At 72.3% G+C, this 57,133-nt stretch carries 51 protein-coding genes and 1 riboswitch; of the genes, 26 read left to right on the forward strand and 25 right to left on the reverse strand.

The features are described from left to right. Positions 1-182 precede the first annotated feature (182 nt). Entirely contained in the window at positions 183-1,223 is a 1,041-nt protein-coding gene (locus ACQEUX_RS14940) for an App1 family protein (protein ID WP_433047214.1), read from the reverse strand. A gap of 124 nt (positions 1,224-1,347) precedes the next feature. Between ACQEUX_RS14940 and ACQEUX_RS14945 the strand changes: the two genes are divergently transcribed. The 4 genes from ACQEUX_RS14945 to ACQEUX_RS14960 all read left to right on the forward strand — a co-directional run bounded on the left by ACQEUX_RS14945 (position 1,348) and on the right by ACQEUX_RS14960 (position 5,711). Next, a complete protein-coding gene (locus ACQEUX_RS14945) occupies positions 1,348-2,967 on the forward strand; it encodes an ArnT family glycosyltransferase (protein ID WP_433047217.1) in 1,620 nt (539 codons plus the stop codon). Between the two features lie 66 nt (positions 2,968-3,033). After that, positions 3,034-3,831 carry a peroxide stress protein YaaA gene (gene yaaA / locus ACQEUX_RS14950; RefSeq protein ID WP_433047220.1) on the forward strand — a complete coding sequence of 266 codons (798 nt, stop codon included), beginning with the start codon at positions 3,034-3,036 and terminating at the stop codon, positions 3,829-3,831. Positions 3,832-3,937: 106 nt separating this feature from the next. Then, positions 3,938-4,672, forward strand: a complete 735-nt coding sequence (locus tag ACQEUX_RS14955) for a hypothetical protein (RefSeq protein ID WP_433047223.1) — start codon at positions 3,938-3,940, stop codon at positions 4,670-4,672. A 79-nt stretch (positions 4,673-4,751) separates the two neighbouring features. Beyond that, the gene (locus ACQEUX_RS14960; RefSeq protein WP_433047226.1) at positions 4,752-5,711 is read left to right on the forward strand and encodes a TAXI family TRAP transporter solute-binding subunit; all 960 of its coding nucleotides are present in this window, start codon (positions 4,752-4,754) and stop codon (positions 5,709-5,711) included. Positions 5,712-5,721: 10 nt separating this feature from the next. Here ACQEUX_RS14960 and ACQEUX_RS14965 read toward each other — a convergent pair whose 3' ends face one another. The 3 genes from ACQEUX_RS14965 to ACQEUX_RS14975 form a co-directional block, all read right to left on the reverse strand. After that, on the reverse strand, positions 5,722-7,158 hold the full coding sequence (locus ACQEUX_RS14965; protein WP_433047229.1) for an ATP-binding protein: 1,437 nt from the start codon (positions 7,156-7,158) through the stop codon (positions 5,722-5,724). A 9-nt stretch (positions 7,159-7,167) separates the two neighbouring features. Next, complete coding sequence (locus ACQEUX_RS14970) at positions 7,168-7,824, reverse strand: response regulator transcription factor (RefSeq protein WP_433047232.1); 657 nt, start codon at positions 7,822-7,824, stop codon at positions 7,168-7,170. Positions 7,825-7,908: 84 nt separating this feature from the next. Further along, a complete protein-coding gene (locus ACQEUX_RS14975) occupies positions 7,909-8,220 on the reverse strand; it encodes a hypothetical protein (RefSeq protein WP_433047235.1) in 312 nt (103 codons plus the stop codon). A 113-nt stretch (positions 8,221-8,333) separates the two neighbouring features. Between ACQEUX_RS14975 and ACQEUX_RS14980 the strand changes: the two genes are divergently transcribed. Further along, the gene (locus ACQEUX_RS14980) at positions 8,334-8,672 is read left to right on the forward strand and encodes a DUF952 domain-containing protein (RefSeq protein WP_433047238.1); all 339 of its coding nucleotides are present in this window, start codon (positions 8,334-8,336) and stop codon (positions 8,670-8,672) included. 58 nt (positions 8,673-8,730) lie between these two features. On the opposite strand, the gene ACQEUX_RS14985 is transcribed toward ACQEUX_RS14980, so the two are convergent. The 3 genes from ACQEUX_RS14985 to ACQEUX_RS14995 form a co-directional block, all read right to left on the reverse strand. Next, a complete protein-coding gene (locus tag ACQEUX_RS14985) occupies positions 8,731-10,494 on the reverse strand; it encodes a CDP-glycerol glycerophosphotransferase family protein (RefSeq protein ID WP_433047241.1) in 1,764 nt (587 codons plus the stop codon). A gap of 221 nt (positions 10,495-10,715) precedes the next feature. Then, complete coding sequence (locus tag ACQEUX_RS14990; RefSeq protein ID WP_433047244.1) at positions 10,716-12,818, reverse strand: DUF6077 domain-containing protein; 2,103 nt, start codon at positions 12,816-12,818, stop codon at positions 10,716-10,718. Positions 12,819-12,943: 125 nt separating this feature from the next. Further along, positions 12,944-13,543 carry a TetR/AcrR family transcriptional regulator gene (locus ACQEUX_RS14995; protein WP_433049855.1) on the reverse strand — a complete coding sequence of 200 codons (600 nt, stop codon included), beginning with the start codon at positions 13,541-13,543 and terminating at the stop codon, positions 12,944-12,946. 219 nt (positions 13,544-13,762) lie between these two features. Here ACQEUX_RS14995 and ACQEUX_RS15000 point away from each other — a divergent pair, with 219 nt between their 5' ends. The 4 genes from ACQEUX_RS15000 (at position 13,763) to ACQEUX_RS15015 (ending at position 18,834) form a co-directional block, all read left to right on the forward strand. Then, entirely contained in the window at positions 13,763-14,656 is an 894-nt protein-coding gene (locus tag ACQEUX_RS15000) for an ABC transporter permease (RefSeq protein ID WP_433047247.1), read from the forward strand. Positions 14,657-14,690: 34 nt separating this feature from the next. Further along, positions 14,691-15,467: an ABC transporter ATP-binding protein gene (locus ACQEUX_RS15005; protein ID WP_433049857.1), complete on the forward strand. Its 777-nt coding sequence runs from the start codon at positions 14,691-14,693 to the stop codon at positions 15,465-15,467. A 145-nt stretch (positions 15,468-15,612) separates the two neighbouring features. Next, positions 15,613-17,130, forward strand: coding sequence for a D-ribitol-5-phosphate cytidylyltransferase (locus tag ACQEUX_RS15010; RefSeq protein ID WP_433047250.1), 1,518 nt, complete (start codon positions 15,613-15,615; stop codon positions 17,128-17,130). Between the two features lie 33 nt (positions 17,131-17,163). Then, complete coding sequence (locus ACQEUX_RS15015) at positions 17,164-18,834, forward strand: CDP-glycerol glycerophosphotransferase family protein (protein ID WP_433047253.1); 1,671 nt, start codon at positions 17,164-17,166, stop codon at positions 18,832-18,834. Between the two features lie 4 nt (positions 18,835-18,838). Here the strand turns inward: ACQEUX_RS15015 and ACQEUX_RS15020 are convergent, their stop codons facing one another. The 5 genes from ACQEUX_RS15020 to ACQEUX_RS15040 form a co-directional block, all read right to left on the reverse strand. Beyond that, positions 18,839-19,585 (reverse strand): alpha/beta fold hydrolase, encoded by a 747-nt coding sequence (locus ACQEUX_RS15020; protein ID WP_433047256.1) that lies wholly within the window; start codon positions 19,583-19,585, stop codon positions 18,839-18,841. 172 nt (positions 19,586-19,757) lie between these two features. Further along, positions 19,758-20,606 (reverse strand): C39 family peptidase, encoded by an 849-nt coding sequence (locus ACQEUX_RS15025; RefSeq protein WP_433047259.1) that lies wholly within the window; start codon positions 20,604-20,606, stop codon positions 19,758-19,760. Positions 20,607-20,839: 233 nt separating this feature from the next. After that, a riboswitch (cyclic di-AMP (ydaO/yuaA leader) is annotated at positions 20,840-20,981 on the reverse strand. 285 nt (positions 20,982-21,266) lie between these two features. Further along, a complete protein-coding gene (locus ACQEUX_RS15030) occupies positions 21,267-22,037 on the reverse strand; it encodes a hypothetical protein (RefSeq protein ID WP_433047261.1) in 771 nt (256 codons plus the stop codon). Positions 22,038-22,169: 132 nt separating this feature from the next. Beyond that, positions 22,170-22,634: a hypothetical protein gene (locus ACQEUX_RS15035; RefSeq protein WP_433047264.1), complete on the reverse strand. Its 465-nt coding sequence runs from the start codon at positions 22,632-22,634 to the stop codon at positions 22,170-22,172. Positions 22,635-22,724: 90 nt separating this feature from the next. Next, positions 22,725-23,945 (reverse strand): acyltransferase family protein, encoded by a 1,221-nt coding sequence (locus ACQEUX_RS15040; RefSeq protein WP_433047267.1) that lies wholly within the window; start codon positions 23,943-23,945, stop codon positions 22,725-22,727. A 313-nt stretch (positions 23,946-24,258) separates the two neighbouring features. Here ACQEUX_RS15040 and ACQEUX_RS15045 point away from each other — a divergent pair, with 313 nt between their 5' ends. After that, positions 24,259-25,434, forward strand: a complete 1,176-nt coding sequence (locus ACQEUX_RS15045; RefSeq protein WP_433047270.1) for a glycosyltransferase family 2 protein — start codon at positions 24,259-24,261, stop codon at positions 25,432-25,434. A gap of 133 nt (positions 25,435-25,567) precedes the next feature. After that, positions 25,568-26,620 (forward strand): pseudaminic acid synthase, encoded by a 1,053-nt coding sequence (pseI, locus tag ACQEUX_RS15050; RefSeq protein ID WP_433047277.1) that lies wholly within the window; start codon positions 25,568-25,570, stop codon positions 26,618-26,620. A 96-nt stretch (positions 26,621-26,716) separates the two neighbouring features. Here the strand turns inward: pseI and ACQEUX_RS15055 are convergent, their stop codons facing one another. From ACQEUX_RS15055 to ACQEUX_RS15070, 4 genes are read right to left on the reverse strand one after another with little or no spacing between them, the layout of a single operon-like run. After that, complete coding sequence (locus ACQEUX_RS15055; RefSeq protein ID WP_433047280.1) at positions 26,717-27,322, reverse strand: hypothetical protein; 606 nt, start codon at positions 27,320-27,322, stop codon at positions 26,717-26,719. Next, complete coding sequence (locus ACQEUX_RS15060) at positions 27,306-28,061, reverse strand: SDR family NAD(P)-dependent oxidoreductase (RefSeq protein WP_433047283.1); 756 nt, start codon at positions 28,059-28,061, stop codon at positions 27,306-27,308. The genes ACQEUX_RS15055 and ACQEUX_RS15060 overlap by 17 nt, the downstream gene beginning before the upstream one ends. Beyond that, positions 28,054-29,325, reverse strand: a complete 1,272-nt coding sequence (locus ACQEUX_RS15065) for an AMP-binding protein (RefSeq protein WP_433047286.1) — start codon at positions 29,323-29,325, stop codon at positions 28,054-28,056. The genes ACQEUX_RS15060 and ACQEUX_RS15065 overlap by 8 nt, the downstream gene beginning before the upstream one ends. Then, positions 29,322-29,573, reverse strand: coding sequence for a phosphopantetheine-binding protein (locus ACQEUX_RS15070; RefSeq protein WP_433047289.1), 252 nt, complete (start codon positions 29,571-29,573; stop codon positions 29,322-29,324). Before ACQEUX_RS15070 ends, ACQEUX_RS15065 begins: the two co-directional genes overlap by 4 nt. Before the next feature lie 100 nt (positions 29,574-29,673). Between ACQEUX_RS15070 and ACQEUX_RS15075 the strand changes: the two genes are divergently transcribed. Continuing rightward, a complete protein-coding gene (locus ACQEUX_RS15075; protein ID WP_433047292.1) occupies positions 29,674-30,183 on the forward strand; it encodes a GNAT family N-acetyltransferase in 510 nt (169 codons plus the stop codon). Between the two features lie 102 nt (positions 30,184-30,285). Here the strand turns inward: ACQEUX_RS15075 and ACQEUX_RS15080 are convergent, their stop codons facing one another. Further along, positions 30,286-32,022, reverse strand: coding sequence for a hypothetical protein (locus ACQEUX_RS15080; RefSeq protein ID WP_433047295.1), 1,737 nt, complete (start codon positions 32,020-32,022; stop codon positions 30,286-30,288). Between the two features lie 364 nt (positions 32,023-32,386). Between ACQEUX_RS15080 and pseB the strand changes: the two genes are divergently transcribed. The 7 genes from pseB to ACQEUX_RS15115 are packed head-to-tail and all read left to right on the forward strand — an operon-like array spanning position 32,387 to position 39,715. Next, positions 32,387-33,370, forward strand: a complete 984-nt coding sequence (gene pseB, locus ACQEUX_RS15085; RefSeq protein ID WP_433047298.1) for a UDP-N-acetylglucosamine 4,6-dehydratase (inverting) — start codon at positions 32,387-32,389, stop codon at positions 33,368-33,370. Further along, positions 33,367-34,524 carry a DegT/DnrJ/EryC1/StrS family aminotransferase gene (locus ACQEUX_RS15090; RefSeq protein ID WP_433047301.1) on the forward strand — a complete coding sequence of 386 codons (1,158 nt, stop codon included), beginning with the start codon at positions 33,367-33,369 and terminating at the stop codon, positions 34,522-34,524. The genes pseB and ACQEUX_RS15090 overlap by 4 nt, the downstream gene beginning before the upstream one ends. A 10-nt stretch (positions 34,525-34,534) precedes the next feature. Further along, positions 34,535-35,383, forward strand: a complete 849-nt coding sequence (locus tag ACQEUX_RS15095) for a hypothetical protein (protein WP_433047304.1) — start codon at positions 34,535-34,537, stop codon at positions 35,381-35,383. Then, positions 35,373-37,199 (forward strand): class I SAM-dependent methyltransferase, encoded by a 1,827-nt coding sequence (locus tag ACQEUX_RS15100; protein ID WP_433047307.1) that lies wholly within the window; start codon positions 35,373-35,375, stop codon positions 37,197-37,199. The genes ACQEUX_RS15095 and ACQEUX_RS15100 overlap by 11 nt, the downstream gene beginning before the upstream one ends. Positions 37,200-37,219: 20 nt before the next feature. Beyond that, positions 37,220-37,978: a cytidylyltransferase domain-containing protein gene (locus tag ACQEUX_RS15105; RefSeq protein ID WP_433049860.1), complete on the forward strand. Its 759-nt coding sequence runs from the start codon at positions 37,220-37,222 to the stop codon at positions 37,976-37,978. After that, positions 37,975-39,033: a PseG/SpsG family protein gene (locus tag ACQEUX_RS15110; RefSeq protein WP_433049862.1), complete on the forward strand. Its 1,059-nt coding sequence runs from the start codon at positions 37,975-37,977 to the stop codon at positions 39,031-39,033. Before ACQEUX_RS15105 ends, ACQEUX_RS15110 begins: the two co-directional genes overlap by 4 nt. Positions 39,034-39,079: 46 nt before the next feature. Beyond that, the gene (locus tag ACQEUX_RS15115) at positions 39,080-39,715 is read left to right on the forward strand and encodes an alpha-ketoglutarate-dependent dioxygenase AlkB (RefSeq protein WP_433047310.1); all 636 of its coding nucleotides are present in this window, start codon (positions 39,080-39,082) and stop codon (positions 39,713-39,715) included. A 121-nt stretch (positions 39,716-39,836) separates the two neighbouring features. Here ACQEUX_RS15115 and ACQEUX_RS15120 read toward each other — a convergent pair whose 3' ends face one another. The 3 genes from ACQEUX_RS15120 to ACQEUX_RS15130 form a co-directional block, all read right to left on the reverse strand. Further along, entirely contained in the window at positions 39,837-42,320 is a 2,484-nt protein-coding gene (locus ACQEUX_RS15120) for a DNA gyrase/topoisomerase IV subunit A (RefSeq protein WP_433047313.1), read from the reverse strand. Between the two features lie 112 nt (positions 42,321-42,432). Then, the gene (locus ACQEUX_RS15125) at positions 42,433-44,490 is read right to left on the reverse strand and encodes a DNA gyrase/topoisomerase IV subunit B (protein WP_433047316.1); all 2,058 of its coding nucleotides are present in this window, start codon (positions 44,488-44,490) and stop codon (positions 42,433-42,435) included. 219 nt (positions 44,491-44,709) lie between these two features. After that, complete coding sequence (locus ACQEUX_RS15130) at positions 44,710-46,779, reverse strand: hypothetical protein (protein ID WP_433047319.1); 2,070 nt, start codon at positions 46,777-46,779, stop codon at positions 44,710-44,712. Between the two features lie 369 nt (positions 46,780-47,148). Here ACQEUX_RS15130 and ACQEUX_RS15135 point away from each other — a divergent pair, with 369 nt between their 5' ends. The 3 genes from ACQEUX_RS15135 to ACQEUX_RS15145 all read left to right on the forward strand — a co-directional run bounded on the left by ACQEUX_RS15135 (position 47,149) and on the right by ACQEUX_RS15145 (position 50,146). Continuing rightward, a complete protein-coding gene (locus ACQEUX_RS15135) occupies positions 47,149-47,778 on the forward strand; it encodes a hypothetical protein (protein ID WP_433047322.1) in 630 nt (209 codons plus the stop codon). A 146-nt stretch (positions 47,779-47,924) separates the two neighbouring features. Next, positions 47,925-49,181 carry a hypothetical protein gene (locus ACQEUX_RS15140; RefSeq protein WP_433047325.1) on the forward strand — a complete coding sequence of 419 codons (1,257 nt, stop codon included), beginning with the start codon at positions 47,925-47,927 and terminating at the stop codon, positions 49,179-49,181. Between the two features lie 101 nt (positions 49,182-49,282). Continuing rightward, on the forward strand, positions 49,283-50,146 hold the full coding sequence (locus ACQEUX_RS15145; protein WP_433047328.1) for an alpha/beta hydrolase family protein: 864 nt from the start codon (positions 49,283-49,285) through the stop codon (positions 50,144-50,146). A 33-nt stretch (positions 50,147-50,179) separates the two neighbouring features. Here the strand turns inward: ACQEUX_RS15145 and ACQEUX_RS15150 are convergent, their stop codons facing one another. Further along, positions 50,180-50,350 carry a hypothetical protein gene (locus tag ACQEUX_RS15150; protein ID WP_433047331.1) on the reverse strand — a complete coding sequence of 57 codons (171 nt, stop codon included), beginning with the start codon at positions 50,348-50,350 and terminating at the stop codon, positions 50,180-50,182. Between the two features lie 198 nt (positions 50,351-50,548). Here ACQEUX_RS15150 and ACQEUX_RS15155 point away from each other — a divergent pair, with 198 nt between their 5' ends. Next, positions 50,549-51,178, forward strand: coding sequence for a hypothetical protein (locus ACQEUX_RS15155; protein ID WP_433047334.1), 630 nt, complete (start codon positions 50,549-50,551; stop codon positions 51,176-51,178). A 168-nt stretch (positions 51,179-51,346) separates the two neighbouring features. Then, positions 51,347-51,715 carry a hypothetical protein gene (locus tag ACQEUX_RS15160; RefSeq protein WP_433047337.1) on the forward strand — a complete coding sequence of 123 codons (369 nt, stop codon included), beginning with the start codon at positions 51,347-51,349 and terminating at the stop codon, positions 51,713-51,715. Between the two features lie 90 nt (positions 51,716-51,805). Here the strand turns inward: ACQEUX_RS15160 and ACQEUX_RS15165 are convergent, their stop codons facing one another. Then, positions 51,806-52,723: a DUF72 domain-containing protein gene (locus ACQEUX_RS15165; RefSeq protein WP_433047339.1), complete on the reverse strand. Its 918-nt coding sequence runs from the start codon at positions 52,721-52,723 to the stop codon at positions 51,806-51,808. Between the two features lie 162 nt (positions 52,724-52,885). On the opposite strand from ACQEUX_RS15165, the gene ACQEUX_RS15170 reads away from it, so the two are divergent. Then, complete coding sequence (locus ACQEUX_RS15170) at positions 52,886-53,389, forward strand: DinB family protein (protein WP_433047341.1); 504 nt, start codon at positions 52,886-52,888, stop codon at positions 53,387-53,389. A gap of 10 nt (positions 53,390-53,399) precedes the next feature. Here the strand turns inward: ACQEUX_RS15170 and ACQEUX_RS15175 are convergent, their stop codons facing one another. From ACQEUX_RS15175 to ACQEUX_RS15185, 3 genes are all read right to left on the reverse strand, one after another. Then, on the reverse strand, positions 53,400-55,463 hold the full coding sequence (locus tag ACQEUX_RS15175; protein WP_433047343.1) for an amylo-alpha-1,6-glucosidase: 2,064 nt from the start codon (positions 55,461-55,463) through the stop codon (positions 53,400-53,402). Further along, complete coding sequence (locus tag ACQEUX_RS15180) at positions 55,460-55,867, reverse strand: SCP2 sterol-binding domain-containing protein (protein WP_433047346.1); 408 nt, start codon at positions 55,865-55,867, stop codon at positions 55,460-55,462. The genes ACQEUX_RS15175 and ACQEUX_RS15180 overlap by 4 nt, the downstream gene beginning before the upstream one ends. A 120-nt stretch (positions 55,868-55,987) precedes the next feature. Further along, positions 55,988-56,497, reverse strand: coding sequence for a mycothiol transferase (locus ACQEUX_RS15185; RefSeq protein ID WP_433047349.1), 510 nt, complete (start codon positions 56,495-56,497; stop codon positions 55,988-55,990). Between the two features lie 76 nt (positions 56,498-56,573). On the opposite strand from ACQEUX_RS15185, the gene ACQEUX_RS15190 reads away from it, so the two are divergent. Continuing rightward, positions 56,574-57,089, forward strand: coding sequence for a 2'-5' RNA ligase family protein (locus ACQEUX_RS15190; protein WP_433047352.1), 516 nt, complete (start codon positions 56,574-56,576; stop codon positions 57,087-57,089). The last annotated feature ends 44 nt before the right edge of the window (positions 57,090-57,133 follow it).

The raw sequence follows: 57,133 nt of genomic DNA on the forward strand, positions 1-57,133 counted from the left end.
GCTCGTATGCGGCGATCTGCTCGCCCTGCAGGCGCGCGGTCTGGTCCACGTCCCCGTCGTTCAACGCGCCACCTGAGGCCCTGCGTGCTCGTCATCCACCGTCGCTCCCCACCTCCCGCTGGAGGCGGGTCGGATGGGACCGAAACGCAGCACGGCAACCTCAGCCGCCCGTCGGGACGGCGTCAGACCAGGCCCGCGTCGCGCAGGAGTTGCCACAGGCCGGCGCCGTCCGGGGCGGACAGCCACTTCTGCCCCACCGGCCCCGACGACGGGCGGCCGGCCGGGGCGGGCAGGCTACCGGCCAGCACCGACTGCGTCGGGGAGAGCCGGCGGATCGCCACCCCGGCGACGTTCTCCGGATGGGCCGCGGCGAACTCCCGGTAGATCTCCTGGTCGTGCTGACCGTCGTCGCCGACCAGCAGCCAGCGCACCTCGGGGAACTCCTTGGCCAGCCGGGCCAGGGTGCTCCGCTTGTGCTCCATGCCGCTGCGGAACCAGCGGTCGGCGGTCGGGCCCCAGTCGGTGAGCAGCAGCGGCCCGGCCGGGTAGAGGTGTCGGGACAGGAAGCGGGTCAGCGTGGGGGCCACGTTCCAGGCGCCGGTGGAGAGGTAGAAGACCGGTGCGCCGGGGTGCGCGGTGACCAGCCGCTCGTAGAGCACCGCCATGCCGGGCACGGCGGCTCGGGCGTGCTCGTCGAGCACGAACGTGTTCCACGCGGCGAGCAGCGGGCGGGGCAACGCGGTGACCATCACCGTGTCGTCGATGTCGGAGAGGATGCCGAACTTGACGTCCGGGTCGAGGATGCGCACCGGCGCGTCGACCGGCTCGGCGTCCGGGACGCTGAGCCGCACCGAACCCCAACCGGGTGGCAGGTCGGCCTCGACCAGCGTGTCGACGAAGCCACTGCGGTCGGCCTGCGTCTCGTGGCGTACCCCACCGGCCTCGATGGTCACGGTGACGTGCTTGTTGGGCAGGGTGGTGAAGCTGCGCCAGCCGCGGACCTTGTCCAGCCGACCCCGCTGGCGGGTGTCCGGACGACCCAGCAGCACCCGGCACATCACCCGCACCCAGCCCGGGGCGCCATAGCCGGTGTACGCGACGATGTTGACCCGCCAGCCGGTGCGCCGCAGCCGGCGCTGGACGAGCTGGTGCACGGCGTCCTCGATCCGCGCAGCCCGGTGCAGGTTCGGAACGGCCAGTTGGCCGGCGGGAGTGGGTGGCACGCGCCAACCCTGCCACACGTCGACAGCCACGGCCACGCGAGCCGGCCCCGGCTGCGCCGAACCTCCCCGGCCCGCCCGCCGTCCGTGAAACACTCCGGTCGGGACGACGACGGGGGCGTTGGTCGTGTCGCATCCAGAGCAGCACCGTGGGCGATGGCGCCCGCGACTCGACCGGCCGGCGTTCGTCGCGCTGCTGTTCGGGCTGGCCGGCGTCGTCTACCGGCTGGTCCTGACGCTGTACACGGTGCCGGTGTCGAACAGCGACGAGGCCACCTTCGGCCTCGCCGCGCTGCACATCGGGCAGGGCCGGGAACGCCCGGTCTTCCTCTACGGCCAGCACTACATGGGGATGCTGGAGTCGTACCTGGCCGCTCCCCTGGTGGCGGTGGCCGGGCCGAGCTGGCCGGTGCTGCGGCTGCCGATGCTCGCGCTGTACGCGGTCTTCCTGTATCTGATCCACCGGCTGACCCGCCGGCTCTGCACACCCTGGTTCGCCGCCTTCGTCGTCGGCCTGCTCGCGCTCGGAGGCGAGCGGGTGGTGCGCGACCAACTCACCGTCGTCGGTGGCCGACCCGAGGTGAAGCCGGCGGTGCTGCTGATGCTGCTGATCACCGTGGGGCTGGCCGCCGGCACGGTTCGCCGCCGACGGCTCGCCGTCGCCCTGTTCGGCCTGCTCGTCGGGTTGGCCGTCTGGTCGGACTGGCTGATCCTGCCGTACCTGGCGGTGGCCGGGCTGGCTCTGGTGTGGGCGGTGCGGCGGGAACTGTTCGGCTGGTCCGGCCTGCTGCTGGTGGCGGGGGTCGTCGTCGGGGTGGCGCCGATGATCTACGACAACCTGCGGGCGCCGCCCGGTGCGGACTCACTGTCGGTGTTCCAGGAGGTCAGCACCAAGGCCGGGCCACTGCCCCCGTGGTCCGAACGGATCCGGGGCGGCCTGCTGGAGGGGGTGCCGCTGGCGCACGGGCTCTGCCCGGTCGACGGCTGCGGCCGCTGGCAACAGTGGTTCGGCGTGCTGTATCCGGTGCTGCTGGTGGCCGGCGCGGCGCTCGCGGCGCTCGCGTACCGCCATGCGACCGCAGGGTCGCGCGGGGAGCGGGTCGCCCCGGTGGTCCAGCTCGCGCTGGTCGCCGGTGCCGCGTTGACCCTGCTGTCGTACGTGCGCAGCCCGCTCGCCGCGACCAGCCCCCTGGACAACGCCCGTTACCTGTCGGTGCTGCAACTGTCGCTGCCGGCGGTGCTCTGGCCGCTGTGGGTGGCGGCGGTGACCGGCTGGCGGGGCACGGTCAGTGTGCTCGGCCGGCTCACCGGGGCGCTGTCCACCGCCGTGCTGGCCGCGCTGACCGCGACCATGCTGGTGATCACCGTGCTGTTCGCGACGAGCGGCACCGCCGCGTCGCGGACCGAGGAACGCCACGCCCGGGAGTTGGCCGCCGCGCTGCGCGCCAACGGCCCCCACGAGGTGTACGGGGACTACTGGACCTGCAACCGGTTGATCTTCAACACGGACGAGCAGGTGGTCTGCGGCGTACTCGACGGCACCCTGTCCCCCGGGCAGAACCGCTACCGGCCGTACTGGCGGCAGGTCGGCCGGGCCGAGCGGCCGGGCTACGTGGTGGAGATCGACTCGCCGATGGATCGGCGACTGCGCAGACTGCTCGCCGACCGGGCCGACGCCGCACCGGTACGGGAGGTCGGCGGCTATCGCGTGTACCACCCCGACACCCCGGTGCGGCCCTGGCGGTAACGGCGGGTCGTACGCTGGCCGGGCCGGCGCGTGGGGCGCCGCCGTCCCGCCCGTCGAGGAGACCCGATGCTCATCCTGCTGCCGCCCTCGGAGGGAAAGGCCGACGCCGGCACCGGGCGGCGCTGGGCCCCGGACCGGCTCTCGCTGCCCGAGCTGAACCCGGCCCGCGAGCGGGTGCTGGACGCCCTGGTGGCGCTGAGCGCCGGGCCGGACGAGGCGACGGCGCGGGCGGCGCTCGGCCTCAGCGAGGGCCAGCGCGGGGAGCTGCGTCGCAACGCCCGGCTGCGGGAGGCGGCCACCGCGCCGGCCGAGCGGCTCTACACCGGGGTGCTCTACGAGGCGCTGGAGTTGGCCTCACTGCCGGCTGCCGCGCAGCGGGCGGCCCGACGGTCGATCCTGATCAGCTCCGGGCTGTGGGGCGCGGTCCGACTGGCCGACCGGATCCCCCCGTACCGCTGCCCGATCGGCGCGCGCCTGCCGGGCGTCGGGGCGCTGTCGGCGTACTGGCGCAACGAGCTGGCACCGGCGTTGGACGCCGCCGCCGGCCGGGGCCCGGTGCTGGACCTGCGCTCCGGCGCGTACGCGGCCACCTGGACACCGCGCGGGGAGCTGGCCGAACGGACCGTCACCGTGCGGGTGCTGCACGAGCGCGAGGTCGACGGCGTGCCGGTCCGCTCGGTGGTCAGCCACTTCAACAAGGCCACCAAGGGGCGGCTGGTCCGTGACCTGCTCGTCGCCGGTACCCGACCGCGCACCGCCGCGGAGCTGGTCGGCGCGCTGCGGGAGTTGAAGCACACCGTCGTGGAGCAGCCCACCGCGCCCGGCCGGGTACGGCAGGTGGATCTGGTGGTCACCGACCTGTAGTGGCGGGGCAGCCGCAAGATTTGCTCAAGGCTGGGCGGGACCGGTTCCGTAACGGCGACGCAGGGGCCACGGTAGGGGAACCCAGACTCCGACAAGGGAGCCTCCGTTGACCCGCGAACCCGCCCTGCTCGACCGGCCCCGCTCCCCGGCACCGCCACCCCCGCTGGACTGGCTGACGCTGGGCGACGCGTTCGAGGCCGCCTGCCTGCTGCGCTGTACGCCGCCGCCGACCGCCGCCCGGCCGAGCGCCGCGCTTCCGGCGTCCGCACCGGGGGTGGAGTTCAACCGGGAGGACGCCGCGCAGCGGATGCGGCAGTTGCTCGCCCGACTGGACATCCCGGTCACCCACGAGGTGGCCGTCGGCGGCCTGCGCCGGCGCTTCGAGTTGCACCGGCTGTGGGTCCCCCGGGAGCACCGGGGCGCGTACACCCGGATCTTGGACGCGGGCTGGTGGCAGGGGCGGCGTGAGCTGCTCGGCGGGCCCCTGCCCGGCGCCTCGCCGGCGCGCCGGCGGTTGGTGACCCGACTCTCGGCAGCGGCCTGGCGTTCGGCGCTGCTGGCCGCCGGGCGGCACGTCCGCCGGCACATCCTCGGCGTGCGGCTCACCGACCGGGAGCTGGCCGCGGTGCTGGTTCGGGGCGCGGCCGTGCTGGACGTGCCGGCCTGGCTCCGCCCGGGCACCGGCTGCTTCCTGGTCAGCGTGGCCGACGGCCCGGACCGTGCGCGGATCCTGAGCAGCGCGGCCCTGGAACCGGCGCGCGGGGCGGCGCCGACGCGCGGCGCGGCCGTGCCCTCGGCTCACGGCGGGGTCGTGGCGGCGGCAGGTCGTCCGGCCTGCTGATCGCCGCTCGGCCCCGCCCGCCCGGCACACCGGCGCAACGGGCTTGCGCGCACGGGTCCGACGGCGCACAGTGCACCGCGTGAGTCGTACCTCGTCCAGCCGGCCTGGCCGCCGCCGCGCGGGGACGGCTGCCCTGTTGACGGTGCTGCTGACCGCGACCCTGACGGTCGCCGGTTGCCAGGACGCCCCGACCGAGCCGACATCGATCCGGATCGCCACCGGCAGCCCCACCGCCGTCTACTACGCGTTCGGGCAGTCCCTGGCGGCCATCCTCAACCGGGAAATGCCCGAGGTGCGGGCCAGCGTGGTGGTCACCGCCGCCTCGGCGGAGAACGTTCAGCTGGTCGGCTCCGGCGGGGCCGAGCTGGGCTTCACCCAGGCCGACGTGCTGCCCACCGCCGGGGGCAACCCTTCGGTCGATGCGATCGCCCGGGTGTACGACGACCAGTTGCACCTGGTGACCACGGGCGGCGGTGCGATCCGCACGGTCGCCGACCTGCGGGGCCGGCGAGTCTCCGTGGGCGCACCCGGGTCGGGCACCGAGATCACCGCGACCCGTCTGCTGGAGGTGGCCCGTCTGGGCGGCGACGAGGTGCGCCAGGAGCGGCTCGGGCTGGACGACTCGGTGGCCGCGCTCCGATCCGGGCGGATCGACGCGTTCTTCTTCTCCGGCGGGTTGCCGGTGCAGGGCATCAAGGAGCTGGCCTGGCGCAGCGCCACCCGGATCGTGGACCTCAGCGAATGGACGGAGCCACTGCGTTCCCGCTACGGCCAGGTCTACGTCTCCCGGGACATCCCCCGCTCGGTGTACGGGGTGGACGCGGTGACCACGGTGGCCGACCCGAACTACCTGATCGTCCGGGCCGACCTGCCGGAGCCGCTGGTCCGTGAGGTGACCCGACTGCTGATGGAACGCCGGGCCGAGTTGGCCGCCGCGCATCCGGCGGCGGGCCGGATGAGCCCCCGCTCGGCGATCGTCACCGCGCCGCTGTCGCTGCACCCCGGGGCCGCCGCCTGGTACCGCGCGGCCAAACCCTGACCGCCGGACTTCACCGGGCCGGGGTGGGCCGTAGGCCGGCGGGCACCTCGTCGTCCACGGGCTCCAGTGCCGGGTCGGGCTCGGGCGCCGGGAACCACAGGGCGGCGACCAGCCCGCGTGACTCCCCCGGGCGCATGGTGAGCCGCCCGTCGGACGCGTCCGCCAGCACGGCGGCGATGGTCAGGCCGAGCCCCGCGCCGTCCACGTTCTGCGCGTCCGGTGCCCGCCAGAACCGCTCGGTCGCCTGGCCGAGCTGACTCTCGGTCATGCCCGGGCCGGAGTCGCGCACCTCCAGGGCCACCCCGTCGTCCCGGCGGGCCACCGTCACCGTCACCGCCCCGCCGGCCCCGCTGAACTTCACCGCGTTGTCGATCAGCGCGTCCAACGCCTGGTCGACGGCGGTCGGCACAGTCTGGGCGTACGCCGGCGCGTCGGTCGCGGACAGCCGCAGGGCGACCGAACGGTGCCGGGCCAGCGGCGCCCACGCGGCCACCCGGGACGCGGCCACCGCCGCGGCGTCCACGGTGACCCGCTCGTTCTCCTCCCGTTCGGCCCGGGCGAGGGTCAGCAGCGCGTCGAGCACCAACGCCAGCCGGTCGGTCTCCTCCAGTGCCAGCCGGTGCTCGGATCGGCCGTCCGGGTCGCTGAGGCTGGGGCCCAACTCCTCGACCCGCAGCCGCAGCGCGGTGAGCGGATTGCGCAGTTGGTGGCTGGCGTGCGCGACGAAGGCACGCTGCCGGTCCATCACGTCGGAGACCACGTCGGCCATGTGGTTGAAGCTGGCCGCGAGCCGGCGTAGCTCCGGCGGGCCCAGGCGGTGCTGCACCCGGGCTCCCCGGTCGCCCTCGGCGATCTCGTGGGTGACCGCGTCCAGCTCGGTGACCGGGCGCAGTACCCAACCGGCCAACCCGAACGCCGTCAGCACGCAGGCCAGCACGGCGAGCAGACCAGCCAGGGCGAGCAGCAGCCACCACGCGATGACCGCCCGGCGGATCGGGTCGGCAGGGGTCACGATCACCACCGCGCCGAGCACCTCACCACCGTCGTTGATCGGCACCGCCACCACCACCGGGCCCGTCGTCCAGGGCCACACCGACTCGGGGGCGCTGGTCTGCTGCCCGGACAGCGCGATGTCCACCGCCGCCGCGGTCCCGGGGCCGGGCTGCCAGCGCGGCGAGGCGACCGGGGTGCTCCGGTCCCGGTCGACGACCGCGGCGCCGATCGCGTACAGGTTGTCGTAGCTGCTCAGCTCGGACTCGATCGGGCCCGGCCCGCCGTCGCGTAACGCCGGCCCGGCCAGCGAGGCAAACCGGGTGGCGTCGGCGAGCCGGTCGGCGCGGACCCGTTCGGTTTCGCGACTGGCCATGGTGACCGCCAGCGGGGTCTCCAAGGCGATGAGGACGAGCACCATCAGCAGCAGGTAGCTGATCACCAGTCGACGGCGCACGTCAGCCCCTCACGCCTCGCGCAGCCGGTAGCCGACACCGCGTACGGTCTCCACCAGGCGGGCGTCGCCGAGCTTGCCGCGCAGCGAGCCGACGTGCACCTCGACCGTGTGCCGGTCGGCCCACGTGGTGCCCCAGGCGTCGAGCAGGATGCGATCGCGGGGCACCGCCACACCGGGCTGGCGGGCCAGCGAGAGCAGCACGTCGAACTCCTTGCGGGTCAACGCGACCGCACGGCCGTCCACGGTCACCGTCCGCGCGGCCACGTCGATGCGCACCGACCCGGCCTCGATGAGGTGCCGCTCCGGTGCGGCGTTCGCGGCCCGGCGCAGCACCGCCTCGATCCGGGCCTGCAACTCGACCATGGAGAACGGCTTGACGACGTAGTCGTCCGCGCCGAGTCGCAGGCCCTGCACCCGATCGCGTTCCTCGCCCCGCGCGGTCACCGCGATGATGCCGAGCTGGCTGCTGCGCCGGCGCAGCTCCCGGCACAGGTCGGTGCCGTCCCCGTCGGGCAGGGTCAGGTCGAGCAGCACCAGGTCGCACGGCGCGGCGGAGAGCGCGGCGGCGACGGTGGCGGCGTGCTCGACCTCGTACCCGCGGCGGGTGAGGGCGGAGGAGAGCGCAGCGGCCACCCGGCGGTCGTCCTCCACCAGCAGGATCCGCACCCGTGCCCCCGTCCGTCGCAGCGTCGTCCTGCGAATGGTGGCAGAAGCCGGCGCGCGGGGTGAGGCCCGCCTGCCCGCAGTCGGCTAGAGGCCGAAGACGTCGTCGGCGGTGGCGTCCCGGACACCGTCGGTGAAGCCGCGGAAACCCGGGTCGTCGTGGCTGGCGGGCACGCTCGTGACGTTGACCCCGCTGGCCTGGGTGACCGCGTCGACCAGGGGCGGGTAGTCGATCTCGGCGTCCTGGAAGGCGTCATCGTCCGCCTCGGCCAGGTTGATCACGTGCTGGACGTCATCGGACGGGGTGTCCGGATCCTCGGCCCACTCGCCGCCAGCCCGGTAGCACTCGTCGTACAGCGCGCGCTGGCTGTCGGTCCAGTCGTCGTCGTAGCTCTGCATCGCCCATCCCTCCGCGGCCCTTGACCTGAGCATGCCCGGCGGGGGGCGACGGGCGCGGCGGTACCGGCGAAAACCGGGCGAGCACGTCGGGCGTGCCCCCGTAGGCTGCCGCTGTGATCTACAAACTGCTGTCGACCACGGAATGGGACGACGCCCTCGCCGCCGGCGCCTTCACCGGCTCCGCCGTGGACCGGCAGGACGGTTTCATCCACCTCTCCGGCGGCGAGCAGGTCGTGGAGACCGCGCGCCGGCACTTCGCCGGGGCGACCGGGTTGATTCTGCTCAGCGTGGAGGAGGAGCGGCTGGGCGACACGCTGCGCTGGGAGCCGTCACGGGGCGGGCACCTCTTCCCGCACCTGTACGGCCCGCTGCCGGTCACGGCCGTGGTGGCGGCGCAGGCGTTGCCGGCGGACACTCCGGCCGCCGACGCGGTGGCCGCCCTCCTGGGCTGACACGTTCGCGCCCGACCCGAGACGTGTCGGGCCGGGCGCGGAACGGTGTACGCGAGGATCAGCGGCAGAGGCGGCCGATCTCCTCCTGGAACCGGTCCATCGGGTTCGCCTCGGCAGGGCCGAGCAGGTAGGTCTTCAGCTCCCGGCGGGCCTCGGTCATGGGGTCGTCGCCGGCCCGGGTCACCGTCACGATCTTCTCCAGCTCGCCGCAGTCCCTGGAGAGCAGGTACGCGGCCCGCGCCGTCGGGTACTCACGGCGGAAGTCGTCCTCCGGCAGGCCGGCCGGGTTGGCCACCACGTACGGCCGCTGGCTCTGCACGAAGTCGGAGACCACACTGGACACGTCGCTGATCAGCAGGTCGGTCTGGTTGAAGCAGTCGAACAGGGCGGGCGTACGCCCGGTGACCACCAGGTGCGCGGTGCCGTCCAGGGAGGACGCGTCCGGGTTGCCGCCGGCGGCGCGGACGGCCGCCACGATCCGCTCGTGCACGGCCCTGGCCGCCTTGGACCGCGACCCGGTGAGCGGGTGCGGCTTGTAGATCAGGCGCAGCCGGGGATTCGTGGCCAGCAGCCCCTTGACGATCCGCTCACCCATCAGCACCAGTGAGGTGTGGTACGGGTCGTCGTCGAGCCAACCCTCCCAGGTCGGGGCGTAGAGCACGGTGAACGGCCGGTCGACCGACTCGGCGCCGAAGGTGTGCACCCCGGCGAGCTGCGGCCGGCCGATCTCGACGATGTCCGAGTCGAGCACCCCCACACCGGCCCGGGCGTAGCGCTCCCGGCCGGCCAGGCCGGCGACCCAGACCTCGTCGTACACCTTGCTGTACGGGTTGACGCTGGCCTGCTTGTCGCTGTCGCCGTGCCCGACGAAGATGTGCTTCGTGCTCGGCTCGCGGAGCATGTGGATGTTCGCGCCGACGTTCGCGGCGTAGAGCGCAGCGCGGATGCTGCCGAGTTCGAGGTTCATGAAGTCGACCCCGGCCGGTACGCAGATCACCGGCAGCCGGGTGTCGGCCAGCTCCAGGAACGCCTCCCGGCTACGCATCAACACCACGGCGCGCTGCTGGAGCGCCTCCGTCGGCGCGAGCCACATGTTCGCCTGGTAGACGTCCTTGGCCGGGCCCGCGAAGTAGAGCGCCACCTCGGGCCGGTAGGTGTCCAGCCAACGCTGGACGGCGGGCAGCAGCGCCCCCTGCCCCGTGCCCTGACCCCGGCCCCGGAGCCAGGTGAGCGCGATGATGGCGCCCAACGCACCGGTCGCCACGACCGCCACCGCGGCGGCGACGAAGAACGGTGTCGGGTCGTGCTGCACCGCGGCGGCCACGGCGGCCGGCACCAGCAGCAGGTTGAGCAGCGGCATCCGGTCACCGGCGACGGCCGCCGCCCACGCCGGCGGCTGGGGGGCCGAACGCAGCGGGCCCAGCTCGATGTTGCGCACCATGGCGGAGAGCGGGTTACGACGCTCGATCATGGTGGAGAGCGCTCCGGCGAAGACCGAGATGACCCACACCGCGGCCGGCAGCACCAGCAGCAGGGTCAGCTCGCCGCCGTTGAGCCGCACCTCGGCGGCGACGAGCAGCACGGCCGCGAGGTCCCGGGTCAACTGCCGGTACGACCAGTGCAGGCCCACCTTTTCCAACAGCAGCTGCGAGGGTGGTGACCGGCGGGCGACGGCGAAGTCGCCGATGATGGCGGCCAGCCCTGCGACGGCGAACAGACCGACCCAGCCGAAAACGCCACCGACGAGCATGACCAGGTAGGCCAGCACCAGCAGCGCACTGTGGGCGGCCACTCCGAGACGTCCTGTCAACGTGCCGAACAAACGAGTTCGCTCCCTACGAGATTTCGTTGTGGGCTGTGCCCGTGATGAATCGACGTCACTCCCCGTCGCGCAGCGGTCAACCGCAGCCGGCTGCGCGTGACTGCGACCTTAACGCGAGGGGACACCTCGGTGTCGCTCGGGTATCGGGCACCATTTCGGTCAAAGTTCCGCACCTCTGCGGGCGCGGCTGCGCCCGGGGTCCGGCTATGCCGGGAACGCGCTCAGGCGACCCGCCGGAAGCAGGTCATCGCACCGGGCGCCCGGCGCTTGGCGAACTCCTGGTAGCCGAGCTGCGGCGCGGTGTCGCGTGCGTACTGGTTGCCGTTGTAGACGCAGATGGTGCCCACGTCCAGGCGGTCCAGCGCCGGTGTCAACTCGGCCGGGGCCGGGGTCGTCGTGCCGTCGGCGAAGCCGGCGAGCAGCAGCCGGTCCTTGGCGAACTGGGAGTTGAGGTCGTACTCGACGAGGTAGAAGTCGCGGGGCAGGACGACCCGGATCTCGCTGGTGATGATCGGCGAGGTCCGCATGATCGTCTTCGGAGCGAGCAGCATGCCCTGCGGGCGGTCCAGCCCCTTGATCCAGAACGCGATCGCCTGACGCTGCTGCGGCAGCTTCCAGGTGGGGCGGTCGTGCACGTCGACCCAACTCTTCGACGACCACATCGGGGTGGCGAACAGAGCGAACGAGGCCACCAGCAGCACCGCGATCCCGCCGGCGGCCGCACGGCGCAGCGCCGGTGTCGGTGCCGGCACACGCACGGTACAGAGCAGACCGATCAGCGTCGGTAGGGCGAGCAGCCACGGCACGCGCCAGAGCACCACCGAAATGCCGCTCAACGCGCTCATCATCTCCAGCACGCCGGGCACGAACATCACGCTCAACGCCAGGGTGGCACCGGCGGCGAGCAGGGCGGGCGTGCGCCGACGGGCGAGGAGCGGGCCGCACCACAGCGCCAGACCGCTGATCACCCCGACCACGCCGATCAGCAGGGTCCGCCGGTAGGTGTACGCCGCGTCGAAAAAGGCGTCGTCCGCGCCAGCGGCGGTCATTCCGCCGAGCAGCAAGCGGGAGACCACCAGCGAGCCGATCGGGTACGCGAGGGCGGCGACGGCGGCGACGATGGCGGCTTTCCATCGGCCGACCAGCAGCATGGCGAAGCCTGCGGCGCCGACCAGCATCGGCAGAATGATCGCCGCGGTGTTGGTGAGGCCGATCGCCGTGATCGAGAGCGCCACGATGAGCACCAGGCTGCGCCGCGATCGGCTGTCGAACCACTCGGTCAGGTAGAGCCACATCAGCGGGATGACCGCCGAGACGAACATGCCCTTGCCCTCATGAAGCCGGGGGAGGTGGAAGGTGCCCAGTGCGGCGTCCCCGCCGGCAACGAGGTACAGGTACGCGACGGCCACGGTGAAGGCGAGCATCGGACGGCGCGGGGCCCACCGGTGCGTCAGCCGCCAGAGCGCCAGCGCCGCAAGCACCGCCATGATCGGCAGCAGCACGTACCAGAGGGCCGAGCTGGCGTGGATGCCGACGACGTTGGCGAACGCGCCGTCGAAGACCTCGATCGACGGGATCGGCGGCTGCGAGCCCATGGCCGGGAGCACGTTCTCGGAGAACAGGAAGTCGTTGAGCGGAACCAGGTCACGCTCGGCGATCCAGACCGACTTGCCGACGTAGTAGACGTCGTCCGGGGTGTTACGGGCCATGAAGAACGAGGAGATTCCGACCAGCACCGAGACGGCCAGCGCGTACGCTGACTGGACCGTGGTGGGCGCCGGGGCGGCTGGGGTGGACACCGGGCCGTTCAGCCAGACCCGGCGCATCAGCAGGATCCCGCCGATCGCCGCGAGCAGGCCGGCCACCGCCGGGATCCACCAGGAGATGCCGGCCCCGGTCCCGGCCACGCCCGCGGTGACGGCAGCCGCGGCGGCGGCGACCAGCACCCCGATCAGCAGTCGGCGGTCGACCGCGGGTTGCGGGCCGGCCGGTTCGACAGGCGCTGCCCGCTCACTGTCGGCGGGAGTGCCGGCGAAGCGGCGACGGGCGCGAAGCAGAGCCACGGCCGCGAGCACGACGCAGGCGATCAGCCAGATCCGGAAGGTCACCGACGGACGCAGATCCCCCAGGAAGGCCGCGTGGTAGAGCACGGTGAAGAGCGCGAACGCGATCACGGCACCATCGGTGAGCACCGCCGGGGCGACGGCCACCAACGTGCGTATCCGGACCATGGCGCGACGGTCGGCGGGCCGTGGTGACTGCTTGGACGGCGACGTCGGATCCGAACCGGCGGGCGCTACGGCGATGCTGTCGACGTTGGCCACGGGCGTCCTTACTCGTCAGGCGGATGAGGGGTTTCGGCGCGGTGACGGCCGGGTGTCAAGGGGGCAGCCTAGCGGAATCGGGCACGCGAACAGTTCCTGCGGGCGACCGGGTGTCGGGTGGCTGGTCAACCCGAGATCGGGGCCGCCCGGGGACGGAGCAGGGCACTGTCGGCGCCGAGGCCGGCGGCCACGGATTCGACCAGGGTGTCGAGGTAGCCGTCGGTGAGTGGGAGGCGGGCGATGGCGAGCCGCCAGTAGAGCGGGCCGACGATGAGGTCGACCGCGGCGTCCGGGTCGGTGTCGGCGGGCAGTTCGCCGCGCTGCACGGCGCGGATGACCAGGCGGGCACCGATCTCCTGCTGCCGGGCGTGCAGCACCTGACGCAGGGTCTGGTCGATGGCCGGATTGCGGGCGGCCTCGGCCAGCAGGTCCGGGATGATCTGTGAGGCCAGCGGGTGACGCAGCGCGTGCGCCACCGCCTGGAACAGCAGCGCGAGGTCGCCGCGCAGGGTGCCGGTGTCCAGCACAGGCAGCTTGCCGCGCGCCGCCGCGGCCACGATCTCCACCACCAGGTCGAGTTTCGAGCTCCACCGCCGGTAGATCGCCGTCTTGCTGACGCCGGCCCGGCGGGCCACCGCCTCGATGGAGAGACGGCCGTAGCCGACCGCGGCGAGCTCCTGCATCAGCGCGCGCCGGATCGCCGTGGTGATCTCGTCGCGGAGCACCGCCGCCCCGGCCGGGACTCGCCTCTTCTCGGTGGTCACCGAGGGCTCTTATCGCAGGTCACGCCGACCAGCCTAGCGCAACGACGGTACGGTTGCGTCCCGACGTGTTTCGGACTACTGTCCTCGCAGCGACGAGGGCGGCGCCCCGCGCACATCTCCCACTAGGATTCCATCGTCGCGAGCAACCCCGTCTGCACGAAAGATCGGAGTGCCATTTCCATGGCCACCACCGCGCTGGTCGACCCCGAAACGGGCCTGACCCAGGCGCAGCTGGCCGCTCGGCACGGGCTACGGGTCGCCGGTGAGCGACCCACCCTCGCCGAGTACAGCCGCCGACTATGGGCCTACCGGCACTTCATCGCCGCGTACGCCAACGCCAAGCTGGTCGCCTCGTACAGCAATGCCAAGTTGGGTCAGCTCTGGCAGGTGCTCACCCCGCTGACCAACGCGGCGGTCTACTACCTGATCTTCGGGGTGGTGCTGGCACAGAACGAGATCCCGAACTACATCGCCTACCTGACCACCGGGCTGTTCATCTTCAACTTCACCCAGAGCGCGGTCCTGGCCGGCACCCAGTCGATCAGCAGCAACCTGGGGCTGATCCGGGCGCTGCACTTCCCCCGGGCCAGCCTGCCGCTGTCCACGACGCTGACCCAGTTCCAGCAGCTGCTGGCCTCGATGGTGGTGCTGATCGGCATCGTGCTGGTCACCGGCGAGCCGATCACGCCGGAGTGGTTGCTGCTGGTGCCGGCCCTGTTCCTGCAGGCGGTGTTCAACGCCGGCGTGGTGCTGCTGGTGGCCCGGCTGGGCGCCAAGTCGAGCGACCTGAAGCAGGTCATGCCGTTCATCCTCCGCACCTGGATGTACGGCTCCGGCGTCCTCTACAGCGTCAGCCTCTTCGAGCGGCTGCCCGGCTGGGCGACGACGCTGGTCCAGTTCAACCCGCTGCTGGTCTACATCGAGCTGGCCCGTTACACGCTGCTCGAGGAGGCGCCGCTGCTCAACGAGTCGCTGACCCAGCTCTGGCTGGTCGGCGCCGGGTGGGCACTGGTCGCCGGTATCGGCGGTTTCATCTACTTCTGGCGCGGCGAACAGGAGTACGGCCGTGGTTGAACAATTCGACGCCCCCACCGAGGCGACCGCGACGATGACCCGGACGCAGGAGCGCATCCCGACGGTGGTCGTGGACGACGCGCACATCATCTACCGGGTGCACCAGGGCGCCGGCGGTGGCACCACGCCGGTGGCCGCGCTGCGCCGGCTGGTCAAGCGCACCTCCGCGCCGAACATCCGGGAGGTGCACGCGGTCAAGGGGGTCTCCTTCACCGCGTACCGGGGCGAGGCGATCGGGCTGATCGGCACCAACGGCTCCGGCAAGTCCACCCTGCTGCGGGCCATCGCCGGCCTGCTGCCGGTCAACCGGGGCGCGATCCACACCCAGGGGCAGCCGTCGCTGCTGGGCGTGAACGCCGCCCTGCTCAACGACCTCTCCGGGGAGCGCAACGTGACCCTCGGGTGCCTGGCCATGGGCATGCACCCCGACGACGTCGCCAAGCAGGCCGCAGGGATCATCGACTTCTCCGGGATCAACGAGCGGGGCGACTTCGCCAGCCTGCCGATGCGGACGTACTCGTCCGGCATGGCGGCCCGGCTGCGGTTCTCCATCGCCGCGGCCAAGAAGCACGACGTGCTGCTCATCGACGAGGCGCTCGCCACCGGCGACAAGGGCTTCCGCAAGCGCAGCGAGCAGCGGGTACGGGAGCTGCGGGAGGGCGCGGGCACGGTGTTCCTGGTCAGCCACCAGCTCTCCTCCGTACGGGACACCTGCGAACGGACGATCTGGCTGGAATCGGGCGTCCTGCGGATGGACGGGCCCACCGACGAGGTCATCCGGGCATACGAGGCGTACGCCAACAGCAAGTAGAGTGCCGGCGAACATCCGGTATCGACACGGCGCCACGGACCGCGCCGCCCGCGTTGGGGCGGCGCGGTCCGCGCGTTAAGGTTCATTCCGTCGCCGCTCGGGCGGAACCTTCCGTTAACGCATCCCTGAGAGTGAGGATCCGGCAATGACGCAGGACCAGACCACTGGCCCGGACGCCGCAACGGAGACCCCGGAGCCGTGGCGGCCCTCGCGGACGGTGGCGGTGGTTCTGGCCGGAGGCACCGGGACCCGGCTGGGCCTCGGCATCCCGAAGCAACTGCTGAAGATCGCCGGCAAGCCGATCATCGAGCACACCCTGGCGGTCTTCGAGGCGGCGCCGGAGATCGACGAGATCATCGTGCTGATGGCGACCGGCCACGTCGACGACGCCCGACAGATCGTCGAGAAGGCCGGCCTGCGCAAGGTCACCAAGGTGATCGAGGGCGGCGACACCCGCAACGCCACCACCCGGATCGCGCTGGACGCGGTCGGCCCGGCGGACTGCAACATCCTCTTCCACGACGCGGTGCGCCCGCTGCTCAGCGGCCGGATCGTGCGTGAGTGCGTGAACGCGCTCTGGACCTACGACGCCGTGGACGTGGCCATCCCGTCCGCGGACACGATCATCCAGGTGGACGACAACGACTGCATCACCGACATCCCGGTGCGCTCCCGGCTGCGCCGCGGGCAGACCCCGCAGGCGTTCCGCTCCCCCACCATCCGCGAGGCGTACCGGATCGCCGAGAACGACCCCGACTTCGCCGCCACCGACGACTGCGGCGTGGTGCTGCGCTACCTGCCCGGCACCCCGATCAAGGTGATCGACGGTTCGGACGAGAACATCAAGGTCACCCACCCGGTCGACGTGCACCTGGCGGACAAGCTCTTCCAGCTCGCCGCGGCGCAGGCGCCCCGGCTGACCGACCACCGCAGCTACAGCGAGGAGCTGACCGGCCGTACCATCGTGGTGTTCGGCGGCAGCTACGGCATCGGCCACGAGCTGACCGAGCTGGCCCGGCGCTACGGCGCCCAGGTCTTCCCGTTCAGCCGTTCCAGCACCGGCACCCACGTGGAGCGCGCCGGGGACGTCGAGGCCGCGCTGAAGACCGCCTTCGAGGCCACCGGCCGGATCGACCACGTGGTGGTCACCGCCGGGATCCTGGAGAAGGGCGCCCTCGCCGAGATGGACGAGGAGACGATGGACCGGCTGCTGCAGGTCAACTTCGTCGGCCCGGTGACCATCGCCCGGCAGGCCCTTCCGTACCTCCAGCAGACCAAGGGCCAGCTGCTGCTCTACACCTCCAGCTCCTACACCCGGGGGCGGGCCCGCTACGCGCTCTACTCGGCCACCAAGGCCGCCCTGGTCAACCTGACCCAGGCGCTCGCCGACGAGTGGGCCGACGTCGGCGTACGCGTCAACTGCATCAACCCGGAGCGGACCGCCACCCCGATGCGGACGCGGGCCTTCGGCGAGGAGCCGGAGCACACCCTGCTCGCCGCGGAGGCCGTCGCCCAGTCGTCGCTGGACGTGCTGATCTCCGATTTGACCGGCCAGGTGATCGACGTACGCCGGGCGCCCGGCGACGGGCCCGCGCCGACCGTGCCGGCCCAGTCCGGGCCGGGTCGGGTCGAGTCGCCGGCCGGCGCGGCGTCGGCGAACTGACACCGACGCCTGCGGAACCACGAACGGAGCGACATGCGCGGCGACCTGGTCCGAAAGCTGGCTGCCCGGTGCCTGAGCACCGGGTTGGCCGTGCTGGCCTTTGTCGTGCTGGCACTCACCGGCGCCACCGGCTGGGGGCTGGCGCTGGCCGTCGCCGCGCTGGTCGCGGCGGCCACCGAGCAGCGGATCCGGCCCGGCGCTGACCTCGTCGCGGAGACGACGCTGATCGCCGCCGCCGTCCTGGTCGGTCACGCCCGCCGGCTGGACGACGGGCTCGACCCCGCGCTGGTCGTCACCGCCCTGGTCCTACTGGGGCTGGTGCTGCTGGTGGGGCCGCTGCGCACCGCCGGCAACCTGGAGATTCGGGCCGCCAACCTGCCGGTCCGCGCCTGGACGCCACTGATCGCCGACCGGCTCGGCACCGCCCTGCTCGGGCTGCTCGCCGTGGTGGCGCTCGCCGCCGCGCTGGTCCTGCCGGCCGCCGTGGCGCTGACCGCCAGCCTGCTGGTCGGCGCGGGCGCCGGTGTGGTCGCGCTGGACCTGGCCCGGCGGCGGTTCCGGCCGACGACCGGTGGCGGGCCGGTGGCCCGCGCGCTGCGCCGGCACCAGCCGGAGTTCCTGCTCTACTTCTCCGCGCCGCCCGGGTCGGAATACCAGGTCACCATGTGGCTGCCGTACCTGCGGCGGATCGACCGGCCGTTCATGGTCGTGCTGCGCGAGCCGGAGTTCCTGGCCACGATCGCCGCAGCCACCGACGCACCGGTGGTCTACTGCCCCACCCTGCGGGCCATGGACGAGGCGCTGGTACCGAGCCTGCGGGCGGCGTTCTACGTCAACCACGGGGCGAAGAACAGCCACTGCGTCCGCTTCACCCAGCTCACCCACATTCAGCTGCACCACGGCGACAGCGACAAGGCGCCGAGCGCCAACCCGGTGTCGGGGATCTTCGACCGGATCTTCGTGGCCGGGCCGGCGGCGATCGACCGGTACGCCCGCGCCGGGGTGCAGATCCCGGCGGACAAGTTCGTGGTGGTGGGCCGCCCGCAGGTCGAGTCGATCGAGGTACGCCCGGAGCCGGCGCGGGGGTTGGCGCACCCGACGGTGCTCTACACCCCGACCTGGACCGGGCACCACGCCGACGCCGACTACTGCTCGCTGCCGGTGGCCGAGGGGCTGCTGCGTCGGCTGCTGGAGCGTGGCGCGACCGTGATCCTTCGAGCCCATCCCTACACCGCGCAGAACCCGGCGTCGGCACGCCAGTTGGGCCGCCTGACCGAGCTGCTCGCCGCCGATCGGGCCCGCACCGGGCGCCAGCACGTGGTCGGCGCCGCCGCCCGGGAACTGAGCCTGACCGAATGCGTCAACCGGTCGGACGCGCTGGTCTCCGACGTGTCCGGGGTCATCTCGGACTACCTCTACTCCGGCAAGCCGTACGCGCTCACCGACATGGGCGACGAGGGCGACCGGTTCGTACAGCGCTTCCCGTTGGCCGGGTCGGGCTACGTGCTGCGCCGGGACATGTCCAATGTGGATGCGGTGCTGACCGCACTGCTGGACACCGACCCGTTGGCCGAGGCCCGCTGGGCCACCCGCCGCCGCTACCTGGGTGACTTCCCGGCCGAGTCGTACGCCGAGGCGTTCCTGACCGCCGCCCGCCGGGAGCTGGCGCCGGTGCAGGAACCGGCCGCGCCCGCACCGGTGTAGCCGATCAGCGGTACGGGTCCAGCAGCGCCAACACGGCTGCCGGGTCCTCCACGTGGGCGTTGTGCCCGAGGCCGGGCAGGGTGGTGACCGGTACGCCGTACTCCTTGAGTTGCTCGTCGGTGACCATCGGATCGTGCTCCCCGCGCGCCAGCACCACCGGCACGTCGGTCGCCGCCAGCAGCGCGGCCAGGTCGGGCTCACCGACGGCGAACGCGGTCGGGTCCATGGCGAGGCGCCAACGGCCGTCGACCTGACGCAACCCGGCGTCCACCACCGGGTGGTCTGGCGGCACCAGACCGGCCAGCCCGGAGACCCGCAGGTAGCGGCGAGCCGCCTCGGTGCGGCTGGCGAACCAGCTCACCGGGCGCGCGGCCAGCTCGGCGGCGCGGGTCAGCTCCACGGGTGACCAGACCGCCTTGATGCCCAGCCCGACCACCGCGTCCACCGGCATCCCGGCGGCGCGGGCGGCCAGCGCCAGGCCGACGACCCCGCCCAGCGAGTGCCCGAGCACGACGAGCCGGTCGTCGCCGGACAGGCCATGGGCGATCCGGCCGGCGAGCCCGTCGAAGGAGTACGACGGCAGCGGTGCCGCCCAGCCGTGACCGGCGAGGTCCGGTGCCAGCCACCGCCCGGGCCAGTGCTGCTCCAGCAACGGCGCCCACGGCAGCCAGACGTCCCCGGTCGCCCCCATTCCGTGCAGCAGCAGCAGGACCGGCCCACGACCGGATTGACCACCCGATTCATCCACCACCGGCGCAGTCTCCCATGGTTCACGACCCGGTACGAGAGCCGTCGTCGGCGCCACTCGCGGGGACGCCGACTGCGCAAGATCCACTGTGGAGTCCCGCGCCGGGACGGAGGGTGCAAACGCCGCAGGCGCCGGCCCCTCGTGGGGGACGGCGCCTGCGACGGCTACGCCCGGGTCAGGCGGAGTAGCCCCGAGTGGCGATCCAGTTCGCGAGGTCGATCGTGGTGATCCAGTACGACGCGTCGGCCGGGTTCGCCGAGTCGGCGATCCGCACGGTACGGCCGTTGTCCTTGTAACCCACCACGGCGATGTAGTGCCCGCCGCCGTAGGAGTGCCAGCCGCCATCGGTGTCGGTGGCGTCGCCGACAACGTTGGCCACCACGCCACGACCGTCGGTGATGGCCTTGACCACGTCGGCCTGGAGCCGGTCCATCTGGGCCGGGCTGGGCGCGCCGGCGAACATCCGGGTCTGGTACGGGGAGCCCTTCACCTCGGCGTTGAGCACCCGGGTGGTGTCCTCGGCGGAGTTGGTGCCCATCTCGGTGGTGCCCAGCTCGACGGCGAGTTCGTTCTGGGTGCGGTCGATGCCGGTGGCGCTGAGCGCGTTACGGGTGGCCGCCGGGCCGCAGTTGTAGTACGTGTTCTGCGCCTCGTAGTCGTAGTCGAGCACCTTCGTCGCGGGTGGCTTCGGCGGCGTCGGCTTCCGGGTCAGGTCCGGGTTGGTGCTGGCCTTGGCGGCGGGCGACGCGGCGCTGGTCGCCGGGGCGGCGGTGGTCGCCGCGGCGCTGGCCGAGGGGGACGCGTCGCGCGCCTCGCCGCGGGAAGCGATGGTGTCGCTGCGCATCTGGGCGACCGTGGTCGCGGCGCGCTGGCTGGCCGGTGCGTCGTCGGCACCGGTGAGCAGGGCGCCGGTGGTGGTGGCGATGGCGAGGGCCGCGGCGGAGGCGGCGACGATCTGGTACGGGCGCTCGGTGGCGAGGCGACGGAGCTGACGCTGCAGGGTGTGCTTCACGGGGTCCTCCACGGGTCGGGGGGAGAGCGGCACACCGGGGCCGGACCGGTATCCGGGCAGGCGCCAGCGCGCGGACCGTGGTCCGCGGATGGTGAACCGCTCAGGGGAACGCCCGGCGCGGCCGGGCGGGAAAGGCGATGACCCGGGGGGTCAGCTCACCGTCACTGGACGGGTGAGCGGGGACACCGCTGCGCCGTGGAGGCGAGGGAACAACCGAGGGGTGGAAAGGTGCTGCACGAGGAGGGAACTCCTTCCGACACCGCCTACCGGGTTAGCTGACGGATTCGGGCGGGAAGATCGCCCTACCGCGGGCCGTGGCTCGCGGATTCACCCCGGACTTACTGATGGGTCCCCGGTTCGTTGATCACGATTGAGCGGGTCAGCGCGGCGTCGCCTTCTGCGATCGGTAACCGCACCGGACGGGACGACACTACTGGCCTGTCCGCACCCTGCCAAGCCAGGTTCACCTGCGTAAACCTCAATCGGCACGACAATTTCTGCGCGTTTTGCCGATGATGTGACTCGATGGGACAACCGGTTACGGCGACGCCTGTGGGCGACAACCGGACAGGCCGCCGAGAATGCGGCCACAATTGCGGGAAGAATTGAGCCGATCGTGCCCGACGCCCGATTCGGCGATGGCGTGACCGGGCTCACATCACGGATCGGGGTTCAACCCGCGCGAGCCGGGCGCCAGCGTGCCGCGAGAGCGGGTCGGAACGCCCCGGTCGCCACCCGGCGGGCAGGTGTCAGGTCCGGCCGCAGCCGGGCCGCAGCCGCGTACGCCTCCTCCGCGAGGGTTCGCGCCGCCTCGGCAGCCAGTTCCGCGTCCCGCCAGGCGGCCCGTTCCCGGGTGGCGGCAGCCTGGTAGTCGGCCAGTCTCGCGTCCCGGATCACCCGGCTGAGCACCACCTCCTGCTCGACCGGGTGCCGCCGAGGATCCCAGCCGTGCCGGTGCCCGAACACGTCGCCGAGCTGCGCCATGCTCAGGTCGCCCCGCCAGTACGCCGCCGACGCCGCGCGGCGCAGGTAACGCTCCCGGGTGGCGTACTCGGCGGGGGTGCGAGGGGTCTTCGGGGCCGGCAGCGCCCCGGCACCCGCGAAGCGACGGGCGGCGGTGTCCGCCTCGTCGTACCCGGCCCAGGCCCGCTCCATCTGCTCCTGAGCGGCCAGCCAGGCAGCCCGTCGCCGCCGTGCGGTCCTGGCCGCGCCGGCCGCGGCGACGGCCACCTCCTCGGCGTACCGGCGCAGGTCGACGGCCTCGGCCGCGGCCAACTCACGGGCGGTGGGCGCGGTCGGGAGCGGGTCGTCCGTGGGCCGGTCCCGCTCGGGGCGGGCGACCAGCACGGCGAGTACGCCCAGTGTCAGCAGGAACAGGGCCGACCAGATGGCGGCGGCCTGTGGCACCTCGGTCACGAACTGGTAGAAGACGACGGTCTCCATGGTCGGCACCTCGGGGAGAGAACACTGCGATGGGAGCCCCACCGGTGATCCGGCCACGGTGGGCCACGGATCGGCGGGGTGCGGAACTGGTGAATCGACACGGCGCGGCGGCGGGACGCTCGTCCCGGTGACTCAGCGCCCGGGTGGGGCCCGCGGCGACCGGCTGCTCGGACCGTGGTCGAGGGGCAGCCGGTCGGACCCGGCCGCCCGCACGCCGGCCGTGGCGATGGCGGCGGCACCGCCGGGCAGTGCCGGCAGCGAGTCGACCGACCACGCCGGGGAGCACTTCTCGGCGGCCCGCTCAGGGACCACCTGAGCCGATTGTGGGGCGTGCTCCGGAGAGGTGGGCCGGCAGGAGGCCGGGAGCGACCCGGGGGCGAACGGCGTCGGCACCGCGCCCGGCGTCGGCACCGCGCCCGGCGTCGGCACCGCGCCCGGCGTCGGCACCGCGCTCGGCCCAGCGGTCAGCGATGGCGCGGCGGCCGAGGCCGGGCCCGCGCCAAGCGCCAGGGCCGCGACGACGGCGAGGCTGGTCAGCACCCGCGTCGCCCAGCGCGCCACCCACCACAGCGGACAGGTGAGCGCGACCGGAAGCACGTCCCCACGCTACCGTCGTGCCGACCTGGGCGCATCGACCACGGGCGTGTCGGCTCACGCCGCGCCGCCCGCCGACCAGGGTGGACGGTGTCAGCGCGAGTCGGCGTACGGTGATCGGCTGCTGGCCCGGGATGGCGTCCCGGCGTCGTCGACGGTGCCGGCATCGGCGCCGGCGGCTTCGGCGCCGGCCGTGCGTTGCCGGGGAACGGGTGCCGGTCGGGCCGGGCGGCGCGGCGCGAGTCGGCGCATCATCGGGGTCTCGACGAAGCGGTGCAACAGTCCGGCCAGGACCAGGTTCACCAGCAGGAAGCCGAGCACCACAGCCGGGCCGCGCCAGCCCTCGAAGCCGGTCCCCCAGTCACCGCTCCAGCGCAGCACGCTCGTCATCACCAGCACGTGAACCAGGTAGAAGGCGAACGAGACCTCGCCGAGCCAGACCAGCGGCCGGGACCGCCACGGCGAGCGCCCACCCCGCACGTCCGCGTCCGCGGCGGCCGTGATCACCAGCAGGTACGCGACCGCGAGCAGGGTGGTCCACAGCTCGGCGCGGATCCACTGCGCGGCTGCCACCCAGGTGGCCACGAAGATCACACTGGCCGCGGTCAGCCCCGGGCCACGCCAGAGGCCACGACGCATCAGCTCGGCCGCCACCGCGCCCAGCCAGAACTCCAGCGACCGCACGGGCGGGAAGACCTGGGTGAACCACCACCGGCTCGCTTCCGGCACCAACTGCTGGGCCGGCCACAGCGCGAGGATCAGCAACGGCAGCGCGACGATCAGCACCCACAGCAGCTTCGGCCGGGCCCGGCGCAGCAGCGGCAGCGCCAGCGGCAGACACAGGTAGAAGAAGAACTCACAGGAGAGCGACCAGCTCACGGTGTTGATGCTGTAGAACCAGCCCGGCCGGGGATCCCAGGCCTGCAACAGCAGCAGGTTCTCCAGCGCGGCCGCCGGTAGGACCGGATCGGCGAACCACCAGGCGACCAGCAGCGCCGCCCCCCACAGCACCAGGTGGTTCGGGTAGATCTTGGCCACCCGACGCCGCCAGAAGGTGCGCCGGGAGTCACCCGGGCGGGCAGACCAGACCAGCACGAAACCACTGAGGATGAAGAAGAACTGCACCCCGGACAGGCCGAGGGTGAACAGCGCGTCGACCACCGCCTTGTAGTCCGGCTCGGCGATGATCCGCATGGTGCCCGCGTGGAAGCCGAAGACCAGCAGCGCGGCGATCCAGCGCAGCCCGGTCAGCGAGGGCAGCCGGGCGGGCGCGGGGGCGGGCCGGGCGGCCGACGCCGTGGCGGTGCTCGTCATGCCGGGATCCCGAAGCTCGGCAGGGTCACCAGCACGTTCGCATCCTCCTCGGCGCGGCGTCGGACGGCGCGACGGCGACGCCCGCGACGGCCCGGCAAGGCCGCACCCGGGGCACCCTACCCGGGTCACTTCCGCCCGTACCGGACGCGTCCCGCCCCCACCCGTCCGGTACGGGCGGGCCCCGCTCGCCCGGGGAGCAGAACCGCCGGTCAGCCGTCGTTAACCTTCCGCTGGTCGGGAGTTCAGAGACTCCACCATCGGCGGTCACGTCAGGTTCCGGGGCCGGTCACCCGCGTCGTCGAAGGTGGCGAGCGTGGTCAATGAGCCGACGCACGCACCGCTGCTGAGCATCGTCGTGCCCGTGTACGGCGTCGAGGCATACCTCTACCAGTGCCTCGAGTCGATCCGGGCTGACATACCGGCGGGCGAGTCGGACGCGGTTGAGCTGATCGCCGTCGACGACGCCTCCCCGGACGGTTGCGGCGACATGCTCCGCTCGTACGCTGCCGGCCGCGACGGCGTCCGCGTCGTACACCTGAGCAGTAACGTGGGTCTGGGTTTGGCCCGCAACGCCGGTCTCGACGTGGCCACCGGCCGCTACGTCTGGTTCTTCGACAGCGACGACTGGATGCCGCCGGGCACCATCCCCGCGGTGCTGGACCGGCTACGTCAACACCAGCCCGACGTGCTGATGCTCGACCACCTGCGGGTGCACGAGGACGGCCGGCGTGAGGTCGACGCGAGCAGTCATCTGCTACGCGGAATGTCCGGCGTCACCCGTCTGGCCGACCAGCCGCAGTTGCTGCGGGTGCAGCACACCGCCTGGAACAAGGTGGTCCGCCGGGACTTCATGGACGAGCTGGAGCTGCGCTTCTTCCCGGGCTGGTACGAGGACATCCCGTTCAGCCACCCGCTGCTGATCGGGGCGGAGAAGATCTCCGTGCTGGACCGGGTCTGCTACCTGTACCGGCAGGGCCGGCAGGGCGCGATCACCTCCACCCGCAGCGGCCGGCACTTCGACGCGTTCGCCCAGTACGAGCGGCTGATGGACTGGGTGGCCCGGAAGCACCCGGACGAGCGGTTGCACGCCGAACTGTTCCAGCTGATGATCAGCCACTACCTGGTGGTGGTGGGCAACGACGGCCGGCTGCACCCACACCTGCGGCGGGACTTCTTCCACCGGGCCGCCGAGCACTACCGTCGGTACCTGCCCGCCGGCGGCTACCCGCTGCCCTCGGGCGTGACCGGGCTCAAGCACCGCCTCGTCGGGCGCGGTGACTGGCTGGCGTACTCGGCACTGCGCCAGGCGCACCGGGTCGCTGGTCGCCTGCGCCGGCCCGGCCCGGCGGGTGGCGTCGACACCGGCACCGGCTCGGTCCCCGGCGACGAGGAGCCGAGCCGAGGAGCGGGCGCCGTGACGACGCAGGACGGCGAGCAGGCCGTGACGACGCAGCGACGCGACGCGCTGGCCGGTGGCCGCCTGCCGTGACCGCCCCCATCGCACACCACGCCGGGAGCCGGGTCGGCTCCCGGCGCCCTGGTTTTCCAGGTCGTCCGCCCGCCGGGTGGACGACGACAGCACCACCGCACACCGGTGCGGGCGTACCTGAGCAGAGGTCGGAATGACGGCGACAATCAAGATCGGACCGCACGCGGTCGGTGTCGGGGAACGACCGTTCGTGGTCGCCGAGATGTCGGGCAACCACAACGGCGATCTGAACCGGGCGCTGGCCATCGTCGACGCGGTGGCCGAGAGCGGGGCGCACGCGCTGAAGCTCCAGACGTACCGGCCGGACACGATCACCATCGACGTCGACACCCCGGCGTTCCGGATCTCCAGCGGACACGAACTGTGGGGCGGGGAGAACCTGTACCGCCTCTACGAGCGCGCCCACACCCCGTACGAGTGGCACGCCCCGATCTTCGAGCGGGCCCGCGAGCGTGGCCTGACCGTCTTCTCGTCACCGTTCGACGCGACCGCCGTGGAACTGCTGGAGTCGTTGGACGCGCCCGCGTACAAGATCGCTTCGTCGGAGCTGGTCGACCTGCCGCTGATCCGGCTCGTCGCCAGCACCGGCAAGCCGATGGTGATCTCCACGGGCATGGCGACGGTCGCCGAGATCGACGCCGCGGTGCGAACCGCCCGTGACGGTGGCGCGGCGGGCATCGTCCTGCTGGCCTGCACCGCCTCCTACCCGGCGCCGCCGGCCGACAGCAACCTGCGCCGGCTGCCGGTGCTGGCCGGGGCGTTCGACGTGCCGGTCGGGCTCTCCGACCACACGCCCGGCATCGGGGTGGCGGTCGCCTCGGTGGCGCTCGGCGCCTGTTTCATCGAGAAGCACGTCACGCTGGACCGGGCCGACGGTGGCGTCGACTCGGACTTCTCACTGAACCCGGCGGAGCTGACGGCTCTGGTCGCCGAGTCGGGCCGCGCGTACGCCGCGCTGGGCGGCACCGCGATCGGCCCCACCCCGGCCGAGCAGGAGGGGCTGCGGTTCCGCCGTTCGCTCTTCGTGGTCGAGGACGTCCGCGCCGGCGATCCGGTGACCGCTCAGAACGTCCGCTCGATCCGGCCAGCCGGCGGGTTGGCCCCGGTCGAGATCGACCGGGTGCTGGGCCGCACCTTCGCCACCGACGTCCCCCGAGGCACCCCCCTGACCTGGAACCTGATCTGACCGTCGGGCGAGGGCCGGGCTGCTGAACGGAGGCCAGCCCGGCCCTCGTCGGGTCGATCATGGAGTGCGGGCTGCCCCACTTCGGCGATCTTGCAGTTACTGTCCCGGCGAAAGGCGTGTAAGCCGCGATTCGGAGTCGGTAAGTGCAAGATCGCGGGGAGGGTGCGTCGGAGCGAAACCGACGGTGACCACCAGGTCGGCCAGCCGCAGCGTCCGCCAGATCGCCGCTCCGTCGGACGGCGTGCCCAGGCCGTAACGACGCCACCAGGCGACCACCGGCACGTCGGCCAGCTTGCAGCAGCACTCGGCCCGGGTCCACCGGGCCCAGAAGTCCGTGGCGCCGAACCGGTCGGCCAGCGCGGGCGGCACCGGGGCGTCGGCCCGCTCCGCGTCGATCGCCAATCGCCAGCCGGACGCCGGCGGGCCGTACCAACCGACGCAGCGACCGTCGTCGAGGTAACTGCGGGTCACCGCGTCGGCCAGCGCGGCCGGGCTCCCGATGCGCAGGTGCTGCTCGGCGGCGGCCAGCAGTCCCGGTACCGGGCGCGGCTCGCCGGCAGCGCCCGCCCGCGACGGCGGGGCCTCCGACCGCAGGGCCGGCACGGCCGCCTCCGACGGCAGAGCCGGCACGGCCGCGTTCAACGGCAGGGCCGGCACGACCGTCTCCGCGGGAACCGGCCGCAGGTCAGATGGAGGCGGCACCGTCCACCACGATGACCTGGCCGTTGATGTTGGTGTGCTCCCGCAGCAGCATCCGTACGACCGGCACGACCTCCACCGGCTCGGTCAGGTGACCGGTCGGCGTGCGGCGCACGATCTGGTCGAGCTGGGTCGGGCCGAGCACGGCGGACATCTCCGAGGCGAAGAAGCCGGGGGCGACCGCGTTGACCAGCATCCGGCCGCCCAACTCCCGGGCGAGCGAGCGCGTGGCCGCGTCCATGCCGCCCTTGGTGGCCGAGTACGCCACCAGGCCCGGGAAACCGCGCTGCGCGCAGATCGAGGTGACGTTGACGATCCGCCCGCGCAGCCCCTTGCCGAGCATCCGGCGGACCACCAGCCGGGTCAGCTGGAGTGGGGCGGTCAGGTTGGTCTCGATGATGCGGGCGATGTCGTCGGTGGCGGTGTGCACGTGCAGGGAGTCCTGCCCGATGGCGGCGTTGTTGACGAGGCCGTCGATCGGGCCGAGGCGCTGCTCCACCTCGCGGACGAAGCTCTGCGCGGCGCGCAGGTCGGTGACGTCCACCGAGCCGACGTGCACCCGGTCGGGGTGCTCGGCGGCGAGCTTCTCCAGTTCCGGGGTGACGGTGCGCGCGAACGCGGCCACCCGTACGCCCGCGTCGAGCAGGTCGGTGACGATGGCCAGGCCCAGCCCCCGGGAGCCGCCGGAGACGAGGACCACGGAGCTGGGCGGAACGAGCTGGGTGTCGGCGGGGTCAGACATCGCTCTTCAGGGTCTCCTTGACAGGGATCTCGGTCAGTACGCGGATCCGGCGTGGCACCGCGTACTCGGGAAGCCGGTCGGCGCACCAGCGGACGAGGGCGGCCTCGTCGGTGTCCACGTCGGACGGACGGGTGGGGGCGAGGACCACCTCGGCGACCACCATCCGGCCAAGCACCGGGGCGCGGCGGCCGGTCACGCGTGCCCAGGCCACCGCCGGATGGCCGGCCAGCACACCTCGGACCACGCCGGCCGAAACCTTGCTGCCACCGACGTTGATCTCATCGGTATCCAGTCGGCCGGTGATCAGCACCCGGTCGTCGAGCACCTGCACCCGGTCCCCGGTGCGGACCGGACCGGCCAACCCGGCGCCGTGGTACGGGGAGGTGACCACCAGTTCGTCGTCGTGGACGGAGAGCGTCGGCCGGCCGGGGGTTTCCCGGTCCAGCCAGTCGACCGGGAACCCGGCCCGCCCGTCGTGCACCACGACGGACGCCCCCACCTCGGAGGACGCGTAGATCCAGGAAATGCGGGCCGTGGGGAAGATCTCCCGCAGCTGGTCCAGGATCGCCTGGTCCACCGGTTCGCCGCCGAGGGTGATCTGGCGCAGAGGCACCCGGGCCAGCGCGGCGGCGTCGCGGTAGAGGGTGCGGCGCCAGAACGTCGGCGTGCCGGAGGCGGCGTCGACCCCGTGGGCGGCGGCGACCGTGGGCCAGTCGTCCAGCTCGTCGGGTTCGACCACCACCAGGTGCTGGCCGGGCTGGGTCAGCGACAGGGTGACCACCTGCCACCAGGCGTACGTGCCGGGGGCGTACGGGCAGAGCCAGGTGCGGTCCGGCTGGTCGGCCCGCACGGTGGTCAGCGTGTCGAGGGTGTGCCCGACCCGCTTGGGCCGCCCGGTCGAGCCGGAGGTCAGCAGCCAGAGCCGGCCGGGCTCGGCGGCTCGCGGCCGGGCTGGGGTGCTCGGGTGCACTCCGTCGTCGTCGAGGATGCTGACGGTGAAACCGGCCTCCAGCAGCTCCGTACGCATCACCGCGTCGACCCGGCTCTCGCTGCTGAGCAGCAGCTCGGTGCCGTGCACGGCGTGCTGCCAGGCGGCGCTGAGCGCATCCACGGCGGAGTGGGCGAGCACCGCCGCCGGGTCGGGCAACGTCGGCGTCGGCAGCGTCCGCCAGGTCAGGGCGGTGCCACCGACGACGAGCCGGTTGTCGGCACCAGCCGGCTCCGGGTGCGCGGGGACGGGGTGGCGCGACGTCGCGACGGTCACTGGTGCTGAAGCTCGACGAGGAAGTCGAGAACGTCCCCGACGGTGGCGATGCGGCGCAGGCCGGGGGCGTCGAAGTTGAGCTCCTCCCCCGTCTCGTCCTCTACCCGCAGGGCCAGCTCGGAGAAGTCCAGCGACCGGAAGCCGATCTCCCGCAACTGCGCCGCGTCGTCCGCGGGCATCTCCTTGTCCTGGTTCTTCAACACCTGAGCCATGAGGTCGCGGATCTGCGCGCGACTCAATTCGTTCATGCGCCGCAGTCTACAACCCGGCGAATGCATATCTGATTTCCAGGTGGGCCCGGGTAAGGTGCCGAGACCGGACGTGAACAGATAAGAAAGCGAGACGCACGTGCTGCGCGAAGCGACGGCGGACGACGTTCACCTGATGTTGTCCTGGCGTAATCAGGAGACCAACCGTCAGGTCAGCAAGACCAGCCACGAGATCACCGCCGACGAGCACGCCCGATGGTGGTCGGCGGTCCGTGACGACCCGTCCCGGCGGGTGCTGGTGTACGTCCGCGACGATCTGCCCTGCGGCGTGGTCACCTTCTTCGACCTGCGGCTGGACGGCCCGCGCACCGGCGCTTGGGGCTTCTATCTCGACGCTGAGGGGTTGGACGAGCGGGGCGAGACGCTGCCCGCCTGGCTGGGGGTCATGCGGGAGGCGGTCGAGTACGCCTTCGACGGGCTGCACCTGGATCGGCTCGACGGTGAGGTGCTGGGGCACAATACCGTCGTACGACAGATGAACCGCCGTTTCCGGTTTGTCGAGGGCACCCCACGACAGGAGCTGTCCGACGGCCGGGAAATCACCGTCATCCCGATTTCTCTGGCCCGGGCCGACCGGCGTCAACGCTGATTGCCGCACGCATTTGCGTGTTGGACGGAAACCATTAACCGGCCGTGCTCCCGGTGGACATCCGCCGTTCACGAATAGCGGTGTCCACCGGGGCTCAGCGGGTCAGGCCCGCCGCCAGGCCGCCCAGTGCTGGTCCGGGTTGCCGCCGAGCCGGACGAAGCCGTAGGCCGTGCCGTCCCAGTCGTCGGCCTGCCCTGGCGCCCAGCGGGCGAACACCACCTGCGCGGCGGCCGGAGGCTGCTTGACGCCGAACCAGCGGACGTCGGTCCAGGTCACCTGGTGGCTGAGGTTGAACCGGATGATGTAGTGCACGCCGGTGGAGGCCCACACCCGCTCGCCGGGGCGTACGCCGACGTCGGCCACCCACGGCGTCGGCGCGGTGCTCGCGACGGTCGGCCGCACGAGCCGTTGGTCGATCACCTGCATCGTGACGAGGTTGGCCACGATGAGTACGCCGAGCATCGGCAGCCGCAGCCGGGGCACCAGGACGCCGGCGACGAGCAGCAGACAGCCGGCGATACCGACCAGCGACCCGATCACCGGTCGCATCTCCCGCCAGCCGCCGGTCAACGCCACCAGGTCCGGCGCGCTGAAGCCGCCGTAGCGCAGCCGGTGGCCCCGGCTTTCCACGTACGCGAGTCGGACGGCGATCAGCGCGCCGCCGCCCACCAGCAGGGCCACCGCGACGGCCGCCCGCCGCAGCACCACCCGGCGCCCGGCGGTGAACAGCACCCCGAGCCCGACCAGCAGCCAGAACGGCGCCAGCATCTGCACGTAGCGGCCGTAGATCGCGTCCAGTGGCTTGCTGGTGATGCCGGCCAGGATCACCGACGCACCGCCGGCCACGCCGACGGTGACCACCAGCGCCACGCCCATCGTCCAGCGGACGGCGTCGCCGTGCCGTGGGCGCCACAGCTCGCGGACGGCCGAGGCCCAGGCCATCCCCGCCATCCCGAACGTGATCACCACGAGGTACCAGAGTTGGGTGCCGACGGCCGCGCTGACGCGGACCACACCCTGGGCGGAGGCGACCGCGTCGACCGTACTGCCGCCGGGGGTGCTGCCGAGCAGGTAGACCTTGTTGCCGAGGTAGCGGATGGCGGCCTCGTTGACCAGCGCCATGGCGAGCACCGGCAACAGCGCCGCGAGCACCGCTACCGGGTTGATCCGGCGGCGGATGAACAGCAGCAGGACCAGGCCGGCGTGCACCGCCACGATCACCAGACCGCGGGAGTGCAGCAGGTGGAACCCGCCGACCAGCAGGCCGACGGTGGCGGCGGCGAGCGGGCCGGGCCGCTCGATCCAGCGGTGCACGGCGAGCAGCCAGGCGACCACCAGCGGCGCCATCACCGTGTCGATCATGGCGATGCCGGCGTAGAAGGCGGTGGCCGGCAGGGTCGCCGCCGCGACCGCGCCGAGCAGGGCGTACGACCGACGTAGCCGGAGCAGGCGCCGACCGAGCAGGTACGCCAGCGGCAGCAGGGCCGAGTTCACCATCGCGTTGATCAGCTGGACGATCCGGTAGCTGTCGGTGAAGTCCCGGTCCCCGAGGAACGCCGGCGAGATCAGCATCGGGTAGCCGACCCGGCGCAGCAGGTCGTTCTCGCTGCTGAAGCCGCCCGGCCCGCCGGCCAGCGCGCGGGCGGTGTTCAGGTAGCTGTCCTCGTCGGTGTGCGCGATCGGCAGCACGATGTGCCGGGACAGCCACATCCGCCAGGCCACGCTGAGCACCCAACCGACGACGAGCAGCAGCGGCACCAACCACCGCCGCGCGGGTGCGGAGCCCGGCGTCTCAGCCGCAACCGCCGGCCGTTCGATCACGTCGCTACCGGATGCCATCAACGCCTCCAGAATTGCCGGCCGGACCGGGCCCGCGCGAACCCGACGGGCGCGCCGGCCCGCGTCGGTGACGCTCGGGGTGACCCGCTCGCACCGAGCTGGTGTGGATGTCGGGTGAACGCGGGAGCCGGCTGCGCGCGGGGCCGCCGGTCGTTCGCGCGGTCACTGTAGCGGCCCGATCCGGCCTGGTCAGACCCGTTACGGGCTGTCCGGAAGTGTTTGCCTACGCGGTGCCCGGCATTCATGGGAGCAGGGGCTGCGGTTAACCCGCGATCGTCGGGGCGTTAACCCGCCATGGCTAGCGTCTCACCCCGGTCGGCCGGCCGAGGGCCGCCCGTTCATCCACGATCACGGGAGCACCAAATTGAGTGAGTTGAATGGATCGTCCATTCTGATCACCGGGGGAACGGGTTCCTTCGGCAGGACCTTCCTCCGGCACATCCTCACCGAGGCCGACCCCGCCCGCGTGGTGGTGTTCTCCCGCGACGAGCTCAAGCAGTACGAGCTGCGTCAGCAGCTCGGTGACGACCCGCGGCTGCGCTGGTTCATCGGCGACATCCGGGACCGGCACCGCCTCACCCGGGCCATGCACGGCGTGGACCACGTGGTGCACGCCGCCGCGCTCAAGCAGGTGGACACCGCGGAGTACAACCCCTCCGAGTACATCGCCACCAACATCACCGGCTCCCAGCACGTCGTCGACGCGGCGATCGAGGCCGGCGTCAAGAAGGTCATCGCGCTCTCCACCGACAAGGCGTCCAGCCCGATCAACCTGTACGGCGCGACGAAGCTGGTCGGCGACAAGCTGTTCGTCTCGGCGAACCACTACGCCGCCCAGCACCCCACCCGGTTCGCGGTGGTGCGCTACGGCAACGTGGTGGGCAGCCGCGGCTCGGTCGTCCCGCTGTTCCGCCGGCTGGCCGCCGAGGGCAAGAGCCTGCCGATCACCGACAAGCGGATGACCCGCTTCTGGATCACGCTCGACCAGGCCGTTCAGTTCGTCATGGACTCGTTCGACCAGATGCAGGGTGGCGAGCTGTTCGTGCCACGTATCCCGAGCATGCGCATCCTCGACCTGGTCGAGGCCGTGGCCCCGGACGCCACCACCCACGAGATCGGGATCCGGCCGGGCGAGAAGCTGCACGAGGAGATGATCGCGCCCGACGACAGTCGGCGGACGCTGCGCGCCGACGGCCGGTTCATCGTCCAGCCGACCATCGCCACCTGGGGTTACCAGCCGCCGGTCGACTGCGAACCGGTGCCGGACGGCTTCGCCTACCAGTCGGACACCAACGACGAGTGGCTCACCGTCGAACAACTGCGCGACATGCTCGGCATCACCGCATGACAGGGATGCTCCCGTACGGCCGGCAGTCAATCACCGAGGACGACATCGCGGCCGTCGCCGACGTGCTGCGTGGCGACTGGCTCACCACCGGTCCGCAGGTCGACGCGTTCGAAGCCGACCTCGCCCGGTGGACCGGCGGGGTCGGCGTCACCGCCGTCTCCAACGGCACCGCGGCCCTGCACGTGGCGTACGCGGCGGCCGGGGTGGGCCCCGGCGACGAGGTGGTGGTGCCGCCGATGACGTTCGTGGCGACCGCCAGCAGCGCGGTCGCCCTCGGTGCGAAGATCGTGTTCGCCGACGTCGAGGACGAGACGTTCTGCCTCGACCCGGCGGCGGCCGCCGCCGCGGTCACCTCGCGCACGAAGGTCGTCGCCGCGGTCGACTACGCCGGCCACCCGGCCGACTACGACGCGCTGCGCACGTCGATGGCGGGCAGCGACGCGCTGCTCCTCGCCGACGCGGCGCACTCGATCGGCGGGACGTACCACGGCCGGCCGGTAGGCTCGCTCGCCGATCTGACCACGTTCTCGTTCTTTCCCACGAAGAACCTGACCACCGCCGAGGGCGGCGCCGTCGCCGCACTGGATCCGCAGGTCCTGGAGCGGGCGCGCCGGTTCCGCAGCGTCGGTGTGGTCCGCGACCGCGACGAGCTGCGCTTCCCGGACGAGGGCGGCTGGCACCAGGAGGTGCACGCGTTCGGGCTGAACTACCGGCTACCGGACGTGCTCTGCGCCCTGGGCCGCAGCCAACTGCGCCGGCTCGGCGAGTTCATGGCCCGCCGCCGCGCCCTGGTCGCCCGCTACAACGAGGCACTGGCCGACCTGGACGGTGTGCTGCTGCCGACCCGCAGGTCGTGGGCCGACCCGGTGTGGCACCTCTACCCGATCCGGGTGCTCGACGGGCGTCGCCGCGAGGTGTACGACCGCATGCGGGCCGCCGGCATCGGCGTTCAGGTCAACTACATCCCGGTGCACTGGCACCCGGCCTTCGCCGACCTGGGCTACCGACGCGGGTCCTGCCCGGTGGCTGAGTCGTTCTACTCCCAGCAGCTGTCGCTGCCGCTCTATCCGGAACTCAGCGACGCCGACCAGGATCGCGTCATCGACGCGCTGACCGCGGCCCTGCGGGTCGGCTCGGTGCGTTCCGCCGCCTGATGGGAACCTGATGCACCACGCCAACCACTTCTACGGCCATGCGCACGTGCTGGCCCGCTACGCCGGCCTCGGCGACCGGCATCCGCCGCGGATCAACGGGTACGTGCAGCACGGCTGGAACATCGGCGACGGCCTGGCCCCCGGTCACCCGTACGCCGAGCGCACCCCCAGTCTGCTCTGGTCCGAGCAGACCCGCCGCCGCGCCTGGTCGGTGGGGCGCCGCAACGTGGTCGTGATCGGCGCGCCGTTCATCTACCTGCTGGCCATGCGACCCGAGGAACCACCGGCCGAGGAGCGCGAGGGCACCATCTGGTACCCGTTCCACGGCTGGGAGGGCCAGCACGTCAAGGGCGACCACCGGAAGCTGATCGCCCTCATCCAGGACACCGAGCCCGGCCCGGTCACGGTCTGCCTCTACTGGCACGAGTACCGGATGCGCAACGTCCGCCGGCTCTACGAGCGTGCCGGGTTCCGGGTGATCTGCCACGGCTACCGGGGACACTGGTGGAAGGACACCGACCCGGACTTCCTCGACAAGCAGCTGACCGAGCTGCGCCGGCACCGCCGGGTGGCGTCCAACCGGCTGACCAGCGCTATTTTCTACGGCATCGCGGCGGGGTGCGAACCGGCGGTCTACGGCGACCCGATGATCCTGTCCAACGAGGACCCGACCTTCGGCGGCACCGCCCGCATCCGGCGGCAGTGGCCGGAGCTGCACGGCACCTCGGTCGACCTGCCCACCGCGGTCCAGATCGCCCGCGCCGAGCTGGGCACCGACCACCGCTGCACGCCGGCCGAGCTACGCGAGCTGCTCGGATGGGCGAACCTCCAGGAGGAAGAGGAAGACCGTGACGACTGAGACGGCACCCGCCGGCCGGATCACCCTGCCGGGCGGCGAGATGCTGACCTGGTCCGACCTGCCGCAGAAACGCTTGGCCGACGGTGGGCCACTCGCCGCGCTGGCCGCACGGCTCGTGCCGCCCGGCGCCCGGGTCCTGGTGGCCGGGCCGCACGACCCGGCGCTGCTGGACCAGCTCGCCCACGCCGAGGTGACCTGCCTGCTGCGCAGTCACCCGGACGCGGTCGTGCTGGCCCAGCGGGCCGCCCGCGTCATGGTGGGTGGCCCGACCGGGCTGCCCGACGACGAGACGTACGACGTGGTGATCGCCGGTGCCGGGCTGGACCCGGTGGAGTCGGTGGAGGGCACCCGGCTCGGCTGGGACGGCGTGCTGGCGCGACTGGTCGCAGCGGTGCGACCGGGTGGCTCGTTGCTGCTGCGCCTGGACAATCCGCTCGGCCTGCACCGCCTGGTCGCCACCACCCCCTGGTACGCCGGCCGGGAGGACTCCGCCTGGGTGATCGGCGGGGTGCTGGACCGCGCCCACCCGACCAACCGGGACCAGCTGCGCGAGCGGCTCGGCGCGACGGGGCTGCGGCCGGTCGCGTGCTGGGCCGCGTACCCCGACGCCAGCACCCCGACGGCGCTGCTCGACGCCGACCACCTCGACCGGGACGCGGGCTCCGGCCTGTTCGACGCGGTGCTGCACGGCGCCTGCGCCGGAGGTTTCACCAGCGCCACCGTGCTCCAGGACCCGGCCCGGCTGGCGGTGGACGCGCTGCACGCCGGACGCGCCGCCGACCTCGCACCGGGCTGGCTGATGCTCGCCCACCGGCCCGTCGACCCCGCCGACCCGACCACACCGCCCGCCGACGGCGACCTGCCGGTGGTCCTGGTGCAGACCGGGCATCCGGGGATCGGCGTGCTGGAGGTGCTGCACGGCCCGTCGGGTTGGCGTTGGGGGCTCACCGCGGCCACCGACCCACAGGTGCCGGCCGCCGCGCCGTTCGCCAGCCGCGAGGCCGCCTACCGCGACGCGGACGCGCTGTCCGGGCCGGTGCCGTCCGGCCGGCTGCTGCGTACCCTGCTGCTCGACGCGGCCCTGCGCCGCGACCTGGCGACCCTGCGCACGCTCCTGCACGGGTACGCGGGCTGGCTCGCCGACCAGGTCGACAGCGACGGTCGGATCGCCGGCGCGGCCGCGCTGGCCGGCACCGACAACGTGGTGGTCGACGGCGAGCGTTACGCGGTGCTCGACCCGAGCTGGCGGGCCACCGTCGCGCTGCCCGCCGACGTGGTGCTGGCCCGCGGGCTGTGGCGCTTCGCGGCAAGCCTGCTCACCGGCGGGTACGCCCACCCGTGGTCGTCCACCCTCGACGTCACGGGCCTGACCGTGGTGCTCGGTGGCATCGCCGGCCACGACCTGGACCGCGCGACCGTCGCCGCGGCGGTGGAGGCCGAGGCGGCCATCGCCGCCGCACTGCACGGGCTCGACCCCGACGGCAGGGTCAACCTCGCCACCGAGCTGCACGCCGTCGCACCGACCGACCCGCCCGTCGGTGCGCAGAGCTACCAGCAGCTGCGCGAGGCGTGGCTGCGCCAGCGCGAGGAACTCACCCGGCTGACGGCACTGACCGCGTGGACCGAGGAACTGCTCACCTCGCGGGAGCGGGCGCTGCGCCGGGCCGAGGCGACGATCGGCCTGCTCAGTGGTTCACTCAGCTACCGGGTGGGCCGGCTCGCCATCACCCCGGCCCGGCTCGCCAAGCGGGGTGCCCGCGCCGCCAAGCGTCGGGCCACCGCCGCTCTGGCCCCGAAGCAGGAGGAACAGCAGTGACCGGCGTACCGCTGCCCGGGGTGGCCTCGACCGGTGGTGCCGACGCGGGGCCACGGATCGTCGGCGTCGTGCAGGCCCGGATGGGTTCGTCCCGCCTGCCCGGCAAGGTGCTCCGGCCGCTCGCCGGGCGTTCCGTGCTGGGCCGGGTCGTGCGCGCCGCCCGCGACAGCGGCGTCCTGGCCGACCTGGTGGTCGCCACCAGCACGGACGCGGTCGACGACGCCGTGGTGACCGAGTGCGAGCGGCTGGGCGTGCCGTGCCACCGCGGGCCCGTCGACGACGTACTGGGTCGGTTCGTGGGCGCTCTCGCGGCGCACCCGGGGGACGCGGTCATGCGGTTCACCGCCGACTGCCCGCTGCTCGACCCGGAGATCATCACCCTGGTCGCGTCGGTGTACCGGGCGGTTCCCGGGCTGGACTACGCGAGCACGTCGATCGCCCGCACCCTGCCCCGAGGGCTGGACGTCGAGATCATCCGAGCGGAGACGCTGCGCACCCTGGACCGGCTCGCCACCGACCACCACCGGGTGCACGTGACCTCGTACGCGTACACCCATCCGGAGCTGTTCCGCGTGCTCGGCGTGACAGTCACCCCGGACCGCTCAGCGCTGCGGCTCACCCTCGACACCGAGCAGGACTGGGCCCTGGTCAGCGCGGTCATCGACCACTTCGGTGACGTCAGCGTGCCACTGGCCAAGCTCGCCGACTGGCTCCACGGGCAGCCCCGGCTGCGCGCGCTCAACGCCGACGTGCGACAGAAGCAACTGGAGGAGTCCTGAGCACCCTTCGGGTCGGGTTGCGCTGCGACGCCGGACCGCGACGGGGCGTCGGCCACCTCGTCCGCTGCCTGGCGCTCGCCGAGGGGTTCCTCGCCCGTGGCGCCCACGTCGCCGTGTTCGGCACCGTCGAACGGCTCGACTGGGCCACGGCGGAACTCGCCGCGCGCGGCATCCCCCTGCACCCGGGCCCGGATACGCCGGCCGAACTTGTCGAGGCAGCCCACCGGCACGAACTGGACGTGATGGTCCTCGACTCCTACGAGCTGGACCCGGCCGGAGCGGGCGCCCTGCGCTCCGCCGGAGTGTTCACCCTCGCCATCATCGACGGGGACAGCCGGGGCCAGGTCGCGGACCTCTACCTCGACCAGAACTTCGGAGCGGAGCTGCCAGGGCTGCCGGGCCGGCTGCTCGCCGGCAGTGCGTACGCCCTGCTGCGCGACTCGGTGATCACCGCCCGCCCACCGGCGCCCCCACCCGCCACGGCGGTCAGCCGACCGCGGGTGCTGGCCTTCTTCGGCGGCACCGACGCGGTCGGCGCGGCCCCGGTACTGACCCGGGTGCTGGTGGCCACCGGCCATCCGATGGACCTCACCGTCATCGTCGGGCGACCCGAGATCGAGGCGGAGGTCGAGGACGTCGCCCCCGGCCGCGGGCAGATCATCCGGCCGGTCCCGCCCACCACCGCGCTACCGAAACTGATCGCCGAAGCCGACCTGGTGGTCAGCGCCGCCGGCACGTCCACCTGGGAACTCTGCTGCCTCGGTGCACCCGCCGCCCTGGTCTGCGTGGTCGACAACCAACGCGAGTCGTACGCCCGGGTGGTGCGGCACGGCCTGGCCGCCGGCCTCGGCGCGCTGCCGGAGCTGACCGCTGCCGGGGTCGCCGGACGAGCCGCCCGCGCGGCGGCCGCGCGCACCCTGCACGGTCTGCTCGGCTCGCCGCAGCGGCGCGCGACACTGGCCGCGAAGGCCTGGTCCACCGTCGACGGGCAGGGAAGGGCACGGGTCGTCGACGCGGTGTTCGACGCCGTACGCGCCGCCGCCGTGACCAGCTGACACGCCTATTGGCACGGGTGTACGAAAGCCCTGCTAGGGTGGCCGCATGACGCAGGCCGCCTACCAGCCGTCGATGCTCGACCTGACCGACACCGAGCCGAGCCTGGGGCAACTGCCCGGTCAGATCCGCCGGCACCAACTCAGCCGGGGCGCGTGGGTCGATCACCTTCCCGGCTGGGTGCGCGGCTCCGACAACGTCCTCGACACCCTGCTCACCGAGGTGCCCTGGCGCGCCGAGCGGCGCACCATGTACGACACCGAGGTCGACGTCCCCCGCCTGCTCTCGTGGTACGACGGCGACCGGCAACTCCCCCACCCCGTGCTCACCACGGCACGGGCGGCCCTGACCCGGCACTACGCCCCCGAGCTGGGCGAGCCGTTCGTCACCGCCGGCATGTGCCTCTACCGTTCCGGGCGCGACAGCGTGGCCTGGCACGGCGACACCATCGGCCGCTCCGCGCACACCGACACGGTCGTCGCGATCGTCTCCTTCGGCTCACCCCGACCGCTGCTGCTGCGCCCACGGGGTGGCGGCGACAGCCTGCGCTTCCCGGTGGGCCACGGCGACCTGATCGTGATGGGCGGCTCGTGCCAACGCACGTGGGAACACGCCATCCCCAAGACCACCCGCCCGGTAGGCCCCCGAGTAAGCGTCCAGTTCCGCCCCATCAACGTCGCCTAAACCCAACCACCCCACCCACCCCGCCCCCGCCTCGGGCGTTGATCAAGAGGTTTGCGTCACCGGCACCGCCGTGTCGTGACGCAAACCTCTTGATCACCAAGGCGAGGGGCTGGGCGGTGGGTTAGTCGCGTTCGATCAGGTGGCCTACCACCGTTGGGCCGAGCATCACCGCGAAGCCGGAACCGTCGCGGCGGGGGTCCGCCGCGGGCAGCTCCACCGGGTCACCGGTGCCGGTCGCGCCGACGGGACGCGGACCCACCCAGGCGACGGCCACGTCCGTCTCACCCTTGAGGAAGCGGTGCGCGCGCACACCGCCGGTCGCCCGGCCCTTCGCCGGGTACGCCTTGAACGGCGTCACCTTGACCGTCGCGCCGGTGGAGGTGACCACCATCGGCTCGCCATGCCCCAGGTCGTCGGTGCGCACCGCGCCGAAGAACGCCACCCGCGCTCCGGCCGGCAGGTTGATGCCGGCCATGCCGCCGCCCTTGAGACCCTGCGGACGGACCAGGGTCGCGGGGAAGCGCAACAGCGACGCCTCCGAGGTGACGAAGGTCAACGTCTCGGCGCCGTCGATCAGCCAGGTCGCCCCGACCACCTCGTCACCGTCACGCAGCCCGATCACCTCGAACTCGTCCGAGCGCACCGGCCACTCCGGCGAGCAGATCTTCACCATGCCCTGCCGGGTGCCCAGCGCCAGCCCTGGCGAGCCCTCCGCCTGCCCGCCCAGCGGGGCCAGACCAACGACCGTCTCCCCCGCCTCCAAGGGCACCAGCTCGGCCGCGGACATGCCGCCGCGCAGCGACACCGTGCCGGCCTGCTCGGGCAGCACCGGCAGCGGCAGAACGTCGACCTTGAAGGCGCGACCGGCACTGGTCAGCAGCAGCACCCGCCCACGGGCGGTGGAGTGCACGATCGCGCGTACCGTGTCGTGCTTGACCCGGCCGTTGCGTCGGCGCCCCTCGGCGCTCTCCTCCGACTCGGCCGCGGTCCGGGCGACCAGCCCGGTCGCGGAGAGGATCACCTGGCACGGGTCGTCGGCGACCTCCAGCGGGCCGGCCGGCGCGGAAGCCGCCAGCACCTCCTTGAGATCACCGTCGACCAACGTCGTCCGCCGCTCGGTGCCGAACTGCTTGACCACCGCCGCCAGCTCGTCGGAGACCAGCTTCCTCAGCACCCGCTCGTCGTCGAGGATCTTGCTCAGCTCGGCGATCTCGGCGCGCAGCCGCTCCTGCTCGGTCTCCAGCTCGATCCGGTCGAACTTGGTCAACCGGCGCAGCGGAGTGTCCAGAATGTAGGTGGCCTGGATGTCGGAGAGGCCGAACCGGCTCATCAGCCCGTCCTTCGCAGCCTGGGCGTCGTCGCTGCCCCGAATCAGCCGGACCACCTCGTCGATGTCCAGCAGAGCGATCAGCAAACCGTCGACCAGGTGCAGCCGCTCCTGACGCTTGCGCCGACGGTACGAGGTGCGCCGGGTGACCACCTCGTACCGGTGGGCGAGAAAGACCTCCAGCAGCGCCTTCAGCCCCAGCGTGCGTGGCTGCCCGTCGACCAGGACCAGGTTGTTGACACCGAACGACTGCTCCAGCGGGGTGAGCCGGTAGAGGTCGGCGAGCAGCGCCTGCGGGTTGACCCCGACCTTGCACTCGACGACGAGCCGGGTGCCGCTCTCCCGGTCGGTGAGGTCCTTCACGTCGGCAATGCCGGTCAACCGCTTGGTCTTGGTGACCTCATTGGTGATCGCGGCGATGACCTTCTCCGCGCCGACGCCGTAGGGCAGCTCGACCACGGTGATCGCCTGACGACCCCGGCTGCCCTCGATCGGGCCGATCTCCACCTTGCCGCGCATCCGCACCACGCCGCGCCCGGTCTCGTACGCCCGACGCACCTCGTCCAAGCCGAGCAGCACCCCACCGGTGGGCAGGTCGGGGCCGGGGACGAACTCCATGAGCTTGTCCAGTGTGGCGTCCGGGTGGTTGATCAGCCAGCGGGCCGCCTGGACCACCTCGGCCAGGTTGTGCGGGATCATGTTGGTGGCCATCCCGACCGCGATCCCGGACGCGCCGTTGACCAGCAGGTTGGGGAAGGCCGCCGGCAGCACGGTGGGCTGGGTCAGCGACCCGTCGTAGTTGGGCTCGACGTCGACGGTGTCCTCGCCCAGCTCGCCGACGAGCAGCATCGCCTCACGCGACATCCGCGCTTCCGTGTAACGCGAGGCGGCCGGTCCATCGTCTGGGGACCCGAAGTTTCCGTGCCCGTCGATGAGTGGCACGTTGAGCGAGAAGTCCTGCGCGAGGCGGACCATCGCGTCGTAGATCGCCGTGTCACCGTGTGGGTGGTACTTACCCATGACGTCGCCGACCACCCGGGCGGACTTCACGTGCCCGCGGTCGGGCCGATAGCCCTGCTCATACATCGACCAGAGGATGCGCCGGTGCACGGGCTTGAGGCCGTCGCGGGCGTCGGGCAGGGCGCGGGAGTGGATGACCGAGAACGCGTACTCCAAATAGGAGTCGGAGACCTCGGTGACCAGCGGGTTGTCGAAGACCCGCGCGCCGGCCTGGTCGAACGAGGAGAGATCGACCTTGGATTCCTTGCGGCGTGCCATGACTCAGCTTTCCCCTCGGACGGTGCGCGTGCTCATTCCGTCGCTCCGCTTCGCTGCGCGACGCCCTGAGGCACCACCGCGCTGCTTCAATGATTCGCTCACTGTCGCTCGCTCATGCGTCGATCGCCTCCCGGTCGACCCGGTCGGCGGAGTCGATCAGCCAGTTGCGGCGCGGCTCGACCTTCTCGCCCATCAGCAGTTCGAGGATCCGCTCGGCGGCGTCGACGTCGTCGAGGGTGATCCGGCGGACGGCGCGGGTGGCCGGGTTCATCGTGGTGTCCCACAACTCGTCGGCGTCCATTTCACCGAGGCCCTTGAACCGCGGGATGGGGGTGACGATCTGCTTGCCGGCCTTCTCCAGCTTGCGGACCGTCGTCTCCATCTCGGCCTGGGTGTAGGTGTAGACGGTCTGCGGGTTGCGCCCCTTGGTGGTGATCTTGTGTAGGGGCGGCATCGCGGCGTAGAGCCGCCCGGCCTCGATCAACGGGCGCATGTACCGGGCGAAGAGGGTGATCAGCAGCGTGCGGATGTGCGCGCCGTCCACGTCGGCGTCGGCCATGATCAGCACGCGGCCGTAGCGCAGCGCGGCGAGGTCGAACGTCCGCCCCGAGCCGGCCCCGAGCACCTGGACGATCGCCGCGCACTCGGCATTGTCCAGAACCTGCTGGAGGTTGGCCTTCTGCACGTTGAGGATCTTGCCCCGGATCGGCAACAACGCCTGGTATTCGGAGGAACGGGCCATCCGGCTCGTGCCCAACGCGCTGTCGCCCTCGACGATGAACAGCTCACTGCGGTCGATGCCGGTCGCGCGGCAGTCGACCAACTTCGGCGGCATGGACGCGCCCTCCAGGGCGGTCTTGCGCCGGGCGGCGTCCTTCTGCTGCTTCTGGGTGAGCCGCACCCGGGCCGCGTCGACGATCTTCTGCAGGACGACGCGCGCCTCGGCCTTGGTGCGCCGGTCCTCCATCCACGCCTTGACGTGCGCGTCGACGAGGGTCTGGATCACCTTGGTGATGCCGGTGGTGGAGAGCTCGTCCTTGGTCTGCGAGGTGAACTGCGGCTCGGGGATCCGCACGTGCACCACGGCCGTCATGCCCTCCAGGACGTCGTCCAGGGTGGGCGGCTCCTCCTTGGCCTTGAGCAGGCCGCGGGTGTTGCGGACCGCGTCGGCGAGGGTGCGGACCAGGGCCCGCTCGAAGCCCTTGCGGTGGGTGCCGCCGTGCGCGTTGCGGATGGTGTTGGTGAAGCATTCGACGGTGCGCTCGTAGCCGGTGCCCCACCGGAACGCCACCTCGACCTCGGCGCGCCGCTGCACGTTGGACTGCATGACGCCGTTGGCGTCGGCGGCGTTCTCCCGGTACGTCCCCTCGCCGTTGACCAGCAGGATGCCGGAGACCGGCCGGTCGCCGGCCGGGGCGAGGAACTCCACCATGTCGCTGAGCCCGTTGGGGTAGTGGAACCGCTCCTCGGTGGGCGCCTCGCCGGTCAGGTCACGCAGCAGGTAGGTCACGCCGGGGACCAGGAAGGCGGTGTTGCGCAGCTTCGTGCGGACCGCGTCGACGTCGAGCGCCGCGCCGGTCTCGAAGTAGCGGGCGTCGTGCCACCAGCGGATCGAGGTGCCGGTGCGCTGGCCACGCTTCATCGCACCGATGACCTGGAGCCTAGGGCCGGCGGCGAAGGGCGCGTCCGGCCCGTCGCCGTCGAAGATCCCGGGGACGCCGTGCCGGAACGACATCGCGTGGATCTTGCCGGCGCGACGGACGGTCACGTCGAACCGGCGCGACAGCGCGTTGACCGCGGACGCGCCGACGCCGTGCAGGCCGCCGGAGGTCTTGTAGCCGGAGCCGCCGAACTTGCCGCCGGCGTGCAGCCGGGTCAGCACCAGCTCGACGCCGGAGATGCCGGACTTGGCGTGCACGTCGGTGGGGATGCCCCGGCCGTCGTCGTCGACCTGCACCGAGCCGTCGGCGTGCAGGATCACCTCGACGTGACCGGCGTGACCGGCGACACCCTCGTCGGTCGAGTTGTCGAGGATCTCGTTGACGAGGTGACCCACGCCACGGCTGTCGGTGGAACCGATGTACATGCCGGGCCGCTTGCGGACAGCGTCCAGCCCCTCAAGGTGGGTGAGGTCATCGGCCCCGTACAGGGTGTCAGGCTCTGTGGTCAACGCGTCGTACTCCCCGGTCTCGGCGGTGTGGTGCCGCGTCCGAACTGTCAGTCGGCCGGCGCGCGCCGCAGCGAGCCTAACCGGCAGATGCGACACGACGACGGCACCCCGCAGTCGGGGCCCGCATCCTCGTTGCGGATGCGGGCCCCGACATCGTGAGCTGCTGTCCGGATTCGACGCGTTAGCCGCGCCGTGACCGGTTGTCTCTCAGCTGCTTAACTACGGTGCCACCTCGATAACAAGCGAGCCGTAGCCGACGTTCCCGGCGCTGTCCACCGCGGCGACGTACAGCGTGTTGGTGCCGTAGGCCGGCGTGGCCAGGGTCACCGACACAGTCTTGCCGGAGTAGCCGAGGCTGGTGCCGGCCTCCGCCTCCTCGGTGGGCGGGCTGCTCCAGCCGTAGCGGAAGCTGACCACGTCCGGGTCCGGCGAGCGCAGCTTGTAGGTGTAGAGCTGCCCGGGCGGGGCGGGGGTGGCGACCGCGTCGACGCTCACGGTGGGCGGCAGGTCGTCGATGGTGAATTCACACCAGGCCGACCAGGGGCTGGTCACGTAGCTGTCGTCGCTGCGCGTCCGGAACGCGTACGACTTCCCGCTGGCAGTGCCGGTCACCGCGGCCGTGGTGGACCGCGCGCCGGCCACCACTGTCGAGCCCGCCGGCGGGCTCATTCGGGGGGTGGAGCTGTCGTAGGTGCCCGAGGCGGGGATCTCCAGCAGTTCGTACGACGTCTGGAGGACCTGGCCCGTGTCCGCGTCGGGGAAGACGGCGGAGAGGGTCGGCGGGGTGGTCCGGGTGACCCGGCCGCCCGCGACGCAGGCCGCGCCGCCGGCCTGGAGGCTGGTGGGCTGGGTGGGCGCCGAGTCGTAGTCGACAAGCAGGCGCGCCGTGGTCGGGTCGAACTTCTTCCACCGATCCAGTGTGCTCTCGCCGGTCCCTGCCGAGTCGCTACAGGCACAGAGCCCGTAGGTGATCGAGGACTGGTGAGCGGCCGTGGCGCTGCTGAGGCCAGCGGCGACGCTGCCGGTGAATCGCACGGTCATGGGCGGTTGCGGTGAGTCGGCGCAGCCAGTCGCGCGGACGTGCGAACTTGCGGAAGCCCGCAGCGTGGTCAGTGCGGGGGCCCACGCGGTGCGAGGAGTGCTCGCGATGCCCGCCGACTGGTAAAGGTAGGTCGGGGTGTCGAAGCAGGACCAGGTGTGGGTCACCCCCACCTGGACGGAGGCCGACCTGATGAGCTTGCCGCTCAGCGCCGTGATCGGGAACTCGAAGTAGGAGCGGTAGATGACGCCGGAATCGACATTCTTGCCAACCAGGGCGGCCGACGTGTCGCTGTTGGTGGAGTTGTTGTTCGTGGCGTACGCCCAGCGGGAGCGGGTGGCGGACCAGGCCGGGTCGATGAACACCGGGAAGGTGGCCTTGGCCGGGTCGAGCAGGTCCGGCGACGGCCGCAGCACGAGGTCACCGGCGGGGTCGACCGCGGTCGCCACGGGGGCGGTGCGGGCGGCTGCGCCGGGGCCGGACGGCGACGAGGTCGCCGCCGAGCGGGTCGAGCGGCCGGAGCCGGCCGAGTCCCACATCTCGGCCGCCGCGCCGCGCGCCACCTCGGTCTCGCCGGCAAGCGCCCGCAGCGAGCCGTCGGCCTCCCGCCGGATTCGCACGTCACCGCCGAGGTCGAACCGGATCTCCCGGAGCGCCGGGTTCGCCGCCGCCTGCGGTGTTTTCACCACGAGGACATGGGTGAAACCGGTGTGGGTCGCCGTGAGCACCAGGTCCACACCGGGCAGTACCTCGGGGTAGGTGGCCGCGTCCTTGGACACGGTCGGCGCGGGCAGCCCACCCGGCCAGCCCAGCGTCATCGCGCTCGTTCCGCTGGTCAGCGTGGCTGCGGGACCGCGCCCGCCGGACGAGAACACCAGGTCGGCCGGGGAGACCGCCGGTCGGAGGCCGGTGGCGCCGCGCCGCAGGGACAGGTCGACGTCGGACCAGGATCCGTCGCTCTGACGGATTCGCTGGGGAACGGCGGCGGTTTCGGACACGAAGCCCCCGCCCGGCTTGGCGAAGACCTGGGTCAGCTCCGTGCGGGCGGAGACGACCTCCACCCGCTGGCCGGTGCGCGTGGCCGTGGCGGCTGCCTGGACGGCCTCCCGGCCGGCCGTGCCGCTCGCGGCGGCACCCTCTGCCGGCGCGGCCGACGCGGGTGCGGCCGACGCGGGTGCGGCGAGCAGAGCGACACCGATGGACGCCGCGATCCCGGCGGCGAGCAGGCCGCGCGTGGATGGTCGGTGCATCGTGGACGGTTTGTGGACGTGAACAGCATGCATGGAGCGGCCAGTGGCCACCGCAACCCCCGTGGATGTAGGACAGCCAGACGGGGGAACTGTAGAGAGCGGTATCGGGCACTGTCCACGTCTGTCACATCCCGTGAGCACAAAAGGAACGAGCTGCCGCATAAGTGCGAGGCGCGGGCCTCGACCGGGACGGTCGGTGACAGCGCGAGGAGCAGTTCGGTACGACTGCGATCGCGGGATCACGCAGAGACACCGCCGCCGGTAGGCTCACCCGCCCGACCGGTCGTCGGAAGGTACTCGCGGTGGACGTGACGACGCGCAACGCCCTGCAACGCTCCCCTCGGCACGCGGGCCCGGCGGTGGCTGCTCGTGGGCACCCTGCTGGCCGGGCTGCTCTCCGCCATGGCGCTGATCGCGGCGGCGGCCCCCGCCGACCGGACGTTCGCCGCGCTCTCGGGGACGGTCCAGAGCCTGATGTCGGTCGTGACGCCGCTCTTCGGCATCCTGCTCGTGCGTGACCTGCGACGGGCGCCCTCTGCCGCCCGGGTGGTCCCCACGGTGCTCGCGGTGGGGCTGCCGGCCGTCGTCATCGGTGTGGTCGGGGTGCTGATCTGCGCCGCGACGCTGGCCCTCACCACGGCCGACGTCGCGGACGAGCCGTGGCGGCACGCCGGGACGGTCGCGGTGGGCAGCGTGCTGGTGCAGATCGTCGCTGGCCTGGTGGGCACCGGGCTGGGTCTGCTGCTGCGCTCGGTGGTGGTCGCGTTCCTGGCCACGATCGTCCTTCCGCTGGGTCTGTTCGGGCTGCTGGGCGCCGTGGACGCGCTCCGTCCGGCGCAGCCGTGGCTCACCCCGTTCGGCAGCGTGCGCAACCTGCTCTCCGGGGAGATGAGCGCGTTGCGGTGGGTGCAGTGGCTCTGCGTCCTACTGATCTGGGGTGTCGGTCTGAATGCCGCTGGCGCGGCGCTGCTGAAGCGCCGCACCCGGTCCGACCGGTAGGTAGCCCGGCACGGCGGCACGGCACGCCTACGTCTGGCATGTCTTTCATCGAACGAAACTGTTACGGGCCATTGACGCCCGTCGCACAAGGGTGATGTGATCTCGCTCTCAGAGAATCTTTCATCTTTCGATGGATGGGAGCTCCCATGCCCAGGTTCCGGCGTACCGCGCTCGCCGCGGGACTGACGATCGCGATGGCCGCGCTGTCGACCGCCGTCGTGCTGCCCGCACCCGCGACCGCCGCGCTGCCCACCGCCGCGGTGGCGCTCGGGGACAGCTTCATCAGCGGGGAGGGCGCCGGGGCGTACACCCCGGTTGTCGACGTCAACGGGGTCGCCCAGGGCTTCCCCGGCTGGACGGCGGCGAACAACAACGCGTACTTCTGCCACCGCTCAGCGAACGCCTCGCTCAACCAGGCCGACCTGCCGGGCATCCAGAACCGGTTCAACCTCGCCTGCTCCGGCGGCCAACCACACGACATCGCCAACGCCTCGCAGGCGCGGACCAACGGCCGTACCGTGGCCGCGCAGCTCGACCAGCTCCGCGCCGTCGCGCAGACCCAGGACATCGACCTCGTGCTGATCGGCCTCGGGTCCAACAACAGCTCGTTCACCTTCGGCAGCGTCGCGGAGAAGTGCGCCAACCGGTTCATCGCGGACGCGTGGACCGGCTGGTGGGAGTTCTGGGCGTACCTGAACGGACCGGTTGAGCAGAAGCCGTGCAGCGACGCCGACCTGGCGACCGCCGCGCAGCTCAGCGCCGCGACCGCGGAGACCACCGCCGCCGTACGCCAGTTGCTGACCACCCTGGACCAGGTGGACGCGGACGGGCAGCACCGGGTGGTGTTCCAGGACTACACGAACCCGTTGCCGCTGGACCTGAACCCGCAGTTCCACGAGGAGGACGGCCGGGACGACACCCGGGACAAGTTCCGCGACCTGGGCGCCGAGCGGTACGCGGCCGGTTGCCCGATTCACCGGGCCAGCCTGGCACCCGGGCACCGCTTCTCGCAGGGCCTGGGCACCATCGTGAAGTCCACCCGGGACACTCTGGCCGCCGAGTTCCCCTCCGACGACCTGGTGTACCTGAACGTGCAGCAGGCCTTCAACGGCGCTCGACTGTGCGAGCAGACGACCAGCCCGACCGGCGCGTTGGCCACCCCCATCCGCCTACAGGACAGCCCGAACGGCACCTTCGTCACCAGCCTCTCCGGCAAGGACAAGATCGCCATTCAGCGGATCGCCAACACCTGCGTCAGCTACTTCCAGACCTGCCAGGAGTCGTGGCACCCGAACGCCACCGGGCACCAGGTGCTCGGCCAGTGCCTGAGCGGCGCTGCCGCCACCAGCGCCCGGTCGGTAGCCTGCGTCCGCGCCAGCAACGGAACGATCTCGGTCTCCTGACCGGATCGTCATTCGGAGGGCTCTGCCACCCGGCGGGGCCCTCCGTCGCGTCCGGCCGCCTACCGCTACCCGCCGGTAACGTCAGGCCGTAGGCTGGGCCGGTGAACGGGGATGCGGAGTACGCGCAGGAGTTCGTCGACGTCGACGGTGGCCGGTTGGGTGTGCAGGTCTATCCGGAGCCGGCCGGCGCGACGGGTGCGCCCGTGGTCGTGATCTGGCCCGCGATGGGCGTCCGGGCCCGCTACTACCAACCGTTCGCCGCCGCGCTACGCGCCGCCGGTCTGACCGTTGTGGTCGCCGACCTGCGCGGCACCGGAGCGAGCACTCCCGCGCCCAGCCGGGCCGACCGGTACGGCTACGCCGAACTGGCCGACGACGTCGGCGCCGTCCTGGCCGCGCTCAAACCACGACTGGACGGACGCACCCGGCTGCTGGTCGGGCACTCGCTCGGCGGGCAGGCCGCGCTGCTACACCTCGCCCTGCACGGCGGCGACGAGGTGGACGGGTTGGCGCTGATCGCGGTCGGCATCCCGTACTGGCGGAACTACCCGGGCCGGCGCGGCCTCGGCGTGCTGCCGTACACCCAGGGGATCGCCGCCACCGCGGCGCTGCTGGGGGTCTGGCCTGGCTGGGGCTTCGGCGGCCGGCAGGCGCGCGGCGTGATCCGCGACTGGGCCTACACCGCGCGGACCGGCCGTTTCCCCCGGCTGAACGGCACGGACACCGAGGCGGCGGCACGCACGGTGCGCACGCCGGTGCTGGCCATCAGCGTGGACGACGACCAGTACACGCCGCACGAGACGATGGACCACCTCTGCGCGAAACTCACGGCCGCTCCGGTAGTTCGGGAACGGTACACAGTGGCCCAGGCCGGCGCGGCGCTGGACCACTTCACCTGGGTTCGTGCGGGCGCCCCACTGGCGCGGCGGATCGCCGACTTCATCGACGACCTGCCGGCGCGCTGAGGCCGCACCGGCTGGTCGTGAGCGAGGGTCAGCTCAGTCGTCCTGGTCCAGCGGCACCAGTTCGCCGTCGCGCTCCACCTGAATCTCCCCGTGATCCTTACGCGGCGCGACCTCCGCGGTGTTCCTGTGTGGGTCGTTGTCCGGGTGCATGAGCACCGCGTCTGTTTTGGGGGTCTTCTCCCGGCTCTCGTCCGGCTGCGACATCGCGTTCCCCTCTCGTCGGCGTCGCTCGGGATCTACCCGCCACCGCGCGATCGACTCCTGCTGGCGGCGATCCGGCACGTCGGCAGCACAGATGTCCTCCCCTGTGCCCGATACGGTGCGGATCGGCCGGCACGGCACGGGGTTAGCCACCCGACCGGCGGGTAAGCCGCACCGCCCGACACGGCGGAAGGGGATCACATGTCCGAACGGCATACCGCACTGCGCTCGATGCACGATCTGGGCCTGGCGGCCTGGTTTGGCGGCTCCCTGATGGGAGCGCTCGGCGTCAATGGCGCAGCGGCGAAGATCAGTGACTCGACCCAGCGGCTCCCGGTCGCCTCGGCGGGATGGTCCAAGTGGACCCCGGTCAACGCGGCGGCGATCGGCGCCCACCTGGCCGGGGCGGTCGGCGAGTTGGTGACGGAGAGCCCACGAATGGCCGCCCAGTCAGGGGTGGCCCGGGCCAGCACCATCAAGACGGCGTTGACCATCGGGGCGCTCGTGGTGACCGGCTACAGCCGTCTGGTGGGGATGCGGTTGGAGAAGGCGGGCGGCCCACCGGTGAACGGGGCCACCGAGCCGAACCACCAGACCCCGGCGGGCGTCGCCTCCTCGCAGCGGCAGATGAAGCTGCTGCAGTGGGCCATCCCCGCGCTGACCGGGACCCTGGTCGTGGTCACCGCGTACATGGGTGAGCAGCAGAAGCCCGGCCAGGTGTTCCGGGGGATTCTCGGCCGGGTCGGCGGGATGCCGGCCGCGTCGAAGGGCATGATCAAGATCGCCGGAATGACCAACGGCAAGCGGCCGATGGCGATGGCCGGGCGCTGAACGCCGGGCCGGCCGGCGTCCCGCCGCCACCTCGACGGCGGGGCGCTGGCCGGCCCTGCGCGATCACGGGCGTGACGACGAATGTCGTGCGGCGACACCGGGCGGGCAGGCGCGGTACCGCACGGCACAACGTCCGCCGGCAGCGGCGGACCGACGAGCGGGGTGGCCATGGCACGCGAGGGACGCAGCGGCGACAACGACCGGCTGGAGCCGGAGGCGGTCAAGCCGTGGGGCACCGGCGACGGCTTCGACGCCGACGCGCCCTGGGGCACGGATGAGGACTCGCCGATGGACGAGGGCAGCGAGGAGACCGCGGTGCCCCCGGGGCGGCGCGGGGAGCGGCGCGCGGGTGCCCCGGCGGGCCGGAGAGACCCGGCGGGACGGCACGGCTTCGGCTCGGTGGAGCCGACCCGTACGACGATGGCCGGACCGGGCGCCCCACCGGACCCGGCGCCCAGCGGCCGGACCTTCCCGGACGACGCGGACATCGGCGAATCGACCCAGGACGCACTGCGCAGCCGGGGCCGGCGCTCCTGACGCCCTTCCCGGCCGCTCTGCCCGACCCGGGCGCCGGGTGCGCGACCGCCCGTCGGACGAGGCCCGGGCCGCGCTCCGGGTGCGCGGCCGTCAGCCGATCGATGTGGCCCGGGCCGGAGCAGCTCGACCGGCGATCATCCTCTCGGTGAGTAGCTGCGCCAGCCGGGTGGCGTCGCGTTGGGCCTGACCGGCACAGCAGTTGTTGAACAGCACATGCAGGTCGTCGGCCGGGCGGGCGAGCTCGGCCAGCAGCACGGCCCAGTGCCGAAGCTCGTCGTCGGCGTACGCGTACCGGAACTTCTCCTGCTTGTCGCCGTCGCGCCAGGCGTCGCTGTGCCCGTGAAAGCGGACGATCGCCGGCTCCGCCGTCATGGTCAGGATCGGCGGCACCGACGACGAATGCCCCTGGGGCATGTCGACGCAGACCAACGACAGGTCGTGCGCGCGCAGCAGGTCCAGAGTGACCGGTGCGGCGGAACCCTCGAACCAGGACCCGTGCCGTAGCTCCACACCGACCCGCCACGGCTGGCAGCGCTGCGCCAGCTCGACGATCCGGCGTTCGGCCGCGGCGCCGCGCGCCAGCCACGGTGGGAACTGCAACAACACCGACCCCAGCTTGCCGGCCTCCGCGATCGGGGCCAGGGCTGCGCGGAAACGATCCCACAGCTCGTCGTACGCCCGCTCCGGCAGGTCGCGGCGTCGGATCCGACTCGGGCCGGTGGCCGGGCGCAGGTCCCGGGGCAGCGCGGCGACCGGGGTCGGATGACCGGTGAAGAGGCGGAACGCCTTGACGTCGAAGGTGAAGTCGTCTGGTGTGGCGTCCACCCAGCCCTGCGTGGTCTCCGGTGCGGGGACGGCGTAGTAGGACGTGTCCACCTCGACCAGCGGAAACCGGCCGGCGTAGAAACCCAGCCGACGGGCCGGCGTGTTGGCCGAGCGCGGGTACCACCCGGAGCGCAGCAGCGACTGGTCCGCCCAGGACGACGTTCCCACCTTGATGACACCCATGTCATTCATTGGATCGCCGTCGGCGCGGGTCGGCAATCGCTGGGGTCCACGCTCTCGTGTCGAGCGGGGAAATGTCGGTGCCTCGTCCTACGGTGGCGCCAAGTGGACATCGGGGCGAGTGGGCACCGAGGGGCCACTCGACATTCGAGGAAGGGTGGCACCATGACCAGCACCGAGCAGCTCACCGGTGAGCGGGCCGACCTGCTGCAGACGCTCCGCCTGCACCGGGGTTTCCTTCTGCGGACCGTCGACGGGCTCACCGACGAGCAGGCGGCGTCCCGCACGACCGTGAGCGAGCTCTGCCTCGGCGGCCTCATCAAGCACGTGGCCGGCTGCGAGCACCGCTGGATGCTCTTCGCCGTGGGCGGCGCGGACGCGATGCAGCGCGAGGAGGTCGACTGGGTCGGTCAGTTCCGGATGGCACCCGGCGAGACCCTGGCCGGGCTGGTCGAGCGGTTCCAGGAGGTGGCCGACCAGACTGACAAGCTGATCGCCACCCTCGACCTGGACGCGGCGCACCCGCTGCCGCAGGCGCCCTGGTTCGAGCCGGGGGCGAGTTGGACGGTCCGCCGGGTGCTGCTGCACCTGATCGCCGAGACGTCCCAGCACGCCGGGCACGCCGACATCCTGCGGGAGTCGATCGACGGCGCCAAGACCATGGGCTGAGCCGTCGGCCTCAGCGCAGGCGAGGGCGGTGCCTGCAGGCGGTGGTGCGGTCTCGCGCGAAGGCGTCGGAGAGGCCCCAGCGGCCCGGGATGTCCAGCAGCTCCAGCCGGCCGAAGCCGAGGGGCACGGCCGGGTCCACCAGCAGGTTGTCGCCGATGGGTCGCAACCCCAGTGTGGTGCCCAGCAGCATCAGCAGCGCGCCCGACGACCACGACTGGGGGCGACCGGCCGACGGCAGCTGAACGGGGAACCTCGTCTGGCTGCGCTCATAGCCGGCGATCAGCTCCGGCACTGCCCCACCGAGCGTCTGCGCCATGTCCAGGATGCCGCCCGCGACCCGGGCCGCCTGTGCGTCGAAGTGGTAGCGGCGCAGCCCGGCGGCGATCAGGGCGTTGTCGGACGGCCACACCGCGCCCAGGTGTGAGCCCATCGGGTTGTACATGGGCTGCCCGGTGGCGAAGGTGCGCACACCCCAGCCGCTGAACAGCCGCGGTCCGACCAGGTGCTCGGCGACCGCCTCCGCGCGGTCGTCCGGGACGATTCCGCTCCACAGCAGATGGCCGATGTTGGATGACAGCGCGTCGACCGGCTCGCCGTACGGGTCGAGCGCCAGCGCGTAGTACTCCTGGTGTGGCAGCCAGAAGTCCCGGTTGAAGCGGTCCTTCAGCTCGGCGGCCTCCCGCTCCAACCGGTCGGCGTATGCGGGGTCGCCCCAGAACTGTCGGGCCAGCCGGGCACCGCGCCGTTTCGCGTCGTACGCGTAGCCCTGCAACTCGCAGGTGGCGCGGGGAAACGCCGGTTGCCGGCCGCGCGCGTCGACGATGGCATCCGGGGAGTCCTTCCAGCACTGGTTGATCGTGCCGTCCCGCTCGTTTCGGCGCTGGTAGCGCACGTAGCCGTCACCGGTCACGTCGCCGTACTCGTCGATCCAGTCCAGCGCCATCCGAGCCGGGTGGCGCAGCTCGCGGACCAGGTCCGCGTCACCGGACCAGCGCTCGTACTCGTCGAGCAGGACGACGAAGAGAGGGGTGGTGTCAGCCGCGCCGTAGTACAGCGCGTTCGGTCGGTCACCGAACACGCCCGTCTCGCCGTAGCGCAGCCGGGCCAGGATCTTGCCCGGCTCCTCATCGAGCGCGTCGTCGAGCTGACCGCCCTGAACGAGCGCCAGCATCCGCAGCGTCGCGGGGGCCAGTTCGGGGGTGAACGCCAACGTCTGCAGGCAGGTGATGATGCTGTCCCGTCCGCGCAAACCCATCGCCCACGGTAGACCACCGATCGGCACCCGTTCGCGGTACGACAACGGCCTGTACCGCAGTGCCGCCAGGTCGGCCAGGCTGCGCCGGTACATCTCTTCCAGCCCGTCCCGCTCGGCCACCAGGCGCGGTGCCCGGTGCAGCCAGTCCGTCAGGTCCTCGCGCATCCCCACGCGGACGGTCTGCTGGTGCGCCTGCAGGTTGGCGCGCACGTCCCGGCCACCCTCGCCGCCGACGGTCATGGTGACGTGCAGGTCGGTCTCCCACTTCCCATCGGGTGCGATCCGGATCTGGAACGTCATCCCCCCCTCGTCCACCTCGACGGGCGCGGTGCTTCGGACGGTGGTCTCGCGGACGAACCGCTCCCGCTCGTAGCGCAGCACGAGCTGGTGGCTCGCCGAGTCGGCGGTGACCGTGACGGTCCGCTGCCGGAGGTGCCCGACCTCCGCGATGTCGGTGAAGTCGCTGCCCATCTCCACTCGTACGGTGAACTCCGCGGGCTGCGACGAGTGGTTGAGCACGGTGATCTTCTCGTGCAGGCAGTCGTGGATCGAACGGTGCCGGATGATCGACACGTCGGCGTCGACGTAGTGGCTCGCCGCGCCGGGGACCAGGACGAACCGGGTCTCGAAGTACGTCAGGTCGTCGCGGGAGAGCGCGTTGATCCGTTCGCCGTCGATCCTGAGCACCCAGTGGGACAGGAAACGGGTGTCGAACGCGAAGAGACCGACTGGCGTCCGCGGGTCGACCTCGATGTCACCCTGGGCGTCGCTGATCGCGAACGCGTTGCCGGCGATGACGTGTAGCAGTTCCTGTTTCATGGCCGCTCATTCCGACCGGCTACCGCGGCCCGGTTCGCCATCGCGGCCCGGCCCAGCTCGCGCGGATGACGGGCGCCGGGCGGCCCCGGGAAGATCCGCCGCAGCATCATCAGCAACCGCATGTTGCCCTGCACAGTCAGCTCGTTGCGCAGCAGGCTCGCCCCCGGATGCATCTCGCCGTCGGCCATCTGGTCGAAGAGCGGGCGGTCGAGGCTCAGCACCAGGTCGGCGTCGTCGGCCGCACGGGTCACCCGCACGTGCTGGTCCGCGATCGTCAGGTACCAGTGATCGGTACAGCCGTCGCCGCGTACGTCCAGCCGTATCGTCCCCGCTGTCGTCTCCGGCAGGTCGAGGCGCCGACCGGCGTCCAAGTGCTGCAGGTACTGCTCCGCCTTCGCGCCCATCAGATCCCCTCCCCACGGTTCTTCGCAGGATCACCCGTGCCGGGGTGAGCCCGGTTCACCCAAATCGGGTGAAGGCCGGCCCCGGTAGGGCGCGTGCCGATGTGAGCCCGGCGAACCCGTTCAGTCGGCCTCGATCAGGCCACGCAGGTAGGCGGCCTGGCCGACGTGTTGCAGGTCGTCCTCGGCGACGCTGACCAACCGGACGCCGAGCGTCACCGGCGGGTCCCACGCCTCGTCGACCACGCGGTCCAGATCCGCCGGCCGCAGGCCGGACAGGAACGATCCGGTACGCGACGCGACCGCCTCGTAGTAGTCGACCAACGCCTGCGCGCTCTCCGGCCGCACCGCCGCGGCCTGTGCGGGCGAGTGACCGAAGCCGGTGTCGGCGGCGTCGGCGGCGAGCCCGAACCGACCCGCCCAGTCGCCGCTCACCCAGACCTGCTCGGAGTCGAGCAGGTCGGCGACGGACTGGTCCTGGATCCGGGTCAGGTGCCAGACCAGCCAGCCGATCGAGTTGGCACCCGGGCCGGGCGCCCAGTGCAGCTGCTCGGGACGCAGCCCGCCCACCGCCGCGCGCACGAGGTCGGGCAGTCGGTCGTACGTCTCGGTCAGCAGGTCACTCACGTCCACGGGTCACGCCTCCTGGTGGTCTCCGAACAGGTACCGCCGACACCGGCGATCAAACCTCGACCACTACGGTGACCTCGTGGTCGCGGCGTTGGAGCTGTATCTGGACCCGGACGCCACCCGGCGGATCCGGGTGCTCTGGGACGCGCTGGAGGCCGAGGGCGTGCAGAGCATGCGGTCGCTGTGGGAGCAGCGCCATCGGCCACACGTCTCGCTCGCGGTGGCGCCCCGCTTCAACCCCGAACAGGTCGCCGACGCGCTGCGCGGCACGATCGTGGCCGCCCCGCTGCGACTCGACTTCCAGCACGCGGGGCAGTTCGTCGGCCGGGTGCTCTGGCTCGGCCCGGCACCCACCCCGGAGCTGCTGACCCACCAACGGATGGTGCACGACCGACTCGCCGCCGCCGGCGTTCCCCTGGCCGAGCACTACCAGCCCGGCCGCTGGGTGCCGCACTGCACGCTCTCCATGCGGGTGCCGAACACGCTGATGGCCGCCGCGGTGCGGCGCTGCCTCGAGGTGCTGCCGCTGGCCGCGACCGTGGTCGGCGCGGCGCTCACCGACCACGCCCGCGGCATCGCCCACCCGCTGCCCTGACCCTCGACAAAATGTCCGGTTTGGCGGGCGACAGTCGGGAAACC

This window comes from Micromonospora sp. CA-259024 (genome assembly GCF_050936255.1).
Classification (GTDB): Bacteria; Actinomycetota; Actinomycetes; order Mycobacteriales; family Micromonosporaceae; genus Micromonospora.

Bases quoted from the DNA above. Each gene is read 5' to 3' on its own strand.
- ACQEUX_RS15130 (WP_433047319.1), bottom strand. From the start codon at position 46,779: ATGCACCGACCATCCACGCGCGGCCTGCTCGCCGCCGGGATCGCGGCG.
- ACQEUX_RS15060 (WP_433047283.1), bottom strand. From the start codon at position 28,061: ATGTCTGACCCCGCCGACACCCAGCTCGTTCCGCCCAGCTCCGTGGTC.
- ACQEUX_RS15165 (WP_433047339.1), bottom strand. From the start codon at position 52,723: ATGGGTGTCATCAAGGTGGGAACGTCGTCCTGGGCGGACCAGTCGCTG.
- ACQEUX_RS15180 (WP_433047346.1), bottom strand. From the start codon at position 55,867: ATGGGCGCGAAGGCGGAGCAGTACCTGCAGCACTTGGACGCCGGTCGG.
- pseI (WP_433047277.1), top strand. From the start codon at position 25,568: ATGACGGCGACAATCAAGATCGGACCGCACGCGGTCGGTGTCGGGGAA.
- ACQEUX_RS15150 (WP_433047331.1), bottom strand. From the start codon at position 50,350: ATGTCGCAGCCGGACGAGAGCCGGGAGAAGACCCCCAAAACAGACGCG.
- ACQEUX_RS15005 (WP_433049857.1), top strand. From the start codon at position 14,691: ATGACCCGGACGCAGGAGCGCATCCCGACGGTGGTCGTGGACGACGCG.
- ACQEUX_RS15140 (WP_433047325.1), top strand. From the start codon at position 47,925: ATGCCCAGGTTCCGGCGTACCGCGCTCGCCGCGGGACTGACGATCGCG.
- yaaA (WP_433047220.1), top strand. From the start codon at position 3,034: ATGCTCATCCTGCTGCCGCCCTCGGAGGGAAAGGCCGACGCCGGCACC.
- ACQEUX_RS15095 (WP_433047304.1), top strand. From the start codon at position 34,535: ATGCACCACGCCAACCACTTCTACGGCCATGCGCACGTGCTGGCCCGC.
- ACQEUX_RS15115 (WP_433047310.1), top strand. From the start codon at position 39,080: ATGACGCAGGCCGCCTACCAGCCGTCGATGCTCGACCTGACCGACACC.
- ACQEUX_RS15030 (WP_433047261.1), bottom strand. From the start codon at position 22,037: ATGGAGACCGTCGTCTTCTACCAGTTCGTGACCGAGGTGCCACAGGCC.
- ACQEUX_RS15080 (WP_433047295.1), bottom strand. From the start codon at position 32,022: ATGGCATCCGGTAGCGACGTGATCGAACGGCCGGCGGTTGCGGCTGAG.
- ACQEUX_RS15015 (WP_433047253.1), top strand. From the start codon at position 17,164: ATGCGCGGCGACCTGGTCCGAAAGCTGGCTGCCCGGTGCCTGAGCACC.
- ACQEUX_RS14975 (WP_433047235.1), bottom strand. From the start codon at position 8,220: ATGCAGAGCTACGACGACGACTGGACCGACAGCCAGCGCGCGCTGTAC.
- ACQEUX_RS15090 (WP_433047301.1), top strand. From the start codon at position 33,367: ATGACAGGGATGCTCCCGTACGGCCGGCAGTCAATCACCGAGGACGAC.
- ACQEUX_RS15160 (WP_433047337.1), top strand. From the start codon at position 51,347: ATGGCACGCGAGGGACGCAGCGGCGACAACGACCGGCTGGAGCCGGAG.
- ACQEUX_RS15120 (WP_433047313.1), bottom strand. From the start codon at position 42,320: ATGGCACGCCGCAAGGAATCCAAGGTCGATCTCTCCTCGTTCGACCAG.
- ACQEUX_RS15010 (WP_433047250.1), top strand. From the start codon at position 15,613: ATGACGCAGGACCAGACCACTGGCCCGGACGCCGCAACGGAGACCCCG.
- ACQEUX_RS15170 (WP_433047341.1), top strand. From the start codon at position 52,886: ATGACCAGCACCGAGCAGCTCACCGGTGAGCGGGCCGACCTGCTGCAG.
- ACQEUX_RS15040 (WP_433047267.1), bottom strand. From the start codon at position 23,945: ATGACGAGCACCGCCACGGCGTCGGCCGCCCGGCCCGCCCCCGCGCCC.
- ACQEUX_RS15070 (WP_433047289.1), bottom strand. From the start codon at position 29,573: ATGAACGAATTGAGTCGCGCGCAGATCCGCGACCTCATGGCTCAGGTG.
- ACQEUX_RS15175 (WP_433047343.1), bottom strand. From the start codon at position 55,463: ATGAAACAGGAACTGCTACACGTCATCGCCGGCAACGCGTTCGCGATC.
- ACQEUX_RS15000 (WP_433047247.1), top strand. From the start codon at position 13,763: ATGGCCACCACCGCGCTGGTCGACCCCGAAACGGGCCTGACCCAGGCG.
- ACQEUX_RS15155 (WP_433047334.1), top strand. From the start codon at position 50,549: ATGTCCGAACGGCATACCGCACTGCGCTCGATGCACGATCTGGGCCTG.